This is a genomic window from Symbiopectobacterium sp. Eva_TO (assembly GCF_053848865.1).
Genome location: NZ_JBSPEY010000004.1, coordinates 858,801 through 916,471 on the forward strand (window position 1 = coordinate 858,801; position 57,671 = coordinate 916,471).

Sequence of the window (57,671 nt, forward strand, 5' to 3'; positions counted from 1 at the left end):
ATAGATTCATTGAGGGCTTTACAGGGTTTTGTTGACTCGATTTTTAAACTGATTAAATTGTCGCTGCATTGTCCAGACTATTCGCTGCTCAGCAAGCGAGCAAAGACAGTGAACATCAGCATAAAAACGCCAACCCGTGGTGAAATCTCACATCTGGTCAGGCTTTGTTGAATAATAGGGAATCGTGCTGTTTTACTATGCCCATTTTGGTAGAAAATGCTTATCACCTCAGGCATTCCGTTTTCTCATGATGCTTAACTGCATGATTTTACGTTGCTGGAAACAATCCTTTTACTGGGCTGGTAGCATAAAATCTGTTTATTCAACAAAGCCATCTGGTCATTGATGGAACCGGCCTGAAGGTCTTTGGCGAAGGCGAATGGAAAGTCCGTCAGCATGGTGCCGACAGACGCAGGGTGTGGCGTAATCTGCATCTGGCAGTAGACAGTGCGACGCATGAGATTATCTGTGCGGATTTGTCGCTCAGTGGTACGATTGATGCCCAGGCTCTACCGGCACTGATAAACCAGACCCACCGGAAAATCAGAGAGGCATCGGCTGACGGCGCTTACGATACAGGTTACTGCCATGATGCTCTGCTGAGGAAGAAAATAAGGCCGCTTATCCCGCCGCGAAGGGGGGCGCAATATTGGCCGAACCACTACCACGAGCGTAACCACGCTGTTGCAAATCAGCGCCTGAGCGGCAGCAACGATACCTGGAAAAAGAAAGTAGGCTATCACCGACGCTCAGTGGCTGAAACGGCCATGTTCCGGTTCAAAACGCTTCTGGGTGGTCATCTAAGTCTGCGTGACTACGATGCTCAGGTGGGTGAAGCCATGGCGATGGTCAAAGCGCTTAACCGGATCACGCTATTAGGAATGCCGAACAGTATTCGCATCACGTAACAATCGACCTGGGGCACAGTCGTTACAAGTTCTGATTTATTCAACAAAGCCCATGCTGCATGAAGATGGCTCGGTGATTGAGACTTATCAGTTTACAGAACAGAATCAGCCACCGTTTGTTGAACCGCAAGCCTGGCACCGGATCGTCAGTGCCTCAGCGGATTTGGCGTGCCAGTTAGCGTTTTACTGCACCGCCGAGGATTATTACGCTAAAAAATACGGCCTGACGGCAACCCATTCCGAAGTAGTGGCCGCACTGGCGCAAATACCGGCTGGCAAAGCGCTCGATCTTGGCTGCGGTGGCGGCAGAAATGCCCTTTACATGAACCTGCGCGGATTTGACGTTACTGCGTATGACAAAAACCTCAACAGCATCTCGTCACTGAAAGATATCATCAGCAGCGAAAACCTCTCCGGCATTCGCGCCAGCCTGTACGGCATCAACAAAGCCGCGTTAGACGAACAGTTTGACCTTATCATATCCACCGTGGTGTTGATGTTTCTGGAACGCGAGCGCATTCCTTTCATCGTGCGTAACATGCAGGAGTGCACCGTAGAGGGTGGCTATAACCTGATCGTGGCGGCCATGTCCACCGAGGATTTCTCCTGCCCACTGCCTTTCTCCTTCACCTTCCAGAACGATGAATTGCGCGAGTATTACGCAGGATGGGAGATCCTGAAATACAACGAAGAGGTGGGTGAATTGCATAAAACCGACGAGAATGGCAACCGCATCAAACTGCGCTTTGCCACCTTACTGGCAAGAAAAACGCAGCCGAACGCGTAACATGCACTGGCTGCGTTTTTAAGGGCTGGTATCACCGGCCCGAGAAGAGAACGATCAGCTCGCTTTACGTTCTGCTGCCTGACGGTAGGCGACCAAATCTTCGATGGTCAGTACCGGCATGCCGTGCTGTTTAGCAAAGGCGATCACTTCCGGCGTACGCGCCATGGAACCGTCATCATTGGTCAGCTCACACAGCACAGCGGCCGGTTTGAACCCTGCCAGCGTTGCCAGATCGATAGATGCTTCGGTATGACCACAGCGAGTCAGTACGCCGCCCGGTTGACCGCGCAACGGGAAGACGTGCCCAGGGCGATTCAAATCGCTTGCACGAGCGTCATCAGCAATGGCGGCGCGAACGGTTGTCATACGGTCAGCCGCAGACACGCCGGTTGTCACACCTTCAGCAGCTTCGATGGTGACGGTAAAGCCGGTTTGATAATGGCTGGTATTGTGCTCCACCATCATGGGCAGTTCCAATTGACGGCGGCGCTCTTCAGTCAGGCACAGGCAGACGATGCCGCTACCGTAGCGAATGGTCATCGCCATTTGCTCAACGGTCATGTTCTCGGCGGCAAAAACCATGTCGCCTTCGTTTTCACGGTCTTCGTCGTCCAACACCATAACACCAACGCCTTGACGCAGCGCTTCAAGCGCTCGTTCAACGCGTTCAGATGGCGTGCCAAATTCAGAAAGTAATGTCTGATTCATGGTAAAAAACCTCATGTTTATTATGGATTACCAGAACCAGGGCGAGCTTGAGGAGTAACCATTACAACAGATGCGGTTCAATGCGCACCGGGCAATGACTAACAAAATAACGCGAGTGGGCATATGCCCAAAAGGATACCGTTACTCTCTCCCATCCGGACTATAACCGTCGGCCCCGGAATTTCACCGGATCTGCTGACCTCACCACGTAAATCGATAATAAATTATTGATAACGTTACGGCGAGCGCTCGCGGGCTTCCAGACGAAAGCACGATGTTTTAGCACCCTGCGCTGTCTGGTTTACCGCCGGTGGGGAATTACACCCCGCCCTGAGAAGTAAGCGTGGTAACTATAACGCTATTGCCTGAGCGGGGCAATTAGCGCAATGGATAAAATGTGACATCTGCTAGGCTGTGTCCCTTAATCCCATGAGTTATACTAACTGTTTGTTTCTACATCATTTTGAACTATGGCTCGCTACGACCTTCCCGATGAAGCATGGGCTATCATCCAGCCCTTACTCCCTGCTGAACCAGCAACACCACAGGCCGGACGCCCATGGGCTGAGCATCGCATGATTATCAATGGCATGTTCTGGGGGCTGTGCTCTGGTGCCCCATGGCGTGATTTACCTGAGCGATACGGCCCATGGAAAACCGTTTATAACCGCTTTAACCGATGGTCAAAATCGGGGGTCATTAACATTATTTTCAATAAGTTACTTTCATCACTTGATGCCCATGGCCTCGTGGACTGGTCAGCGACTGCGCTGGATGGTAGCAATATCAGGGCGCTGAAATGTGCTGCCGGTGTTCAAAAAAACATCCCGATATCACCGGAGATAATGGGCTGGGTCGCTCTCGAGGTGGTTTTGGCACCAAAATCCATCTGGCTACAGACGGAAGTGGTCTTCCGTTAAACATCGTGTTGAGCCCCGGTCAGGCTCATGAAAGTCAGTTTGCACTACGTCTTTTGGACGGTATTGGTGTTCAACGCCAGAACGGCAGTATGAAACGCCGTGGTCATGCAGTACTCGCTGACAAGGCGTACTCCGGGCATGTATTACGTAACGAGCGGAAAAACAGAGGTATAAAAACTGTCATCCCCCGAAAATCCACTGAAAAAATGGCGGTGGATGGTCGTTCAAAGCTCGATCGTGACGCCTACCGCAATCGGAACGTTGTTGAGCGGTGCTTTGGCCGTCTGAAAGAATACCGTCGCATTGCGACACGTTACGACAAAACGGCGAGGAATTATCTGGCAATGTTGAAACTGGGCTGCATCCGCCTGTTTTACCAGAGGTTATGTAATTAAGGGACACAGCCTAGCCTATTGGTAAAAATTTTCTATAGAAATCCGACACAAAGCATTACAAGGCGAGTTTTGGTTTATCCCTTTTCATTCACGCATTACACTGACAGTACAGATACCAGAAACCGAGCAGGAAAACGGCATGATTGACCCGAAAAAGATTGAGCAAATTGCACGTCAGGTGCATGAATCCATGCCGAAAGGCATACGTGAGCTGGGCGAAGACGCCGAGAAAAAAATTCGCCAGGTACTGCAAGCACAGTTTACCAAGCTGGATCTGGTAAACCGCGAAGAGTTCGATGTGCAAACGCAGGTTCTGCTGCGCACTCGTGAAAAACTGGCGCGGTTGGAACAGCGTTTGAGCGAGTTGGAAGCCAAGCTGGACGCAGAAAAAACCGCTACCTCTGAACAGCAGCCCTCGTAGGCGGTACGACCTGATCGCGGGCACCGGCCACCCGAGGGCCGGTGCAGCAGCGATTATTCTGCTGCCAGTTGCTGTGATTTATGCGGTAATCCCCACCACAGCACTGCCAGCATAATCAGTGCATAGAGCGATTTAGCCCCTACCATAACCAACAGTGCGCAGCACAACACACGGCCGATAACCGCCATCAGGCGGGCCCGACCTTTCAACAGCCGACACCCTGCCAGCATGCACAGCAGATAAACCAGAACAAAAATACCGTTGGCGTAAACGATCAACGTCGATAATGGCAGTGACAGCCAGTAAATCAGCAGGCAACAAACCATGCTACAAAGCACCACCGCCGACAGTGCGCTAAGGGGAACTTGGGCACGTGAAAGCCGTCCCAAGCGACTCCCTGGTGCTGCCTGTGACCACACCAGCCGCGCAAAGCCCTGCGTATAAATGTTCACACTGGCAAAGCACGCCAGATAGCCAATCAGGCAGGCTCCCCAATAGATCCATTCGCTACCGAACAAATCTGCGACAATACTCAACAGCAGTGAGGTCGGAGCGATATCACTACCATAGACGTTCAACTGCAAAATCGCGACGGTACAGCCCCAATAAACGATGCCAGCAATCAGCATGCCGATCATCAAAGCCCGAGGAAAATCACGCTCTGGGTTACGAAACTCGGTAGAGAGGTGAGCAAACGCTTCCAGTCCAACAAAACACCAAAACATCACGGCAAGTGAATCAAAGGTGTTCGGCCAAGAGAGGGGACTCAGCGCAGGCCAAGCGATATGCGTGGGATCGATCTCTCCCCCCCACCAAATGGCAGCGACCAGCATCACCACCAGTACGGCAATGCCCGTTTGAATGGAAGCACTTGAGCCCGCACTGCGTGACCCGAGCAGCCAAATGGCGATCAGCGTCAACATTTGCACGACCAATATGCCTACCCTGCTATGGCCGATAAACGGCGCCCAAAACTCAGCGGCAATTTGCAACGCAGCAGGCAACCCCAAGGGGATCACGGAAAGAAACAGCCAGCGGGTCACGCGTGCCAGGCGCGGGCCAAACGCCAGATTGACAAAGTGGGCTGCTCCACCGGCATTGGGAAAATGCTGTCCTAACGCGGCAAAGCCAATGGCAATCGGAAACACCAACACAATCAGCAGCGGCCAAGCCCACAGGCTGTCATTACCCGACAGTTGCGCCACAATAGCTGGCACAGCAAACACGCCAGTTCCCACTAAATAGCTGTTCCTAATACCGCTACACTTTTGCCTGTCCATGTTTTCCACTGGGAAACGGGCTGACGGTTTCCATGAAGCGGCGAACCTTGTTCAGTCACTGCCACATTGAACAGCATTGATGATTGCGGGTAATGGTTTCATGCAACGCCTGCCATAACCGCTCTACATGATTTACCCATGGTGAGTACACCGGCTGATAAATAACCCTGAATTTCGGGTTTTCTTCCAGCCAGCGCTGCGTCTCCCGGCTTTTGTGAATAATGTAGTTATCAACTATCAGCGTGAGCGTTTTTGCCCGTCTGTACGTTGCTCTCAGATGCTCTAACATACTGATAAACAAACACGAACTTTTACTGTGATCTTGACCCACCATCTCCGGACAGCTTTTGTCTCTTAAGTTAACGATGCCCGCTGGCGCCGATATTCTCTTGGGGAGTTGTATCCCAGCGCACTGTGCGGATGGTTTTCATTGTAATGATTGAACGCCGCTGCAAGGTTCTTCAGCGCTGTTCGCACATCGGGTTTTGGCATGAAGGCGATGTAATCTTCCTTCATCGTCTTCACGAACCGTTCTGCCATGCCGTTACTCTGTGGACTGCTCACTGCTGTTGCGCAGGGCTCCAGATTCAGTTCTCTGGCGAACTTCCGCGTTTCATGCGCTGTGTACGCTGAACCATTATCCGTCAGCCATTGCACTGGTTTATCCGGCAGCGCGCTACCGAAGCGTTTTTCCACCGACCTCAGCATCACATCCTGCACGGTTGAACTGTCATAACCCCTGGTGCTCGCTGCCCAGTCTATGGCCTCCCGGTCGCAGCAGTCCAGTGCGAACGTCACCCGCAGCTTCTCGCCGTTGTCACAACCGAACTCGAAGCCATCTGAGCACCAGCGCATATCGCTCTCTGCTACCGCGATTTTGCCTTTATGCTCCCGCTTCGGACGTTCAGTTTTATCATGCAACAACAGCAGGTTATGCTCGCTCATTATCCTGTAAAGCCGTTTGGCGTTCACCGGTGGAAGTCCCTCTGCACGACGTTGCTTACGCAGGATACCCCACACTCGGCGGTAACCGTAACTGGGCATGTCGCTGATGATACGGAGGATGTCCGATAATATCTCAGCATCAGCTTCGTCATTACGCCGGTTGCTGCGCCTGTCCAGCCAGTCGGCAGAACGGTTAACCCGCAGTGACAGCTGCGCACGCGACACGCTCATGGCGCGGCTGACCAGAGCTATTCCCCGTCCTTTGGCAACAAGGGCGCGTGCGCTATCCATTTTCGCGACTGGCGGTACTCCACTGCTTCTTTGAGGATCTCAACTTCCATCGTCTTCTTACCCAGAAGGCGCTGTAGCTCCCGGACCTGCTTGAGGGCAGTCGCCAGCGCCGAAGCTGGAACCACTTCTTCTCCGGCCGCAACGGCGGTGAGGCTTCCTTCCTGGTATTGCTTCTTCCACTTAAACAAAAGGCTGGGCTGGATGCCATGCAGGCGGGCTACATGGGAGACGTTCATCCCCGGCTCCATTGTCTGCTGAATGATGGCGATTTTCTCTTGCGGAGTTTTACGCTTACGGACTTCTTGCCCTAACAGGATCCCGGTCATTTCAAAATTAGCATGATTGTTAGACATATATCTAAGCCTATCTCTTATCTGGAGATACAGCTACTGTCTGGTGTTACAGGGGGCTACATCAACACGAACTTTTACTGTTTCCTCCAACATAGCTGACTTTTCCCGTCCCGCTGTGTAATGCACCCGACAGATAATATTTCTCGTTCTGGCCCGGCGTCACGATGCGTTTCTGCTTCCCGCGAACCTGCCAGTCCGCGCCAATTTTGGGATTCAGATGAATATCCACTTCGTCTTCGTAAAAGACGGGATGTTCCGCGCTGCATTGTTCCAGCGCCATCGCGATGGCCTCCATTTTTTCTTCCTTATGCGGGTCGCGGATACGCAGCGTAGGAGCTGCGTGTCGCCACACCAGACCGGCAGAAGGCCGCCAACGGCGCACCGTGGAAGCATGCAACTGGCAACCGGTTATCTCATTGATTTTTATCGCTAGCAGTTCCGTGCTCCAGCGCGAACGCTGATAGCCAAAATCATGAGGGGAACGCTTTACGAGCTGGATTAACAGTGCGCAGATCTGTTCAAACGGCCAGCGACGGCCACGACCGGGCCGCAGAGATTTGAGGCCTTCAATGCCGTACAGGGTGAGCCAGTTAATCCATCTGCCGATTGACGAACGGGCGCAGCAAAGCATTCTGGCGACATCGCTCACGCGCTCGCCCCGGTGCAACACCAGGATGGCGGTCAGCCTGCGGGCGTGATTCTTGTCACGCGTTTTATGGATAGTTTTCTTCATCAGGCGTCGTTCGTTACGGGGTATCGGTGCTATGCTCGACATCGCTCAGTCCGGTTGATGATTTGGGATCTTTATCGATTGATCAGATCGCTCTACTCGGACTGAGTTCCCTTCAGGTGATCTACTATTCGGAACAGTTATTTAGCGAAGTGGAAAGCAGCCCCACTCCCTGAACCACGCCCAGATCCTGCTTTAACCCATTGCTACTCGCCACGTCAGTCCACCCTATCCCCTAAAAAAACAAAGCCTCCATGTAGGAGGCTTTGCGGTTACAAAATCACGTCTACCCATTAGCCCGCAGTACATCGCGAATACGGCCTTTGTAAGCCTCGACTTTCTGCGGCGTCATTAAACGACGCTCATCATCCAGTACTACTCCGCCGACGTCGTCAGCAATGCGCTGTGCAGATTGCAGCATCAGTTTGAAATTCTGGCTTGCGTCACCGTAGGAGGGCACCATCATGAAAATGGAGACGCCCGGCGTGGAGAAATCGGCCATGTCGTCGATACTGAAAGATCCGGGTTTCACCATGTTGGCCAGGCTAAACAGCACAGGTCCTGCGCCAGCAGGATTGACATGACGATGGAAAATATTCATTTCACCGAACTGGAAGCCGGCCTGCAATACGCTCTGCAACAGCACTTCACCGCCAATGATACTGCCCTGATGAGCGGCAACGTGCAGTACCAGCACGGTTTCCTGCGCTGCGCTGCTTGCGCTTTGCACTTGTGGCTGGTCAGCATCTCGCTCAGGCAAGTCTTGCTCCGCGGCCTGGTCTTCAAGGTGCGGTGCACGTTCAGCAGGCGTTGGAGGTACAGGCGCAACGTTTGCAGCATGTGCGGGGCGAGTATCCTGCGCAACGCGATCGACATGCACCTCAGGTACAGATTGCGGCGCGGTGGTCGCGCCTAACAGCGGATCGTAATCAGTACGAACGTGTTCGGCAGCAGAAGCGAAAGGCGATGAGGATGCAGGCGGCGGCGCAGGCTCACTGAACGCCCCCAATGCAGGTTCTTCCTGCGTACGAGTCCGTGTGACTCTGACTTCGCCGACCCTTTCATCAAGCTCCTCAAGCGGCGCAGTCTCTTCTCGCTTATGCTTTTGCTTAAGGCGCTTCACCGGACGGTCACGAAAAAGGGACGAGCGTTCTTTACGGCTCGTCCACAAGCCGTGAAGCAGTAGCGCAATTATAGCGATCGCGCCCACAACGATTAATATCAGACGCAAGTCCTGCATCATTGCTATCCCAGTTAATTCAATTTATTGCCACCGCGGCAACTTTTTCATACCCCTAACTCTATTTGTCTGCGTACATAAGTGCAAGCCTGCACAGTATTTTATAGGAATAAAGATATACCAGGCACACTTTTTTGCTTTTTTTTCGTCCAAAGGGTCACTGGTCAGCAGAAAATCATCCCGATATGATGCAGATCACACAAACGATCCGGATCACCCCACAATGAGGAACAGGATGTCATGGTAACCCCGTCCCCCGCTACGCCAACGCGTTCAGGCATTTACTATTTCGCACAAGGTTGGCAACTGATGTCGCTGCCGGGCATACGGCGTTTTGTCATCGTTCCCCTGCTGCTCAATGTGCTGTTGATGGGCGGTGCCTTTTGGTGGCTGTTTTCTCGCATGGGTGACTGGATTGCCCAACTGATGGGCCATGTGCCAGAGTGGCTGCAATGGTTAAGCTACCTGCTATGGCCGCTCGCCGTCATCTCTATCCTGTTGGTATTCGGCTACTTTTTCAGCACCATTGCCAATTTTATCGCGGCACCGTTTAACGGCCTGCTGGCCGAACAGCTTGAAGCGCGGCTGACCGGAAAGGCCCTGCCGGACAGCGGCGTTATGGGCATGGTCAAAGATATCCCGCGGATCATGAAACGCGAAGTGCAGAAACTCGCCTATTACCTGCCGCGCGCCATCGTGCTGCTGTTGTTGTATCTTATTCCCGGTATCGGACAAACCGTGGCACCGCTGCTGTGGTTCGGGTTTAGCGCCTGGATGCTAGCCATTCAATATTGCGATTATCCCTTCGACAATCACAAAATCAGCTTTCCCACCATGCGCGAAGCGTTGCGGCGTCATAAACTCAATAACTTGCAGTTCGGCGCGCTGGTCAGTGTGTTTACACTGGTGCCGTTCCTGAATTTGGTGGTAATGCCGGTCGCCGTCTGTGGCGCAACCGCATTGTGGGTGGATCGGTATCGTCATCTCTCGGTATCAGCGGGAACGCGATAGTTTTTCCGACTGTAATGAAAAGATATTTCTTAAGAACATAACGATATAGCAATTCTTTCCTTCCCTGAAAGGACGGAGTGAGTATGCTCTATCTTGTTGGTAAAAATTTCATACAGTTATAAGGACTGGCCATGAGCAAAATCTATGAAGATAACTCCTACACCATCGGCCACTCGCCACTGGTTCGCCTGAACCGCGTCGGTAATGGACGTATTCTGGCAAAAGTAGAATCGCGCAATCCTAGCTTCAGCGTCAAATGCCGTATCGGTGCGAATCTGATTTGGGATGCAGAAAAACGCGGCGTATTAAAACCCGGCGTTGAACTGGTGGAACCGACGAGCGGTAACACCGGGATTGCTCTGGCCTATGTCGCTGCTGCCCGCGGGTACAAATTAACCCTGACCATGCCAGAAACCATGAGCATTGAGCGGCGCAAACTGTTGAAAGCGCTGGGCGCCAAACTGGTACTGACCGAAGGTGCGAAGGGCATGAAAGGGGCCATCGCCAAGGCAGAAGAGATTGTTGCCAGCGACCCGAGCCGCTTCCTGTTACTGCAACAGTTCAGCAACCCGGCTAACCCGGAAATTCACGAAAAAACCACCGGCCCGGAAATCTGGGAAGACACCGATGGTGAAGTCGACGTGTTTATCTCCGGTGTCGGCACCGGCGGTACGTTGACTGGCGTCAGCCGTTTTATCAAGAAAAACAAAGGCAAAGCTATCACAACTGTCGCGGTTGAACCCGTTGATTCTCCGGTGATCACCCAAGCGCTGGCTGGCGAAGAGATCAAGCCTGGCCCGCACAAGATCCAAGGGATCGGCGCAGGATTCATTCCGGGTAACCTCGATCTTGCTCTGGTGGATCGCGTTGAGCGCATTTCTAACGAGGATGCGATTTCAACCGCACGTCGCCTGATGGAAGAAGAAGGTATTCTGGCTGGTATCTCTTCCGGTGCTGCTGTGGCTGCCGCGCTGAATTTGCTGAAAGAGCCCGAGTTTGAAGGCAAAACTATCGTGGTGATTCTGCCCTCTTCCGGTGAGCGTTATCTCAGTACGGCGCTGTTTGCCGATCTGTTCACAGAACAAGAATTGCAGCAGTAATCCTTCGTTACATTGACAGCATAAAAGCACCTTCACAGGTGCTTTTTTTGTGGTCAAGTTCAAAGTTTATACCCATCAATGATTGCTTTTTTTGTCCAGGTTTAGTATTTAACCGAACAATTATTTTGATGCGCGAAATTAATAACCGTAACATCGTACCCTGTTCCTACTGATGGCAATGTCCCCGTTTTTTACCACAGAGGCAGCAAGGCCACCTTACACTGGGCTGGAATACGGTGCTATTTGGCGTATATATTCAGGGGAGGCGTTTAGTCCTTACCTTGCCGCATCAAAGGCGACCCCGTAACATAAATGGGGCTGACCTAACAGACTAAAGTTCGGTAAATACACTAAACTTTAGTTCCACAACACGAATCCAAACCATAGTTGGGGAAAACAGAATGTTCCAGCAAGAAGTTACTATCACCGCACAGAATGGCCTGCACACCCGTCCTGCGGCTCAGTTTGTTAAAGAAGCCACAGGATTTACCAGCGAAATTACCGTCACCTCCAACGGAAAAAGAGCCAGCGCGAAAAGTTTGTTCAAGCTTCAGACCCTTGGCCTGACGCAAGGCACTGTCGTTACCCTTTCCGCAGAAGGTGAAGACGAGCAAAAAGCCGTTGAACATCTGGTTAAGCTGATGGCAGAACTTGAGTAATCGGCAGGCTTTTCGTGTGAACATCAGTTTCGAGTGAAGGTAGGGTTATGATTTCAGGCATATTAGTATCACCCGGTTTTGCTTTCGGTAACGCGCTGTTATTGAAGGAGGACGAAATCGTCATCAGCCGGAAGAAAATTACTGCTGAAGACGTTGAACAAGAAATCGAACGTTTTCTGAGTGGCCGGGCCAAAGCTTCTGCACAGTTGGAAGCCATCAAGACCAAAGCAGGTGCAACCCTGGGCTCTGAGAAAGAGGCCATCGTCGAAGGGCATATCATGCTGCTTGAAGATGAAGAGTTCGAGCAGGAAATCATAGCCCTGATCAAAAAGGACCACCACTCTGCCGATGCAGCAGCCTACTCAGTTATCGAGAATCAGGCGAAAGCGTTGGAAGAACTGGACGATGAGTACCTGAAAGAGCGCGCAGCGGACATGCGCGATATCGGTAAACGCCTGCTGAGAAACATTCTCGGTATGCCGATTATCGATCTTGGCGATATTCAGGAAGAATCGATCCTGATCGCAACCGATTTGACGCCCTCAGAAACCGCGCAGTTGAACCTGGACAAGGTGCTAGGCTTTATTACCGATCTAGGCGGCCGGACCTCCCATACCTCCATTATGGCGCGTTCTCTGGAGCTGCCCGCGATTGTCGGCACCACGGATGCCACCCAGCAGGTGAAAAACGGCGACTATCTGATTCTGGATGGCGTGAACAACAAAATTTATCAGAACCCGACGCCGGACGTTATCGAACAGCTGAAAGCGCTGGAAGCACAGTACTACGCTGAAAAAGACGCGTCGGCAAAACTGAAGGATTTGCCCGCCATCACGCTCGATGGGCATCAGGTAGAAGTGTGCGCCAACATTGGTACCGTGCGTGATGTTGCCGGTGCTGAGCGCAACGGCGCAGAAGGTGTTGGACTCTATCGCACCGAATTCCTGTTTATGGATCGCGATGCGTTCCCGACAGAAGAAGAGCAGTTCCAGGCCTACAAAGCCGTGGCAGAAGCCGTAGGGGCGCAGGCGGTTATCGTGCGCACCATGGATATCGGCGGCGATAAAGATCTGCCTTACATGAACCTGCCGAAGGAAGAGAACCCGTTCCTGGGCTGGCGAGCAATTCGTATCTGTCTCGATCGTAAAGAAATTCTTCATACGCAGCTGCGTGCCATTTTGCGCGCGTCAGTGTTTGGCAAGCTACGCATCATGTTCCCGATGATCATTTCCGTAGAGGACGTGCGTGCGCTGAAAGCCGAGCTGGAACTGCTGAAATCGCAGTTGAGAGCAGAAGGGAAAGCCTTCGATGAGAGCATCGAGGTGGGCGTAATGGTTGAAACACCTGCTGCGGCCGCCATTGCCAACCATCTGGCAAAAGAAGTGGACTTTTTTAGTATTGGGACAAATGACTTAACCCAGTATACTCTGGCAGTTGATCGCGGTAATGAGCTTATCTCTCATCTCTATAACCCGATGTCTCCAGCAGTATTGCTTTTGATCAAGCAGGTCATTGACGCATCTCATGCCGAAGGCAAATGGACGGGGATGTGCGGCGAGCTCGCTGGTGACGAACGTGCTACACTGCTATTATTGGGTATGGGTCTGGATGAATTCAGCATGAGTGCAATCTCAATTCCTGGCATCAAGAAGATCATTCGTAATGCAAATTACGACGATGCCAAAGCGTTGGCAGAACAAGCGCTCTCCCAACCCACAGCGCAAGAACTGAGCGATGTAGTGAGCCGATTCATCAAAGAAAAAACGCTCTGCTGATTCTGCTATGCTGACCCAATATTAATGATTAGGAGAAGATCATGGGTTTGTTCGATAAACTGAAATCTCTGGTATCTGATGACAACAAAGATACTGGCAGCATTGAAATCATTGCACCGCTGTCTGGTGAAATCGTCAATATCGAAGACGTTCCTGACGTTGTTTTTGCTGAAAAAATTGTCGGGGACGGTATTGCCATTAAACCGACTGGCAACAAGATGGTGGCGCCGGTTGATGGCACCATCGGCAAGATTTTTGAAACTAACCATGCTTTCTCTATCGAATCCGACAGCGGTATTGAACTGTTCGTTCACTTCGGCATCGATACCGTTGAGCTGAAAGGTGAAGGCTTCAAACGCATCGCGGAAGAAGGCCAACACGTGAAGAAAGGCGATCTGGTCATTGAATTCGATCTGGCGCTGTTGGAAGAAAAGGCCAAATCAACGTTGACGCCGGTGGTTATCTCCAACATGGATGAAATCAAAGAGCTGACCAAGTTGAGCGGCACTGTTGTTGTCGGTGAAACACCGGTTATCCGTATCAAAAAGTAGCGTTTTTCTGAGTACAGCACCTCATAGCTGCCCCACGGCCAGTGCGTTGACTGTGGGGTTTTTATTTATTGCCCCCCTACTCACTGTAAGCGCGGGCGTTTTTCCGCACCGGCAGAGGCCATTTCGAGGGCTGCCAGCACCTTTACTGCTCCTCCATCCAATGCAATCCCCAGCGACAGGGCTACGAGTGCGCAGCACTCCCCGTTTTTCACCCGATCTGCCCCGAAGGCCTCCACAGCAACCATCTCCAGATTATGCATCGCATCATGGCAATGGCTGATTCCGTGAGCCCTCGCCACCACGTAACAGAGTTCCCCCCTGCCGCACTCGAGCCCCGGCAACCGTTTTCACGGCGATGTTTTCCAGAGCGCACATCGCCATAAATAACGGACTGATGCCATGTTCTCTGGCGACCAGTCGGCAGGATTCACCATTACGTACCCGTTCTCCGGCACAGGAGTTAACGGCGATCATCTCTAACATATCCATCGCCTCGTACTGCATGCAAATACCATGATCCTGTGCCACTTGCAGGCATGACTCACCGTTGCGTACCCGTTCCCCTGCCCATCCCATCACCGCACGCTTTTGCAACTCGTTGAAGGCGAAGCTATCGGATTCAATACCGTAGATATCCGCCACGGCATAACAGCATTCGCCCGCACAGACCCGCGAGCCCGCCTCACCATCAACCGCCAGCATATTCAGCCAATGCATTAGGCTGTGTCCCTTAATTACATAACCTCTGGTAAAACAGGCGGATGCAGCCCAGTTTCAACATTGCCAGATAATTCCTCGCCGTTTTGTCGTAACGTGTCGCAATGCGACGGTATTCTTTCAGACGGCCAAAGCACCGCTCAACAACGTTCCGATTGCGGTAGGCGTCACGATCGAGCTTTGAACGACCATCCACCGCCATTTTTTCAGTGGATTTTCGGGGGATGACAGTTTTTATACCTCTGTTTTTCTGCTCGTTACGTAATACATGCCCGGAGTACGCCTTGTCAGCGAGTACCGCATGACCACGGCGTTTCATACTGCCGTTCTGGCGTTGAACACCAATACCGTCCAAAAGACGTAGTGCAAACTGACTTTCATGAGCCTGACCGGGGCTCAACACGATGTTTAACGGAAGACCACTTCCGTCTGTAGCCATATGGATTTTGGTGCCAAAACCACCTCGAGAGCGACCCAGACCATTATCTCCGGTGATATCGGGATGTTTTTTTGAACACCGGCAGCACATTTCAGCGCCCTGATATTGCTACCATCCAGCGCAGTCGCTGACCAGTCCACGAGGCCATGGGCATCAAGTGATGAAAGTAACTTATTGAAAATAATGTTAATGACTCCCGATTTTGACCATCGGTTAAAGCGGTTATAAACGGTTTTCCATGGGACGTATCGCTCAGGTAAATCACGCCATGGGGCATCAGAGCACAGCCCCCAGAACATGCCATTGATAATCATGCGATGCTCAGCCCATGGGCGTCCGGCCTGTGGTGTTGCTGGTTCAGCAGGGAGTAAGGGCTGGATGATAGCCCATGCTTCATCGGGAAGGTCGTAGCGAGCAATAGTTCAAAATGATGTAGAAACAAACAGTTAGCATAACTCATGGGATAAAGGGACACTGCCTAAAACCATTATTAGAAAAGATGCCGTTGTCTACCATCGCCATTGGTCAAAACTGGCTTAATGAACTTGAATCCGTTTCTTTCGAACATCATGGTAACTATGCTGTTTCCCCCGAACTGACGGATTTTATGAAAAACGGCTTCTCTTTGCCAGTGAAACACCCTGAGGAAGCCGGGGCTTATTTCACTGGCGGGTCGTTTATCAATGAATTGCGGCAGGGAATGGCTATCCATATCGATAATAGCCATAAAAGCTATGGTCAAAGAGCTGTTGATGTGGGGGGCAATCTGTTTTCCATTATCAAAGACATGTTTGCGTTACCTGAGGATCTGTCTGAAGGGCAAAAGCGGCAAGTCGGATAGCTTTCTGACATGGTCAATCACCATCCTATGAGCCTGCTGGCGTTGACGCACCATATTGCACCCAAAAATGTTCTGAATAACGGTAATGACTCCAATTAGTAGAACATGTGTTTTTCGATGAAGGCTCCGATGACTTTTTCGTGGATCTCGACGGAGCGCGAGAAGCAAATCGTTTTACGCGCCAGTCGTTTAATGCGGGTACGGAGCGTCAGGTTATTGCGCTCTATGCGTTGCGTGAAGATCTTGCCAGTCAGATGTTTCTGCTTCGGAACCTCTCTTGCATAGCTGCCCCAGTTGTCACTGGTAATCATGCCGATGTTGAACGGTGTCAACAGAGCCAGCAATTCACGGCAGGTCTCATCGGTTCGGGGGCCAAAAGTGTAGGCCAGAACACCGCCCGTTTTGGTATTGTAAGCGTACCAGAGCCAGTGCTGTAGCGCCTGACTGCCAACGAAGCTCCATTGCTCATCAAGTTCACAGATAAGGGCGACGTCGGCGTGAGCAACGGGAGAAGACGTTATCCTGCGGGGCGAGAGCTTTTTAAAGCCCGGATGACCGTATTGATGCCGATTTTCAACGTTCTGGCGGTATCGCGAACACCGGCACCGTTGAAGGCCATATCAACGATCTGCTCTTTGACTCCCGGCTTTCGCGCTTCATAGCGGTAGGTAAGCTGGAATACACGGCGACAGCACTGACACCGGAAGCGTTCGCGCTTAGTTGGACTAAGGCCATGTCAATAAACTTTATCTGAATGGCAGCGAGGGCAATGAACAAAAACAGTAACCACGTGGAAACCTCAAATAGCGGCAGAATATCACAAAAGCCGGCTTTGTTGAATAAATCAGAACTTGTAACGACTGTGCCCCAGGTCGATTGTTACGTGATGCGAATACTGTTCGGCATTCCTAATATGTATTAGTCGCGACTTGATCTGACACTGGACCTTGAAAGGTTGAGAGTTACCGGTTTTGATATGGGTGTCGAATCCTTATACAAAACACGAGGTAACTCTCATGCTTCATACTAACAATCCCATCATCAAACACAAAGCCGGCCTGCTCAATCTCGCCGAAGAACTCGGTAACGTATCAAAAGCCTGTAAAATCATGGGGGTGTCACGCGACACGTTTTATAGCTATCAGGAACTGGCGGCAGAAGGCGGCATTGACGCTCTGGTTAACCAAAACCGCCGGGTTCCCAACCTGAAAAACCGTGCTGATGAAGCCACTGAACGTGCGGTTGTTGATTACGCCATTGAGTTCCCGGCTCATGGCCAGCACCGGACCAGTAATCAGCTGCGTAAAAAAGGCGTCTTCATTTCTGGCAGCGGTGTGCGCTCCATCTGGCAACGACACGATCTGGAAAACTTTCGTAAGCGCCTGAAGGCACTTGAGGAAAAAGTTGCCAGAGAAGGCATCGTACTTACTGATGCTCAAATCGCTGCACTGGAGAAGAAGGCGCACGACGACGAAGCCTGTGGTGAAATAGAGACTGCTCACCCGGGTTATCTGGGGTCGCAGGACACCTTCTACGTGGGTAATCTGAAAGGTGTTGGCCGTATCTACCAGCAGACGTTCGTGGATACGTACTCGAAAGTGGCGCACTGCAAGCTTTACACGAGTAAAGCACCGATCTCTGCCGCCGACCTGCTCAATGATCGCGTGCTGCCGTTCTACGAAGCTCAGGGGCTGCCAATGCTAAGAATACTGACGGACAGGGGGACGGAGTACTGCGGTAAAGTGGAACAACATGACTATCAGCTGTACTTGGCTATCAACGATATAGACCATACGAAAACGAAAGCGATGTCTCCGCAGACAAACGGTATCTGCGAGCGCTTCCATAAAACTATTTTGCAGGATTTTTATCAGGTTGCGTTCCGTAAGACGTTATACGAGGACCTAGAAAGTCTACAAAAGGATCTGGACAACTGGTTGTGGCATTACAATAATGAGCGAACTCATCAGGGTAAAATGTGCTGCGGGCGTACGCCAATGGCCACGTTACTTGATGGTAAACGAGTCTGGGCAGAAAAAAATCTGAACCAGATTTAATCTGACAGACACCTGTATAAATAACCGGTAACTGTCAGATCAGGTCTGAGCTAATACACGTTATTGCTATTACTTCGGAAAACACCAAAGCGCTGGCGATATTGGGCGCGTTGCGCACCGGTGCTATCGATATTATCGCCACCAGTGCCTCGAACATCCGCACCATCCTCAATATGACCCAATAGGGTACTTTCTTCTGCCGGACAGCAGCGCTTTGCTGTCCGGCATCTGAATGATTTATCACCATTTTTAGTTGATTTTTACGTCTGCTTTTTGCCCGCAGGTTAGCAATACGTTATCCAGTTCGCGATAACGTGACATTATGCGCAAAAAACAAGCAGATAAATTAACTATATTAACCTGCATTCACTATCGGTTTTTGCCATGCTCCAAGGTTATATAAGCAGTAATGATTGAACTTCTTACGGCGTTAACCTCTCCTTGTCTGCTTGGGATAGACTCGCCGCCCTACGTCACGACAACAAAAGCCTATAAGGGATGCAACAATGGATGAACAACTCAAACAGAGCGCATTGGATTTCCACTAGTATCCGGTACCGGGGAAGATTCAGGTGTCTCCCACCAAACCGCTAGCGACCCAACGCGATTTGGCGTTGGCCTACTCTCCAGGCGTTGCTGCACCTTGTCTTGAAATCGCCGAAGATCCGCTGGCAGCTTACAAATACACCGCACGCGGTAATCTGGTCGCGGTGATCTCCAACGGAACGGCGGTGCTTGGCCTCGGTAACATTGGTGCGTTGGCTGGCAAGCCGGTAATGAAAGGCAAGGGCGTCCTCTTTAAAAAATTCTCCGGCGTCGATGTGTTTGATATCGAAGTGGACGAACTGGATCCGAATAAATTGATCGACGTAATTGCCGCGCTGGAGCCGACTTTTGGTGGCATCAACCTGGAAGATATCAAAGCGCCGGAGTGCTTCTACATCGAGAAGAAACTGCGTGAACGCATGAGGATTCCGGTGTTCCATGACGATCAGCACGGCACGGCAATCATCTGTACTGCGGCAGTATTGAACGGCCTGCGCGTGGTGGAAAAACATCTCTGACGTGCGTCTGGTGGTTTCCGGCGCAGGCGCTGCCTCCATTGCCTGCCTGAATTTGCTGGTGGCGTTGGGGCTGAAGAAACACAACATCGTGGTGTGTGACTCACGCGGCGTGATCTACAAAGGTCGTGACGCCAACATGGAAGAGAACAAGGCGATTTACGCGGTGGAAGACACCGGTGCGCGTAAACTGGGTGACGTGATCCCTGATGCCGATATTTTCCTGGGCTGTTCCGGCCCAGGCGTATTGACGCAGGATATGGTGAAAACCATGGCCCCGCGCCCGCTGATCATGGCGCTGGCAAACCCGGAACCGGAGATTCTGCCGCCGTTAGCCAAAGCGGTGCGCCCGGACGCTATTATTTGTACCGGACGTTCTGACTACCCGAATCAGGTTAATAACGTGCTGTGCTTCCCGTTTATTTTCCGTGGCGCACTCGATGTGGGCGCAACCACCATCAACGAAAAGATGAAGCTGGCGTGCGTGAAAGCCATTGCTGATTTGGCGCTGGCGGAACAGAGTGAAGTGGTGGCCTCCGCGTATGGCGATCAGGAATTGTCATTTGGCCCTGAATACCTGATCCCGAAACCCTTTGACCCGCGCTTAATCATCAAGATTGCGCCAGCGGTGGCAAAAGCGGCGATGGATTCAGGCGTGGCGACGCGTCCTATTACTGACTTTGATGCTTATATAGAGAAACTGACTCAGTTTGTCTATAAAACCAACCTGTTTATGAAGCCGATATTCTCCCAGGCGCGCCAGCAGCCGAAACGCGTGGTATTTGCCGAAGGGGAAGATCCGCGCGTGCTGCACGCCACGCAAGAACTGGTGACGCTGGGGTTGGCTTTCCCCATTCTGATCGGGCGTCCCGGTGTTATCGAGAAGCGTCTGCAAAAACTTGGCCTACAAATCACCATCGGTAAAGATTTTGAGGTGGTGAACAACGAGTCCGATCCGCGCTTCAAGGAGTACTGATCGGAATATTATGCGTTGATGAAACGCCGTGGCGTCTCGCAGGAAACCGCGCAGCGTGAAGTGATCCGCAACCCGACGGTGATTGCCGCCATCATGGTGCAACGCGGTGAAGCGGATGCGATGATCTGTGGCACCATCGGCACCTATGAAGAGCATTTCGAGGTGGTAGAAAAGGTGCTGGGTTACCGTGATGGCGTACACGTGGCGGGGGCCATGAATGCCCTGTTGCTGCCGAGCGGCAATACCTTTATCGCTGACACCTATGTCAACCCAGACCCAACGCCAGAGCAACTGGCAGAAATCACCTTGATGGCCGCGCACACCGTGCGTCGTTTCTGTATCGAACCGAAAGTCGCGCTGTTGTCGCACTCCAACTTTGGTACCTCGAACTCGACCACCGCACGCAAAATGCGTGAGGCGCTGGCGTTGATCAATACGCTGGCACCGGAGCTGGAAGTGGACGGTGAGATGCACGGCGATGCTGCGCTGGTGGAAGCGATTCGCCGCGAGCAAATGCCGGACAGCCCGTTAAAAGGTTCTGCCAATATTCTTATCATGCCGAACATGGAAGCGGCACGTATTAGCTATAACCTGCTGCGCGTTTCCTCGTCTGAAGGGGTGACGGTCGGACCGGTGCTGATGGGCGCTGCCAAACCGGTACACATCCTGACGCCGATTGCCTCGGTACGGCGTATCGTCAACATGGTGGCGCTGGCCGTGGTGGAAGCGCAGACTCAGCCGCTCTGAGGCCGTTGCTGACCAACCAACTTAAAACCGTCCCGCCCGCTTGCGTCATTACCGCGCAAGCGGGAATCTCTTGCAGATGAAATGCGTTTCTTCTGGCAGAGCTCCTCCGCCTAGGCGGAGGATGGCGAGAGGATAAAATCGCTTGGTCATCAGTCTCAAACAGCCCGGCATGCCGGGCTGTTTTTCATCAGGGAATTAACGCCGTTGGCGTAGCCACTTATCCAACTCGTTGGCGAAGCGCTGGCGATCTTTCTGATTGAGAGCATCTGGCCCACCGGTTTGCACACCGCTGGCGCGCAGCGTATCCATAAAATCGCGCATCGTCAGTCGTTCTCGGATGGTGGCGGGCGTGTAGGTTTCACCGCGTGGGTTGAGCGCCACGGCTTTTTTTTCCAGCACTTCTGCTACCAGCGGAATATCGGCGGTAATCACCAAATCTCCGACGTTGACGCGTTTCACGATTTCGTTATCCGCCACGTCAAACCCGGCGGCAACGCGCACTGACGAGATGTAACGTGACGGTGGCGTACGTAGCGACTGATTGGCGACCAGAACGACACGGGTTTGTGTGCGATCGGCTGCGCGATACAGTACCTCTTTAATCACATTGGGGCAGGCGTCAGCATCCACCCAAATTTGCGGTTCTGCGTCGGTATTGTCGTTCATGCAAGCTCCTTCGCTAACCAATCTTTTACCGGTAAAAAATCCCGATAAAGTGCGGCTTCCGGGCTGTCCGGTTCCGGTTGGTATTGGTATTCCCAACGTACCAGCGGCGGCATTGACATCAGGATGGATTCGGTGCGCCCGCCGCTTTGCAGGCCAAACAGTGTGCCGCGATCCCACACCAGATTAAACTCAACGTAGCGCCCGCGGCGGTAGAGCTGAAACTGGCGTTCGCGCTCTCCTCAAGGCAATGCAGCGCGCCGCGCGACGATCGGCAGGTAAGCGTCGAGAAAACCGTTTCCGGCGGCGCGCATAAACGCAAAGCTGGTGGTGAAATCCGGCGTATTCAAGTCATCGAAAAACAGCTCGCCGACGCCACGCGCCTCGTTACGGTGCTTGAGAAAAAAGTAATCATCACACCACTTTTTGTAACGCAAATAAACGTCGTCACCAAATGGCTGGCAAAGATCGTGCGCGGTTTGGTGCCAGTGTACGACGACTTCAATAAAGCCGTAAAATGGGGTGAGATCGAACCCACCGCCAAACCACCATACCGGTGCTTCACCCTCTTTTTCCGCAACGAAAAAGCGTACGTTAGCGTGCCTGGTGGGTACATACGGGTTTAACGGATGGATAACCAGATAAACCCACATGGCCTGAAAGCGGCGTCCGGCAAGTTCGGGCCGGAGCGCGCTGGCCGAAGGGGGCAGCGTGGCGCCCATCACGTGAGAAAAGTTGACACCTGCTTGTTCGAACACCGCGCCCTGGGTCAGCACCCGGCTGCGCCCGCCGCCGCCAGCGGCGTGTTGCCAGCACTCCTCATTAAAGCCGTTCTTGCCATCTGCGGCGGCAAGGTGCTGATACAGTGTGTATTGCTGCGTCAGTAAAAAGGACTTTACGGTGGAAATATCAGTCTGACTCATGGCGGTGTTAACAAATCCATTATAACAAAAGGGCTACCAGTATAGCCTGTCACAACGGCGAGGTGTTGGCTTTCCTACTGCTGAACGGTGGCGATGAGGGCGGTGGCAGCAAATTGATATTGCGTCTGCGTGAGATCACGCGATAATCAGATTTTCCTTAGCGATCAACGGGGGGAACCCATGGAAATCCGCGTATTCAGACAAGATGACTTTGAAGAAGTGATTACCCTATGGGAACGTTGCGATCTGCTGCGCCCCTGGAACGATCCAGAAATGGATATTGAGCGTAAAGTGAATCACGACGTCTCCCTGTTTTTGGTGGCCGAAGTGGGCGGTGAAATCGTAGGCTCGGTGATGGGGGGGTACGATGGCCATCGCGGATCGGCCTACTATCTGGGCGTCCATCCGGATTTCCGCGGGCGTGGCATCGCTAACGCGTTGATTAGCAGACTAGAGAAAAAACTGATCGCACGCGGTTGTCCCAAAATCCACCTGATGGTGCGGCAGGACAATGATGTGGTGATCGGCATGTATGAAAAACTGAACTACGATATCGTGGATTCCGTTACGCTGGGGAAACGCCTGATCGAAGATCAAGAATATTGATCGCTATTGTTGGTTTTTTGGCTTGTTGTTTAAAAACTGTTGCGTCGTTCGATTCGCTTAGATGATAATGAGTATCAATTAATCTTTGCGGTATTTTTATTGCCACCGACTATGACGCAGCTAACGACATTCTGGAGCGTATTTTACCACTCACACCAGGGATGGCTGCGCGGATGGCTCAGTAAAAAAACCGGTTGTCGCCATCTGGCGGACGATCTTACCCACGATACTTTCCTCAAATTACTGACCCTGGCGGAGCCGGAAGCAATCCGTAATCCACGCGCTTACCTGATGGTCACAGCCAACCATGTGATGATCGACCAGTTCCGCAAGCGCAAACTGGAAGAGGATGCATTGGCGGCGCTGGCGCAATTAGCGGAAGGGGCAGAGGCGCAATCTGCCGAACAGCGTGTGGCAATCAGTCAATTGGTAGCCACGGCGCTGCATATACTTAATGAAGAGCTGGATGAAAAAGTGCAGCGCGCGTTCATCATGGCGCGCGTTGAGGGCCATTCCTATCGCGATATCGCCGTTACGTTGAGTGTAAGCGAAAGCAGCGTTAAACAGTATCTGGCAAAAGCCATGATCCATTTCCACACCCGTATCTTCAGTCTGGAAAGCGATGAACCAGAAAGCTGAGCTAGCGCGTATCCAGCAGCAGGCCGCTGAGTGGCTCATCCGCTTTTCTGAACCCGAGGAAGACGAGGTTGCGAATGCCGCACGTGCTGCCGAATGGCAGCGTTGGTGCGAACAGGATGCGCGCCATGAGCGGATTTATCACCAGATACAGCAACTCTGGTCCGGCGCGGCGATGACACCGGCCACGACGCAGCGTAAGGCGCGCCCGCAACGTTTCCTCTCTTTGGCCTTGGTGCTTGGATTGGTGGGCATGCTTGCCAGCCAACTGCCTTATCGCTACTGGTTGTCGGATCAGCGTACGGCAATCGGTGAAATCCGTCGCCTGACGCTGGATGATGGCAGCGTACTGACGTTAAACACTGACTCTGCGGTTAACCTGCATTTTGATACCCGGCAACGCACGGTGGAACTGGTACAAGGGGAAGCCTACGCACAGGTGGCAAAAGATCCTGCCGGACGCCCATTTGTGATTCGCAGCTTACAGGCATCTGCCCAAGCGCTGGGTACGCGCTACAGCGTGCGTGAAGTGGGAGAGGAAACCCGGGTACATGTGGAAGAGTCTCACGTTCGCGTTACCGCACAGGGCGATCCTGCGGTCAGTGTTGATCTGAATCCGGGTCAACAGGTCAGCCTCACGCAATATGCGTTGCTGGATGACGTGCAGGACGGCGTGGCAGAAGCGGGTTGGCTGCACAACCAATTGGTGTTTGAAAATGCCCCTTTGAACGAGGTGATCGATGAGCTACGTCGTTATCACCGTGGCGTTATCTATCTGGACCCGCGCGATCGGCGTATGCTGGATAAACTGCGTTTTACCGGCGTCTTGCCGCTGGATGATACTGGCCGCGCCCTTTCGTTACTCAGTCATTCTCTTCCACTCTCCTATCGGCAGCCTATCGATGCCGTGGTGTTGATCGGCAGCAAAAAATAACGCTATAAAAATCAAATTTTTATTAAATATTGAGAGTGATTATCAAAATTATTTTCGTTTTGCTCTGCCCGATTTTTGCTGCCTGACGTCATCGTCAGTAGAAATCAAAAATAGCAGCAGGCAGGGAACTCGTATTCATGTCCATTTTTATTATGCAGCAGGGGAAGTTTTGGCCGCAGGCAGTTTTGACTGTGGCATTAAGCGCCGGGATGGCGCAGGCCGCCACGGTCAGCACGGTTCAGTTGCCCGCGCAACCCTTGGAAAAATCGCTGATGCAGTTGGCACGGCAAACCGGCGTTAACTTTGGCGTAGACAGCCAACTGGTGGCGGGCAAGCAGGCGCAGGCGCTGAACGGCCGCTATAGCGTGGAACAGGCGCTGGAAGCGTTGTTGCACGGCAATAATCTGTATGCGGAACCGATTGACGACGGCAAAGGATTTATTATTCGCCCGTTGGCACAAATCAGTGCCAAACCAACGACATCAGAGGATCAGAACGCCGAACCTTCTGCTGCAGAGGGACGCAACCGGGGTGATGTCATTACCGTTCAGGCGCGTGTATTGACGGGGTCCATGGAGATTGGTAGCCAACAGTTGACGGCAGAGGACATCGCGAAAAAGCCGCAGGCGAACGGTAATGTTACTGAGCTGTTACGCACTAACCCCAACGTGCAGTTTGCTGAAACCTCGCGTAGCAGCGCTTCGCCGGGGGAGATTGCCCCTGATGTGGTGTCGTTCCACGGTGAGAAATTCTACAACAACAACTTTATTATCGATGGTATGTCGAATAACGATCGCCTGAACCCTGGCGACAATGTCGGTGCGATCAGTGCGGCGCCTAACGGTAATTCAGCTAACGATTTTCCCTCCGGACATCCAGAATCCTTTTGGATAGACACTAGGCTGTGTCCCTTAATTACATAACCTCTGGTAAAACAGGCGGATGCAGCTCAGTTTCAACATTGCCAGATAATTCCTCGCCGTTTTGTCGTAACGTGTCGCAATGCGACGGTATTCTTTCAGACGGCCAAAGCACCGCTCAACAACGTTCCGATTGCGGTAGGCGTCACGATCGAGCTTTGAACGACCATCCACCGCCATTTTTTCAGTGGATTTTCGGGGGATAACAGTTTTTATACCTCTGTTTTTCAGCTCGTTACGTAATACATGCCCGGAGTACGCCTTGTCAGCGAGTACCGCATGACCACGGCGTTTCATACTGCCGTTCTGGCGTTGAACACCAATACCGTCCAAAAGACGTAGTGCAAACTGACTTTCATGAGCCTGACCGGGGCTCAACACGATGTTTAACGGAAGACCACTTCCGTCTGTAGCCATATGGATTTTGGTGCCAAAACCCATATCGTTATACACATCTTTTGGCCATTTTTTGAACAGGATGCTCAGAACCCCGTGAATTAAGGCATTCAAGCCATCCCATTGGCTTTTTGAGGTTCAAAATGCCACTCTGAGATAAACCCGTAACTCATTGATTAAACAGTGCGTTAGAAAGATGTGTATAACGATATGGGTCTAGCACCACCGCAAGGTAAGCCCAGCATTTGCCCGTCCAGATGTAGGTCACATCGCCGCACCAGACCTGATCCGGCGCGGTAACCGCGAACTGGCGGTTGAGATAGTTCGGTATTTCAACGTGTTCATTGCCGCCGCGTTTGTATTTGTGAGCCGGTCGCTGGCAGCTGGCGATACCCAGCTCCTTCATCAGCTTGCCAGCCAGCCAGCGCCCCATTTTGACACCAGAGCTGCCGGTGACGATGGTCGCGATACTTCGAGCGCCGGCAGAGCCGCCGCTGGCGTTCCAGGCTTCCATGACGCGACTACACTTAACCACGCGCTCACCGTCGGGTTCATTAGCGGAAGCCTGCCAGTGCCTGTAGCTGCTGCGATGTACCTCAAAAGTTTGGCACAACGCCGTGACCGGGTATCGCGCCCTCAGCCTGTCGACTACCGTGAACCGTTGAGTGAGTCCGACATTAAGAGCGCCGTAGCCTTTTTTAGGATTTCGTTCTCCATTTCAAGGCATTGGACTTTTTTCTTCATCTCACGCAGCTCGAGCTGTTCAGGGGTAAGAGGAAGTCCCGTTGGCGTTTTTCCCTGTCGTTCAAGGCGAAGCTTATTGACCCAGCGACTAATGGCAGAATGGCTGACATTAACCGCCTCTGCGGCCTTAACGTATGTGTAGCCGTGGTCGACAACCAGCTTTGCGGCTTCGAGCTTAAATTCCGCCGTCAAATGTTTACCCATGAGGTCACCTGTCGTGTTGATGAGGTGAGCATATCACCTCCGATCAGGTGGCCAGTATCAGTGTGCCACTACAATGGCGGTGAGGCGCAGGAAAAAACCTATCTGGCGCGCTATTTTAGCGATGTCGCCCGCAGTTAGCGTCAACTGATGGACGCGAAGCGTAATATGGGGTTCTTCACCTCCGGCTATATGCGTGTCAGTCTGATTGTGCCTATTTTTGCTGCGCCGCCTGCCTTTTTATCGAAAACGGTGACGCTCGGCGGCTTAATGCAGATCCGCAGCGCGTTTGCTCAGGTGCACGGTGCGCTTAGCTGGTTTATTCACATGTATGTGGAGATAACCATGCTTTCCGCCAGCATCCAGCGTTTGATCCAGTTCAAGCAGGAAATTGATCGCCATCAGCCGCAGCAGGCGGCACCGGACGTGGGCGAATGTCTGAGTACCGAGAATCTGTCGTTTACTACGTCACAGGGCACCCCGCTGTTAAACGATGTGGCGCTGCACTGTGCGCCGGGAAGCTGGAGCAAACTGTCCGGGCCAAGTGGATTGGGTAAATCGACGCTGCTGCGTACCTTGAACGGACTGTGGCCCTACTATCGCGGGCAGTGGCAAGCGCAAGCGGGCCGCTCGCTACTGTTGCCACAGAAAAGCTATTTGGGACAGGGGACGCTGGCGGAGGTGTTGTGTTACCAGTACCCACTGCTCAAGGATGCCAGCACCATGCAGCACACCCTGAAACGGGTTGGCCTCGGTGAGTGGTGCGATCGTTTGGCTGAGCGACATAACTGGGATCGCATTTTTTCCGGTGGTGAACAGCAGCGGCTGGCCTTCGCGCGCGCATTGATCGCTAAACCGGATACGCTCTATTTGGATGAGGCTACCAGCAGCCTCGATCACGGTGCGGCGCGTGCGTTACTGAATGAGATTAAGCAGGCGCTACCGGGCTGTACGGTGATCGCCATTACTCACCAGCGCGAGCTGGACGATTTGTTCCCGCATCATTACGACCTCACTGCATTTCGCTCTGTGACGGCGCGATAACGCCATCAATCAGAAGGAAGGCCTGTGTGGCGTTCCTTCGATCACCCCGTTCTGGTTGCTGATGTGAAGGCAATTATTCCTTTCTGTGGTACGTTGCTTCGGTTAGGTTATCTGAATCACGTTTGCTGGAGCAGAATAATGAACGTAAGAACATGGCACAGATGCGTTCCCGTTTTGCATGCAGCGGGATTTGAGGCACACCTTGATATCACAGGCATTCAACATTCCCAAAGCATACCGGGCAATTTGGGGGCAACGGTCAAAAGGGTTACGCAAGGCGAGTGGGAGCATTTCTTTCTTGCCACCTATTGGCAAGATATTGAGGCAGTAAAAGCGTTTGCGGGCGAAGATTACTATGTTGCCGTCACCTATCCTGACGATGAACAGTTTGGCCTGTTGTCCGATCCTTATGTTTTTCAACATGAGGTTGAGTCTGCCTCGCCGCTATAATTTGGCAGCAGGCTCACTGATGGGGAGTTTGTTCGTTCCGCCAACGTCTTAGGTCGCTCACTTCCCCTTACTGTGAGAATCGACGATAATCTTGCCCGCTTGACCGTTTTTTAAGGCACTTTTCTCAGGCCTGATACTCAAACCCTCACGTATGCGATCGTGGGGTGGCACAGGTGCCGCTCACTGTTAAAGGAATTTATGTTATGAGGTTTCGCTCCGTTCAGTTGGTTGTTCCCTGTGTGCTGGCCGCCTTTTTGTTGACGGGATGTAGCGCGCTTTCCAACTTCTCCTGGTCCAGCCTGTCGCCGTTCAACTGGTTTGGCAGCAAAATCGAGGTGTCGGATGCCGGTGTCGGCGGGCTCAACGGCGGCACGCCGCTGGCACAAGAGCCGATAAATCAGGCGCTGAACGGTAATTATCGTTTGCGCAGCGGCATGGGCACCACTAACGGCCAAATCACGGCGTTCTATCAGGCGCTGGATGGTAATGAGATCAAGTTGTTGATCAGCGGTAAGTCCAAAGCGCAGGTCAATCGCGTCGAGGTTATGGATGCGAAAATTGCCAGCGTATGGGGCGTGAAAATCGGGGATGCATTCAGCGCCCATTACAGTAAAGCCTTTGAGGTCTGCCAGCTTGCTCAAGGGGATGATGCCCGCAGCGTAGAGTGCGTTGAATCGCAAAGCAAGCACGTCAGTTATCTCTATTCCGGTGACTGGAACGGTCCGGAAGGCTTAATGCCCTCTGATGATATTCTGCAAACCTGGCACGTCAGCAAAATCATCTGGCACGCGCAAGCGCGTGACTGATTTTATCGTCTCGACCCTTCTTAAGCCACACCTATCAGGCTTGGCGCGGTAACGCGCCAACGTCGTAGCGTTTCAATTCTCTCATTGTTTATTTTTATCCTTTGTTTTTGAACAAAGCACATTGTCGCGAATGCGGTATGATGAGTGCCTTAGGCTGTAGTGGTCAACTAATATTGGCCACCGCATTAGACTGTATGTAGAACAGTCGCTCAGATTCGTTTGGAGTTAAGCCGCCGTTATACCAGTGAGGCCGGATAGCGCTGTAATACCCCGTGATGTAGCGGATAATCGCGTCCTGGGCTTCGCTGAAGCTGTTGTAACCCTTTGTCGGCACCCATTCTGTCTTCAGGCTGCGGAAGAACCGCTCCATTGGCGCATTATCCCAGCAGTTACCCCGCCGACTCATACTCTGCTTTATCCGGCAGCGCCACAGGGCTTGCCGGTATTGACGGCTGGTATAGTGGCTGCCCTGGTCGCTGTGGAACATGACTCCTGTTGGTTGTCCCCGGAGTTCCCAGGCCATCTGCAACGCTTTAACTGTCAGCGCCGAGTCCGGCGAGGTCGACATGGCCCAGCCCACCGGTTTGCGGGCGAACAGGTCTAGCACCACCGCAAGGTAAGCCCAGCATTTGCCCGTCCAGATGTAGGTCACATCGCCGCACCAGACCTGATCCGGCGCGGTAACCGCGAACTGGCGGTTGAGATAGTTCGGTATTTCAACGTGTTCATTGCCGCCGCGTTTGTATTTGTGAGCCGGTCGCTGGCAGCTGGCGATACCCAGCTCCTTCATCAGCTTGCCAGCCAGCCAGCGCCCCATTTTGACACCAGAGCTGCCGGTGACGATGGTCGCGATACTTCGAGCGCCGGCAGAGCCGCCGCTGGCGTTCCAGGCTTCCATGACGCGACTACACTTAACCACGCGCTCACCGTCGGGTTCATTAGCGGAAGCCTGCCAGTGCCTGTAGCTGCTGCGATGTACCTCAAAAGTTTGGCACAACGCCGTGACCGGGTATCGCGCCCTCAGCCTGTCGACTACCGTGAACCGTTGAGTGAGTCCGACATTAAGAGCGCCGTAGCCTTTTTTAGGATTTCGTTCTCCATTTCAAGGCATTGGACTTTTTTCTTCATCTCACGCAGCTCGAGCTGTTCAGGGGTAAGAGGAAGTCCCGTTGGCGTTTTTCCCTGTCGTTCAAGGCGAAGCTTATTGACCCAGCGACTAATGGCAGAATGGCTGACATTAACCGCCTCTGCGGCCTTAACGTATGTGTAGCCGTGGTCGACAACCAGCTTTGCGGCTTCGAGCTTAAATTCCGCCGTAAAATGTTTACCCATGAGGTCACCTGTCGTGTTGATGAGGTGAGCATATCACCTCCGATCAGGTGGCCAGTATCAGTGTGCCACTACATAGATTGAAGCAAGCCCACCATTAGTCAAAAATCAGTGTTGCAAAAATGGGGGTGACCATAGATTTTGACTATAAGCTAGGAGCAGTTCCGCCGGTACGACTCTTTCAAGAGGTTATCGTCGTCAGCAATGATGGTGTAGAGCCAATGGCGTTGTCTGCGCGTTGTTCTGTTCCTGTGTTGTCATCCCTGTCGGCCAATGCTTGCGTAAGTCGCATTACAGGGGTTAGCGGGTTTTCCCAATTTGACGATATTGTGCGGGTGGCGCGCTTTATCGGAGACAATAGTGAATATCCCCCTACCGTGCAACGCACCCTGCGTGAGGCGTTTTATCAACGCTGGAAATCTGTTTCTCTCGGCGAGCATGCGCTATTGGCACGTTGCGTTGCGGCAGAGCGCGTATTGGCGGGGCAATCGTGCAAGACGGTTGCCGAGGCGCATGGCATTCCTGAACGTAGCATACTAGGCTGTGTCCCTTAATCCCATGAGTTATAATAACTTTTTGTTTCTACATCATTTTGAACTATGGCTCGCTACGACCTTCCCGATGAAGCATGGGCTATCATCCAGCCCTTACTCCCTGCTGAACCAGCAACACCACAGGCCGGACGCCCATGGGCTGAGCATCGCATGATTATCAATGGCATGTTCTGGGGGCTGTGCTCTGGTGCCCCATGGCGTGATTTACCTGAGCGATACGGCCCATGGAAAACCGTTTATAACCGCTTTAACCGATGGTCAAAATTGGGAGTCATTAACATTATTTTTAATAAGTTACTTTCATCACTTGATGCCCATGGCCTCGTGGACTGGTCAGCGACTGCGCTGGATGGTAGCAATATCAGGGCGCTGAAATGTGCTGCCGGTGCTCAAAAAAACATCCCGATATCACCGGAGATAATGGGCTGGGTCGCTCTCGAGGTGGTTTTGGCACCAAAATCCATCTGGCTACAGACGGAAGTGGTCTTCCGTTAAACATCGTGTTGAGCCCCGGTCAGGCTCATGAAAGTCAGTTTGCACTACGTCTTTTGGACGGTATTGGTGTTCAACGCCAGAACGGCAGTATGAAACGCCGTGGTCATGCAGTACTCGCTGACAAGGCGTACTCCGGGCATGTATTACGTAACGAGCTGAAAAACAGAGGTATAAAAACTGTCATCCCCCGAAAATCCACTGAAAAAATGGCGGTGGATGGTCGTTCAAAGCTCGATCGTGACGCCTACCGCAATCGGAACGTTGTTGAGCGGTGCTTTGGCCGTCTGAAAGAATACCGTCGCATTGCGACACGTTACGACAAAACGGCGAGGAATTATCTGGCAATGTTGAAACTGGGCTGCATCCGCCTGTTTTACCAGAGGTTATGTAATTAAGGGACACAGCCTAAATAACTGTTCCGAATAGTAGATCACCTGAAGGGAACTCAGTCCGAGTTGAGCGATCTGATCAATCGATAAAGATCCCAAATCATCAACCGGACTGAGCGATGTCGAGCATAGCACCGATACCCCGTAACGAACGACGCCTGATGAAGAAAACTCTCCATAAAACGCGTGACAAGAATCACGCCCGCAGGCTGACCGCCATCCTGATGTTGCACCGGGGCGAGCGCGTGAGCGATGTCGCCAGAATGCTTTGCTGCGCCCGTTCGTCAATCGGCAGATGGATTAACTGGCTCACCCTGTACGGCATTGAAGGCCTCAAATCTCTGCGGCCCGGTCGTGGCCGTCGCTGGCCGTTTGAACAGATCTGCGCACTGTTAATCCAGCTCGTAAAGCGTTCCCCTCATGATTTTGGCTATCAGCGTTCGCGCTGGAGCACGGAACTGCTAGCGATAAAAATCAATGAAATAACCGGTTGCCAGTTGCATGCTTCCACGGTGCGCCGTTGGCTGCCTTCTGCCGGTCTGGTGTGGCGACGCGCAGCTCCTACGCTGCGTATCCGCGACCCGCATAAGGAAGAAAAAATGGAGGCCATCGCGATGGCGCTGGAACAATGCAGCGCGGAACATCCCGTCTTTTACGAAGACGAAGTGGATATTCATCTGAATCCCAAAATTGGCGCGGACTGGCAGGTTCGCGGGAAGCAGAAACGCATCGTGACGCCGGGCCAGAACGAGAAATATTATCTGTCGGGTGCATTACACAGCGGGACGGGAAAAGTCAGCTATGTTGGAGGAAACAGTAAAAGTTCGTGTTTTTTATCAGTATGTTAGAGCATCTGAGAGCAACGTACAGACGGGCAAAAACGCTCACGCTGATAGTTGATAACTACATTATTCACAAAAGCCGGGAGACGCAGCGCTGGCTGGAAGAAAACCCGAAATTCAGGGTTATTTATCAGCCGGTGTACTCACCATGGGTAAATCATGTAGAGCGGTTATGGCAGGCGTTGCATGAAACCATTACCCGCAATCATCAATGCTGTTCAATGTGGCAGTTACTGAACAAGGTTCGCCGCTTCATGGAAACCGTCAGCCCGTTTCCCAGTGGAAAACATGGACAGGCAAAAGTATAGCGGTATTAGGAACAGCTATTTAGCCCTTATATTGCCATCGCGCTGCTGTGCGTAGGTGGATTTGCGCACCAGTCACTGTCCGGCGCGCTGATCACGCTCTCTTCTGATGTGTTTGGTCGTAACGACGTGGCTACCGCCAACGGATTGACCGGCGGCGCTGGCTGGCTGGCGAGCACCCTGTTCGCTCTGGTCGTTGGCGCATTGGCAGACACCATTGGCTTCGGTCCGCTGTTCGCGGTGCTGGCAGCCTTTGATGTGCTGGGTGCCATCCTGATCTGGGTTATTCTGCAAAACCGTCCAGCGGTAGAGATAGAACAAGCCGCAGTGCTTGAGACGGCACAGCAGCATTAATCACTGCCTGTCTCACGGCTAGACCTGCTTTGACGCTCGATAACCCCGGTTATCGGGCGTTTTTATTGCGGGCTGATAATGCATAACTGTGACCTTGATGTTGGTCGGCTTCACGAATAAGTGGTATAACAAATCTTGACGCGATGGTTTTCTCAGCTTTTTTTCGCCCCTGTGGTGAGGTTGCGGTGCAGGAAAGTCGCAGGGAAAGGTTCCCCATTTACGGACCGTCATCTATTAAAGAGCAAAGATATGGCACTCACTGAGCCCCGTCGACTATACCAACAGTTAGCCGCAGAACTTAAGCAGCGCATCGAAAGTGGCGTTTATCTTGTTGGTGAGAAGTTACCCGCCGAACGCTACATTTCAGAAGAGATGAACGTCAGCCGCACCGCCGTGCGCGAGGCGATCATCATGCTGGAAGTGGAAGGCTACGTCGAGGTGCGGAAAGGTTCAGGCATTCATGTCATTTCCAATCAGCAAAGCCATCGCGTGCCCAGCGGCGGGGATATCGAGTTTGTCACCGCCGGGCCGTTTGAGCTGTTGCAGGCACGCCAGTTAATTGAAAGTAATATTGCCGAATTTGCGGCGACACAGGTGACGCGTCAAGACATTGTCCAGTTGATGGAGATCCAGGAATATGCGCGTCAGGAAGATCGTTTCCGTGATTCCGAGTGGGATCTGAAGTTTCACATTCAGGTGGCACTGGCGACACAGAACTCGGCCATGGCCACTATCGTGGAAAAAATGTGGAGCCAGCGTATCCACAACCCCTACTGGCTCAAGCTGCACGAACACATTGACGATCGCTCGATAGAAAGCTGGTGCGAAGAGCACGATCAAATCCTTAAAGCGCTGATTCGCAAAGATCCCTACGCCGCCAAGCTAGCGATGTGGCAGCATCTGGAAAACACCAAGCAAATGCTGTTTCGCGCCACCACCGATGACTTTGAATTCAACGTTGACCGCTATATGTTTGCCGAAAATCCCGTCGTGCATCTTGAGCCAATCACCGTGCACAAATCCTGACCACCCGAACAAAAAAACCTGCCGCCTCTGTCACTTAACAGAGGCCAAAACGTCTGAAAACACCTGTTTGTGTCAAAAAATGTAAAATCGGCCGCAAAAAAACCTTTTCTGTCAAACAGCAGCGATAAATCTCACATTTTCCTGCGATAATTCCCTATCTCAACCTTTAGGCTTTTGTTACAGTTAGAAGCTCTTTTTAACGCTTAATCCGGTATTTTCCGCGTTACTGCCGCCAAAACGCAACAATGCAGGCTCGTCGGGCAAAATGGATTAAGTGGAGATATGTGAACATCGGTATGTTCTACTCTAACAGCGCTCACCATGGCGAGCCGGTGTACATAATGACCCTTGCAGTCGGTGTATTTCATCGCCGATGTGCCACGTAGCATGCTGTTGTGTTAGGAATACCGAATGGAATTAATTAAAGAACTTGTTAATGCGCTTTGGCACAAAAATTTCGATATTCTCGCTGACCCCAAACTGGTTTGGACGCTCTATTTTATTCTGTTCATGATCCTGTTTTTGGAAAATGGTCTGTTACCCGCGGCCTTTCTGCCCGGAGACAGTCTGCTGGTGTTGGTCGGCGTGCTGGTTGCCAAAGGCACGATGAATTATGCATTCACTATCGCATTGCTGACCACCGCCGCCAGCCTTGGCTGCTGGGTGAGCTATATTCAAGGGAAGTGGCTGGGGAATACCCGGGTAGTTCAAGGCTGGCTCTCTCATCTCCCCGCACATTATCACCAGCGTGCGCACCTGTTGTTCCATCGTCATGGATTGTCTGCGCTGCTGATTGGCCGATTTCTCGCCTTTGTCCGCACGTTGCTGCCTACCATTGCCGGACTGTCAGGGCTGAACAATACCCGCTTTCAGTTTTTCAACTGGATGAGCGGGCTGCTGTGGGTGTTGATTCTGGTTTCGCTTGGGTTCGCGATAGGCAAAACGCCGGTTTTCATGAAGTATGAAGACGAATTGATGTTTTGCCTGATGATGTTGCCACTGGTGTTATTGTTTGTCGGTCTGTTCGGTTCACTGTTAGTGTTGTGGCGTAAGAAACGCGCCGACAATGTAGAAAAAGGGAACTAACGTGTTATTCGGTTGGCGTTATCTGAAAGCTATCTGGCGCATGATGATTCTGGTGATGCTGCCAATTATCCTGCTGACCCAGTCACCGAGCCGTCAACAGGATGAAACACTGCTGCACATTTTTCCTCACCATCAGGGTGCACCGCTCCCTGATGGTTTTTACGTTTACCAGCGTCTTAATGAGCGTGGTATCGCCATCAAAAGCATTACCCCTGCGCCAGACAGCCTGATCGTCAGACTGGCGTCATCGGAGCAGACCTTTGCCGCGCGTGAAGCACTTCTGTCCTCGTTTCCGCAGGCAAAAATCATCACTCAGCAACCGCCTAAACCCGTTTCTTTCTGGCGACAAAAGCTGACGCAAAAGACCGCAACACTTGGATGAGGATGATATGAAAAAAGTAACCGTTTTACGTGGAGTTATTACTGCAAGTCTGGCGTTCTCCGCCATCAGTGCCTATGCCGCTGACGCAAAAGCGCCGCCAGCAGGCACCTGTGCAGCCAAAGCCTATGATATCGAACAGCAGTTGGCACAGGCCCGTAAGCACCGTAACGCAGGCCAGATTCAAGGCCTGGAAACGGCGCTGCGCAATGTGCAAACGTTCTGTCAGGATGATGACCTGCGCGTCAAACGCCAGCAAAATCTGGCGGAGAAACAAGCCAAAGTCGCGGAGCGAAAAGCGGAATTACGTGAAAGTCAGCAATCCGGCGCCGATGCGGACAAGATTCAAAAACGTCAGGACAAACTCGCCGAAGCCCAGAAAGAGTTGCATGCAGCCCAGCAGGGATCGCCGCTGCCGGTGGGCAATAACCTATCAGATTTCGCTTGTCTTGATCGCACCCAGCCCATGTTCACCGACCCGGGTTGGGCGTGTTCTATAGGATTACTCAGCGCTTACAGCAGCTTATCAGAATTATCTCGTCCCATTCCGCCATTCCAATCGTAAAAGTTGAGCTATAGTTAATACTCCTTATTTATCGAAAAGGAAATGTAATGAACGCATCCCACCTCTTTAAGCGCGGAGCAGAATGATGGTTGAAAGAGTGAAGTCGGCAGGTGTGGAGCCTCGCAGATTTCCGGCATCATGGTGCCCAATACGGGATGCATAAAGCTCCCTCAGACTGGAGACTCCACAGCATGAAATATACACCGGTTGGCGTTGATATCGCAAAGCATCTGATTCAGGTTCACTTCGTCAATGAGCACACAGGTGAAGTGGTGGACAAGCAGCTGCGCAGCAAGGATTTTCTGACGTTCTTCAGTAACCGGGAGCCTTGCCTGATTGGCATGGAGGCCTGTGGAGGCTCTCAGCACTGGGCCCGGGAACTGGAAAAGCTGGGGCATAAAGTCCGGCTGATGCAGGGACGGTTCGTCAAGGCGTTCGTCATGGGCAACAAGAATGATGTCATGGATGCCCGCGCTATCTGGATGGCGGTACAGCAGCCAGGCAAGGCGATAGCCGTAAAAACGGAAGAACAGCAATCGGTACTGGTTCTGCACCGTTCACGCAGACAACAGGTGAAGTTCAGAACTGCACAGATTAACGCGCTGCACGGAACATTACTGGAGTTTGGCGAAACCATCCATAAAGGTCGGGCAGCGATGGACAGGGAGCTACCGGCTGCACTGGAGCGGCTGAAAACGAAGCTGCCGCCGTATCTCATCACCGTGCTGGAAGACCAGTACAACAGACTGAATGAGCTGGACATGCTGATAGATGGCCTTGAAAAACAGCTTAACAGCGTGGCCCGGCAGAACGAAACCTGTAAACGGCTGATGGAAATTCCCGGCGTGGGGCCGTTAATCGCCACAGCGGCAGTTGCCACCATGGGGGAAGCCTCAGCGTTTAAATCCGGCAGACAGTTCGCTGCTTATGTCGGTCTGGTGCCGAAGCAGACGGGTTCCGGGGGGAAAGTTCGGCTGCTGGGGATAAGCAAACGTGGTGACACCTATCTGCGAACGCTGTTTATCCATGGGGCAAGAGCCGCTTCGTTAGTTGCTAAAGAGCCTGGGCCATGGATAACGGAACTTAAAAAACGGCGTCCGACCGGTGTGGCTATCGTGGCGATGGCAAATAAGCTGGCGCGAACTGTGTGGGCGCTAGCCGCCCATGAGCGTAAGTACGATAAAAATCATGTCAGTATCAGGCCCTATTAATCGCTGATACCGATAACTATTTACTCTTAAAAAGGGTGAATGCAAAAAGGTTGCTCTGGTGGCCAGCGTGATGACAAAGACAGGTAAGACCGGGACTCGCTAAACCTGAATGATTTTTTGAGCTTAAAGCTCGCTAAGGAAATGAGGCGTGAGTCAGCGGATTACATAGGGGCTCGCAGCTTTATGGCTGCAAAAAAGCCGGATATAAAGCTGCAACCTACCCGTCAATGTCAAAATAATGGATGCCTTGCAAACGGGATGCGTTCATATAAGTTAATCATGGCTAAAGATCAACAATCTGAACTGTTGCGCAACGAGTTGAAATCACTGGCGGATACCTTGGAAGAAGTCTTGAACTCCTCAAGCGATAAATCCAAAGCGGAATTGGAAAAATTACGCAGCAAAGCGGAAAGTGCACTGAAGGACACACGCTCACGATTGAGTGAAACCGGCGAACGTATCGTTAACCAGACCAAAGAAGCAGCGGATTACGCGGATGACTATGTTCGGCAGAACCCGTGGACCGGCGTGGGTATCGGTGCTGCTGTAGGGGTTGTGCTGGGCGTTCTGCTCGCACGCCGCTGATTGACGGGAGTTCAGTAACTTTTTATGACCGAAAAACAACGACAGGGCCCCGCTAGCGGGGCTATTGCTTCAGCGCAACGAATCCTGACGCTGCTTGTCGGCATTGTGGAAACGCGCCTGCGTCTGGTTGTCATTGAGTTAGAAGAAGAAAAGAATCATCTGTTCCAACTGCTGCTGCTCACCGGGCTCACTCTTATTTTCGCCGCATTCGGCCTAATGAGCTTGATTGCACTGATTATTTGGGGTCTGGAGCCAGAATACCGTTTGTTGGCATTGGCCTGGATCACTGCCACGTTGCTCGGCCTGGCACTGATTATAGGCCTGTGGACACTCATGAAAGCACGTCGTGCCACGCTGCTCAAAGCTACGCGTAAAGAGCTTCGCACTGACAGAACGCTGCTGGAGGAGGAGGAAAAATGAATCATCAGCAGCGTCAGGAAGAAAAAGCCCGACTGTTACGCCAAATAGAACAGCAGCGTATTGATGTGACTTATGAAAGACGAGTGTGGCTGGAAAAAACAGCGCCCTACGATGGTTACTGGCTGCGCATCATGGCCTGGCGTCGCTACTGGCTTCTCGCTTCCGGCGCTGCCGCGCTGTATGGCGTACGCCACCCAAACTGGCTGATTCGCTGGGCCAGACGTGGCATTGGCTTGCTGGGAACACTCAAGTTGCTGCGCAAAACGCTGTCGCCCCACTAAACACATCGGACCGCACACACATATTCAGATTTTCTGAAAAAAAAACAGACAATTTAACTCTCTAGAATCCAAACCGTTTCCCCCATAGTATTTGCTCCATACCGGATGTGCAGATGATATCCCCAGAGATATCCTGCTGTAGCGCGGCATACAGACTTGTTGCCAGCCCCCTTTTCCTTGGAGACAAATGATTAAAAATTTAGAAAATACAGCGCTGCTTATCGCTCGCATCTTTATGCCAATCCTGTTCATCGTGGTAGGTTACGGCAAACTGGGTGATGCCTATGCGGGCACCGCGCAATACATGCAGGCCATGGGCGTTCCGACATTTCTGCTGCCACTGACCATTCTGCTGGAACTGGGCGGTGGACTGGCGGTGCTGTTCGGTCTTCTGACTCGCACCGTAGCCCTTTTCACAGCGGGATTCACACTGCTGACTGCCCTGCTGTTTCACACTAACTTTGCCGAAGGTATAAACCAGTTGATGTTCCTGAAAAACCTGACCATCGCAGGCGGCTATCTGCTGCTGGCTGTAACGGGCCCGGGCGCTTTCAGCATCGACCGTATTTTGAATAAAAAGTGGTAACACCGTAGTTTGATGCCAACACCAGGCATAACCTCTCGCACCAGCGGCGCAGTACTCTGCGCCCTGGTTTTTACATTGATGATGGAGGACCCATGGGACAACTAGGCTGTGTCCCTTAATTACATAACCTCTGGTAAAACAGGCGGATGCAGCCCAGTTTCAACATTGCCAGATAATTCCTCGCCGTTTTGTCGTAACGTGTCGCAATGCGACGGTATTCTTTCAGACGGCCAAAGCACCGCTCAACAACGTTCCGATTGCGGTAGGCGTCACGATCGAGCTTTGAACGACCATCCACCGCCATTTTTTCAGTGGATTTTCGGGGGATGACAGTTTTTATACCTCTGTTTTTCCGCTCGTTACGTAATACATGCCCGGAGTACGCCTTGTCAGCGAGTACTGCATGACCACGGCGTTTCATACTGCCGTTCTGGCGTTGAACACCAATACCGTCCAAAAGACGTAGTGCAAACTGACTTTCATGAGCCTGACCGGGGCTCAACACGATGTTTAACGGAAGACCACTTCCGTCTGTAGCCAGATGGATTTTGGTGCCAAAACCACCTCGAGAGCGACCCAGCCCATTATCTCCGGTGATATCGGGATGTTTTTTTGAGCACCGGCAGCACATTTCAGCGCCCTGATATTGCTACCATCCAGCGCAGCCGCTGACCAGTCCACGAGGCCATGGGCATCAAGTGATGAAAGTAAATTATTGAAAATAATGTTAATGACTCCCGATTTTGACCATCGGTTAAAGCGGTTATAAACGGTTTTCCATGGGCCGTATCGCTCAGGTAAATCACGCCATGGGGCACCAGAGTGCATATTCGCATCGTGATCGATCAGTGATTCGCATGACAATCGATCACGATTTCGCATCTAAGGTCGATCACTGATTCGCGTCGTATCGATCACTCCGGGACTTAACTCTTCTAACCTCCTCTCCGTTCGCAGTTTCTACTGAAATGGAGATAACGATGGCCAGAAAGAGAAAAAGCAGGAGTCCCATGGAGACTTGTCTTCAGATCTTCAAACTCAAATTTGAGTGCAACCAGTCTAATCGCACCATCGCCGCTGCTCTTAGGGTCAGCCCTTCCACAGTTTATGAGGTGCTCTCCCGTTTTACCGCCGCATCGCTGTCGTGGCCATTGCCTGATGCGCTCTTGCCAGAAAAACTGGAAAAGATGCTGTTCCCCACCCGCAGAATGCGCACCTCGGAGCTTATCGCGCCAGACTGGCTGTATATCGATACCGAGCTAAGACGGCCAGGGGTTACCAGGCAGCTGTTGTGGATAGAATACAGCACCGAAACCGGAGAAATGGCGCTGGGCTACTCTCAGTTCTGCCGTTGTTATCGCCAATGGAAGAAATGCCAGAAACGCTCGATGCGCCAGACCCACCGTGCCGGTGAGAAGCTGTTCATCGACTTCTGCGGGCCCACGGTGCCGGTATCCGACCCCGATACGGGAAATGTGCGCCGGGTCGCCATCTTCGTCGCTGTCATGGGAGCGTCAAATTATACCTATGCAGAAGCCTGCCCCGGTCAGGACATGATGAGCTGGCTGAATGCTAACAGCCACTGCCTGACCTTCCTCGGCGGCGTTCCAGCCCTGCTGGTACCCGATAATCTGCGTAGCGCGGTGAGCAAAGCAGATCGCTACGAGCCGGTCATCAACGACAGCTATCAGTCTTTGGCCTCGCATTACAGCACGGTAGTGATGCCAGCCAGACCCTACAAACCGAAAGACAAGGCCAAAGTGGAAAACGGCGTCCTGCTGGTCGAAAGGTGGCTCCTGGCGCGAATACGCAATGAAACCTTCCATACGATGCATGCGCTCAACGTCAGGCTCAGTGAGCTGATGACCGAGCTGAATAACCGGCCAATGAAAGGTTATGGGGGCCAGAGCCGAGCGCAGCGCTTTGCGCTGCTCGATGCGCCGTGCCTGCAGCCGTTGCCAGCCATGCCCTATGAATACACCGAATACCGTGCGGTGAAGGTCGCTCCTGACTATCACGTCGAATACGACCGCCACTGGTACTCCGTTCCCCATGAGCTGGTTGGTGAAAGGCTGTCGGTAAAAGCGGGTCAGACGTTGGTCCAGGTCTGGCATAAGGGCCGCTGCGTGGCTCAGCACCCTCGCAGCGATCGGCAGTACAGCCACAGCACGAATCCGGCACACATGCCGGTCAATCACCGCGGGCACAGCAGCTGGACACCTGAAAAGCTGCTGGATAATGCCGCGAGAACCGGCAAGGCGACCCGGCAGGTGGTGGAAGCGATGCTAAACGCGAAGAATCATCCTGAGCAGGCTTATCGGGCTGTTCTCGGCCTACTGTCGCTCCAGAAAAAATACGGTGCCGAACGGCTGGAAAAAGCCTGTGACAAGGCCTGCGGGCTGAACCATCCGGAAAGGCGTTTTATCGAGAATCTGCTGCGTCACAACAGGGAGGGCATCGGAGAAACAGTTAAAGGAAATAGAGAGTTACAGCTTCCACTGGAGCACGAGAATCTGCGTGGTCCAAAATATTACCACTGAAAAAGGGAGTCGTTATGACTGATGACCTGCTAACCAAACTTAGAACGCTGAAGCTGTCGGCAATGGCCGATGGCATGATACGCCAGCGTGAGGCACCTGGTACATACAATGAGCTGGGGTTCGCAGAACGCCTGGGGTTACTTGTCGAAGAAGAGCTACTGAATCGTGAAAACAGCCGTGTTGGGCGGTTGAGAAAGCAGGCACGGTTGCGCCACGGTGCAACCCCTGAGGGTATGTACTATCCGGTCTCCCGAGGGTTAAAGGCCGAACAGATGCGCGAGCTTCTGAACGGGCATTACATCACCCACAGCAAGAATATCCTGATAACAGGGCCAACTGGCAGCGGAAAAAGCTGGGTAGGTTATGCCCTGGGCGAGCAGGCGTGCCGGCAAAAGAGAAGCGTTCAATACTGGCGCATGGGTCGGCTGCTGGATCAGCTTGAGCAGGGCCGACTGGACGGCAGCTGGCTTAAGCAACTGAAACAGCTTCAAAAAATAGAGTTTCTTATCTTGGACGACCTTGGTCTTGAAGTTATCACAACGCGGCAATGCAATGACTTGCTGGAAATAACGGAAGAGCGATATGGGCAAACCAGCACGATCCTTATCAGCCAGTTGCCGGTGGAGCAATGGTACGGAGTGATGGAAAACCCGACGGCGGCAGATGCCTTCCTGGATCGGCTGATCCACAACTCTCACAGAGTGGAGCTTCAGGGAGAATCATTAAGGAAAAATAGCCTGGCAGTGGAAAGCGCAGAAGAAACACGCTAAAACGATAAAAAAGTTAGGTTCCCGGGTGATCGATTACGATGCGAAAACGTGATCGACCTTAGATGCGAATCGATGATCGATCGCATGCGAATACGCAACCAGAGCAGAGCACACAGAACATGCCATTGATAATAATGTGTATTAGTCGCGACTTGCTCTGACACTGGACCTTGAAAGGTTGAGAGTTACCGGTTTTGATATGGGTGTCGAATGCTTATACAAAACACGAGGTAACTCTCATGCTTCATACTAACAATCCCATCATCAAACACAAAGCCGGCCTGCTCAATCTCGCCGAAGAACTCGGTAACGTATCAAAAGCCTGTAAAATCATGGGTGTGTCACGCGACACGTTTTATCGCTATCAGGAACTGGCGGCAGAAGGCGGCATTGACGCTCTGGTTAACCAAAACCGCCGGGTTCCCAACCTGAAAAACCGTGCTGATGAAGCCACTGAACGTGCGGTTGTTGATTACGCCATTGAGTTCCCGGCTCATGGCCAGCACCGGACCAGTAATGAGCTGCGTAAAAAAGGCGTCTTCATTTCTGGCAGCGGTGTGCGCTCCATCTGGCAACGACACGATCTGGAAAACTTTCGTAAGCGCCTGAAGGCACTTGAGGAAAAAGTTGCCAGAGAAGGCATCGTACTTACTGATGCTCAAATCGCTGCACTGGAGAAGAAGGCGCACGACGACGAAGCCTGTGGTGAAATAGAGACTGCTCACCCGGGTTATCTGGGGTCGCAGGACACCTTCTACGTGGGTAATCTGAAAGGTGTTGGCCGTATCTACCAGCAGACGTTCGTGGATACGTACTCGAAAGTGGCGCACTGCAAGCTTTACACGAGTAAAGCACCGATCTCTGCCGCCGACCTGCTCAATGATCGCGTGCTGCCGTTCTACGAAGCTCAGGGGCTGCCAATGCTAAGAATACTGACGGACAGGGGGACGGAGTACTGCGGTAAAGTGGAACAACATGACTATCAGCTGTACTTGGCTATCAACGATATAGACCATACGAAAACGAAAGCGATGTCTCCGCAGACAAACGGTATCTGCGAGCGCTTCCATAAAACTATTTTGCAGGATTTTTATCAGGTTGCGTTCCGTAAGACGTTATACGAGGACCTAGAAAGTCTACAAAAGGATCTGGACAACTGGTTGTGGCATTACAATAATGAGCGAACTCATCAGGGTAAAATGTGCTGCGGGCGTACGCCAATGGCCACGTTACTTGATGGTAAACGAGTCTGGGCAGAAAAAAATCTGAACCAGATTTAATCTGACAGACACCTGTATAAATAACCGGTAACTGTCAGATCAGGTCTGAGCTAATACAAATAATGCGATGCTCAGCCCATGGGCGTCCGGCCTGTGGTGTTGCTGGTTCAGCAGGGAGTAAGGGCTGGATGATAGCCCATGCTTCATCGGGATGGTCGTAGCGAGCCATAGTTCAAAATGATGTATAAACAAACAGTTAGTATAACTCATGGGATTAAGGGACACAGCCTAATCGATGGCGTATGGCACGATACCTGGTATGACACCAGTAAGACAGGCGGTCACTTCAAACGTACCACTGCACAGTTTCGCCACTGGATAACCCCGGATGGCACACCGGGCGTCACGGGCGAAGGAGGCTTCGAGGCCCAAGCCAATTGCTACCACCTCTATGTTTCGCTCGCCTGCCCCTGGGCGCACCGCACCTTGATCATGCGCCAGCTAAAAGGGTTGCAGGAACACATCGGTGTGTCCGTAGTGCATCCCTTGATGCTGGATCATGGCTGGACTTTTGGCATCGATTTTCCTGACACCACCGGTGACTCGCTCTATCAGCACGAATTTCTCTATCAACTCTACCTGCATGCCAACGCCGATTACAGCGGACGCGTTACCGTTCCGGTATTGTGGGACAAAACACGCCATACCATCGTCAGTAATGAATCCGCCGATATTATCCGCATGTTCAATTCGGCGTTTGATGACATTGGTGCAACGCCCGGCGATTACTACCCGGAGGCGCTGCGCACACAGATTGATGCGTTAAACGAGTGGATTTACCCCACCATCAATAACGGCGTGTACAAGGCGGGGTTTGCTACCTAGCAGGACGCCTATGATGAAGCGGTCAATGGCGTATTTGAGGCATTGGATTCGCTGGAAGTCCGTCTGGCGCAGCAGCGTTACCTTACAGGCAACGCATTGACTGAAGCGGATATTCGTCTGTGGACCACGTTACTGCGTTTCGATCTGGTTTATCATACCCATTTCAAGTGTGACAAGCGTCGGCTGGCTGACTACCCGAATCTGTTCGGTTTCCTGCGTGATATTTACCAAATCCCTGGTATTGCAGATACCGTCAACATCCCGCATATCCGTCATCACTACTACCGCAGCCACGGTACGATCAATCCGCACGGCATTATTTCCATCGGGCCAGAAAACGACCTGAGCGCACCGCACGGGCACGACAGGTTTAATCAGCGGACGGATTAATCAGCAAACGACAGGTGCAAGCATCACATCACGCCTGGTTCAGCACTTTGGGCAATTCGCGCAAGAACCAGGATTTTGCTTCGCCCATGCTGTCACGACGCCATGCCATGATGATCTGGCTCTCCATCGAATATTCTGGGCTGACAACGCGCAAACGCCCTTCAGCAATATCCTGGGGCGACCATGGGGTAAGGCATGGTGGCAACGCCCAATCCCGCCAACAGCGCGCGACGTTTATCATCAATAGAACTCACCGTTAAACGCTGCTGCTTATCCAACAGCTGCACGGTCAATACCGGGCGTTCGCGCGCGGTGTCCGCCACGGCAATCCCACGATATTTAATGCGTGTCACATCCGACAGCGGCTCAGGCTCCTTATTAATAGGGTGATCCGGGCTGGCGACGTAAACGTTGTTCATGGTGTACAGCTTGCGCGTATTCACTTCGGAAGAGGCGCGAAAGTGCATATCAGGGGCAATCACGATATCGGCCCGCCCCTGCTCTAAAGGCTCCCAGGCACCGGCCAGCACCTCGGTCAGCAATGACACCTGGGTATTGGCTTTCAGCGCCAGCTTATCCAGCAGAGGAAACAGTTTCTCAGTAGGGATCAGCGCTTCAACAACGATAGTGATATGGGTTTCCCAGCCGCGCGCCAGCGCTTCCGCATCGGTGGTCAGTTTATCGGCGGCTTCAAGCAGAATTCTTCCCCGCTCGAGCAACATACGCCCCACATTGGTAAATTTAGTGCGGTGACCTGAGCGATCAAAAAGCACGATGTCGAGCTCTTCTTCCAGCTTCTGCATAGTGTAGCTCAGCGCCGACGGCACGCGCCCCAGCTCATCAGCCGCCGCCGCAAAGCTGCCTCGGCGATCAATGGCATCCATCACTCGCAGCGCTTCCAGCGTTAATGCCCGTTCTTTTGCCATTTATTCACTCATTCAGGAATTTTGAATATACCCACCAGATTAACTGGCTAACAATCCAACGTCCACATAATTACTATTTGTTTAGTCTAATTTTTGAGGTGCAGAACCATGATCATATGCAGAACAGCGGAACAGTGCGGTCAAGCTGACTACGGCTGGCTGCAAGCGCGCTACACCTTCTCCTTCGGCCATTATTTCGATCCCGAGCTGCTAGGCTTTGCCTCACTGCGCGTGTTGAACCAGGAAGTGCTTAAGCCAGGCTCTGCGTTTCAGCCACGTACTTACCCGCAGGTCGATATTTTAAATATTCTGCTGCAAGGTGAAGCTGAATATCGCGACAGCAACGGGTGTCATATCCGCGCAAAAGCGGGCGACGTTCTGTTATTGGCCGCGCAGCCTGCGGTAAGCTACAGCGAGCACAGCATCAGCGATACAAAGCCGCTGACACGTTTGCAACTGTGGTTCAATGCCTGCCCGTCACGGGAAAACAGCGCACTGCAACGGCTTGCGCTGTGCGATGTTAAAGTCAAACTGCTCGCCTCACCGGAAGGTGAAAATGGCAGCCTGCAACTTCGCCAGCAGGTTTGGGTCACCTCGTTATACACATCTCTGTTCGTGCCTGAGCGCGCGTAGCGTTTCGGCGGCCGTCATGACTTTCTGCAAGACTTTCCTGATAGTTTTTGCGCCTGGTTCACCGTCGCCTTTTCGAGCAAGAATGCCTCCGAGTTGCGCAACTAAGCGCAATACTTCGTTTAGCTTAGGGCGGCCCTTGGGCATACGCTTGTTCATCAGTAGGTAAGCGCCATGAGTCTCGTCGGAATCAAAGAACAACATTGCGTCCAGCTCTGGACAGGTTCGTCCCATACGCATTAAATAGGCGATGCGCCATGCCACGATCATGAACAGCGCCAATGCCCGCTCAATGCGATCCACGGTCGATAACTGTAACGCTTCGACACAGCAGCCGTTCTTCAGCACATTGAAGAACATCTCGATTTCCCATCTAGCCCGATACCAGTCGATCAGCTCCACGATATCTTCTCGTCCTTCAGGTACGCGATTGCTCAGCAACCGCCACTCGACCGGCTTCACGCCTGCTGGCGGCTCAATTTCCTTGGCTATCACACAAGTCACTGCCAACCCGCAACGCAGCGACACTCGCTTCACGCGCAGCGCCTGTTTCACCGTACGCGCCTTCTGCCCCGCGCGAGCCGCCATAACGAATTGGATTTATCCCACCGGCACGGTCTTTCCAACCTTCTGCCAAAGCTTCTCATTACAGTCCAGACTGCGATTATGAGTCGAGCGGATCAACCAGTCAGCCGGAGTGCCAAGGTCATCAGCGAGCTGCATCAACGCCTTGATATCCGCTTCGCGATCGGCTAAGTACACCAGACGTGTGTTTGGCAACTCCGAGGCGAGTTCAGCAACTCGCTCGTATCCCTCGAGCCAGCGCGTACTCTCCTTGAGCCCATCGCGTTTTCCGTCTGCATCCTTCGGCTCTCTTGCCCACATCCACGCATCCAGTACGCCCAACCCCACGCGATCCGGACTGACCGCGTAGGTCGGATGCAGGTACAGACCACGCCTGGCTTCGTAGTTCAAGGGACCCAAGCCTTGGATTTGCTGCCCGTTGAAGTCAAGCTCGGTAGTGTCTTGGATACACAGCACAACCTCGTGTTCTCGGATCCTTTCCTGCGTACGCTGCCAGTGAGGTTGCAGAATGTCTCTCCATTCGAATGCTTGGTTCTCCATGAAGCGGTAAGCACCCAGCGTCTCAGACCATCCGAGGCACGCATGCGGAATGCTGGCTTGCGGATTCTCAGCCAGCCGTATCAAAAGCCCTTTGGCGCGCTTATTGAGCCTCGTGTCACCAAGATTTACCCCTTCCAGTTCTTGGTGTGCCCAGCCATCTGAATCCCGTGTCATTTTTCAGCGCCGTAAATGGCGATAGTACACGTCGGTTTCACTTCATTTACAACCCCACCGGCTGCCTATTTCAGCCCGCTAACCCTTGGCATATAAGGCGTTGCGGACTTGTGTATAACGAGGTGGGGTTATCTCGGTGGTTGCGGCAAGCAGTGTTGGTGTACTTATCGTTTCATCCTCTTATTCTCTGATTGTTGTCAAAGTGGCAGGGGCTTCGTATCTCTCCTATCTGGGTGTTAAATTGTATAAATCGGCACCTAAATAACTGTTCCGAATAGTAGATCACCTGAAGGGAACTCAGTCCGAGTTGAGCGATCTGATCAATCGATAAAGATCCCAAATCATCAACCGGACTGAGCGATGTCGAGCATAGCACCGATACCCCGTAACGAACGACGCCTGATGAAGAAAACTCTCCATAAAACGCGTGACAAGAATCACGCCCGCAGGCTGACCGCCATCCTGATGTTGCACCGGGGCGAGCGCGTGAGCGATGTCGCCAGAATGCTTTGCTGCGCCCGTTCGTCAATCGGCAGATGGATTAACTGGCTCACCCTGTACGGCATTGAAGGCCTCAAATCTCTGCCGCCCGGTCGTGGCCGTCGCTGGCCGTTTGAACAGATCTGCGCACTGTTAATCCAGCTCGTAAAGCGTTCCCCTCATGATTTTGGCTATCAGCGTTCGCGCTGGAGCACGGAACTGCTAGCGATAAAAATCAATGAGATAACCGGTTGCCAGTTGCATGCTTCCACGGTGCGCCGTTGGCTGCCTTCTGCCGGTCTGGTGTGGCGACGCGCAGCTCCTACGCTGCGTATCCGCGACCCGCATAAGGAAGAAAAAATGGAGGCCATCGCGATGGCGCTGGAACAATGCAGCGCGGAACATCCCGTCTTTTACGAAGACGAAGTGGATATTCATCTGAATCCCAAAATTGGCGCGGACTGGCAGGTTCGCGGGAAGCAGAAACGCATCGTGACGCCGGGCCAGAACGAGAAATATTATCTGGCGGGTGCATTACACAGCGGGACGGGAAAAGTCAGCTATGTTGGAGGAAACAGTAAAAGTTCGTGTTTGTTTATCAGTATGTTAGAGCATCTGAGAGCAACGTACAGACGGGCAAAAACGCTCACGCTGATAGTTGATAACTACATTATTCACAAAAGCCGGGAGACGCAGCGCTGGCTGGAAGAAAACCCGAAATTCAGGGTTATTTATCAGCCGGTGTACTCACCATGGGTAAATCATGTAGAGCGGTTATGGCAGGCGTTGCATGAAACCATTACCCGCAATCATCAATGCTGTTCAATGTGGCAGTGACTGAACAAGGTTCGCCGCTTCATGGAAACCGTCAGCCCATTTCCCAGTGGAAAACATGGACAGGCAAAAGTGTAGCGGTATTAGGAACAGCTATTTAGGTTAGTAGATAAAAATCGGATGGTGAATATCAATGAAATGCCATCTACGATCGCCAGATTCCGACAGGGCTTAATGAGATGGTCACCCCCACTCTGTGAGCGGTACGCTGGCAGGGTGTTTTTCTTTCAGGAGAGGCCATCATGGAAAACGTTACTCTTATTGGTATCGATCTCGGTAAACATTCTTTTCATATTCATTGCCAGGATAAGTCAGGTAAAGCGCTTCTGCGTAAGAAGTTTACGCGCACAAAGCTAATGCCGTTTTTGGCGACGTGCCCGCCCTCGGTTGTTGTTATGCAAGCTTGTGCCGGTGCACACTTTATGGCGCGGCGTATCAATGATAGCGGCCATGAAGCAAAACTTATCTCTCCGCAATTTGTGCGCCCGTTTGTCAAGGGCAATAAAAATGATTTTGTTGATGCAGAGGCGATATGTGAAGCCGCATCCCGGCCGTCAATGCGTTTTGTTCAGCCGAAAACGGAGGTTCAGCAGGCGATGCGAGCACTGCATCGGGTCAGGGAATCTCTTATCAGAGATAAAGTAAAAACCACTAACCAGATCCACGGTTTTCTGCTGGAGTTTGGGATAAGCCTGCCAATCGGCGAGGCGGTAATAAAGCGACTGTCTCTGGTGCTGGCTGAGCACGAAATCCCCGCATACCTGAGCCGTTTGCTGATGAAGTTACATGCCCACTATCTTTACCTTGTCGAGCAAATAACAGCGCTGGAATCAGAATTAAATCAGTCAATCAAAGCTGATGATACGGCTTTGTTGAATAAACAGATTTTATGCTACCAGCCCAGTAAAACGATTGTTTCCAGCAACGTAAAATCATGCAGTTAAGCATCATGAGAAAACGGAATGCCTGAGGTGATAAGCATTTTCTACCAAAATAGGCATAGTAAAACAGCACGATTCCCTATTATTCAACAAGGCCGATGATACTGCACAGCGAATTATGACAATTCCAGGCGTCGGTCCGATTACTGCCAGCTTACTTTCATCACAGTTCGGCGATGGAAAACAATTTTCATGTAGCAGGGATTTTGCGGCTTCCACAGGGTTTGTACCGCGACAATACAGCACAGGAGGCAAACCGACTCTGCTGGGGATAAGCAAACGAGGTGATAAAAATTTACGCAAACTTCTGGTTCAATGTGCCCGCTCGTTCATGATGCGACTTGAATATCAGCAGGGCAGGCTTGCTGAATGGGTTCGGGGGCAACTCGATAACAAACATTCAAATATTGTCGCCTGTGCTCTGGCAAACAAACTGGCGCGAATAGCCTGGTCAATCACAACTAATCACAATGAATATCAGGCCTGATGTTATGTAGAACTAAATCAACAGACTGATTATTAAGTAATTAAACAGCAGTTACCTATCTGGTTTTGCGAAGACTGATTATTGATGACATGAAAGGCATATCGGCCTGCTGAAAAACCTGAGGACAAAAATGGCTCACTGAAGCCGAGGGCTTTTTCAGGTTCACCAGGCGCGGAACTCATCGAGGCGCGGGCATCTCGCCCACAGAGACGCCGGATAGATTGAAGCAAGCCCACCATTAGTCAAAAATCAGTGTTGCAAAAATGGGGGGTGACCATAGATTGCTTTTGCTGTTAAACCCTAAGCCGATTGTTTTCTTTATGGCCCTGTTTCCTCAATTTATTACTAGGCTGTGTCCCTTAATCCCATGAGTTATACTAACTGTTTGTTTCTAGATCATTTTGAACTATCGCTCGCTACGACCTTCCCGATGAAGCATGGGCTATCATCCAGCCCTTACTCCCTGCTGAACCAGCAACACCACAGACCGGACGCCCATGGGCTGAGCATCGCATGATTATCAATGGCATGTTCTGGGGGCTGTGCTCTGGTGCCCCATGGCGTGATTTACCTGAGCGATACGGCCCATGGAAAACCGTTTATAACCGCTTTAACCGATGGTCAAAATCAGGAGTCATTAACATTATTTTCAATAAGTTACTTTCATCACTTGATGCCCATGGCCTCGTGGACTGGTCAGCGACTGCGCTGGATGGTAGCAATATCAGGGCGCTGAAATGTGCTGCCGGTGCTCAAAAAAACATCCCGATATCACCGGAGATAATGGGCTGGGTCGCTCTCGAGGTGGTTTTGGCACCAAAATCCATATGGCTACAGACGGAAGTGGTCTTCCGTTAAACATCGTGTTGAGCCCCGGTCAGGCTCATGAAAGTCAGTTTGCACTACGTCTTTTGGACGGTATTGGTGTTCAACGCCAGAACGGCAGTATGAAACGCCGTGGTCATGCGGTACTCGCTGACAAGGCGTACTCCGGGCATGTATTACGTAACGAGCTGAAAAACAGAGGTATAAAAACTGTCATCCCCCGAAAATCCACTGAAAAAATGGCGGTGGATGGTCGTTCAAAGCTCGATTGTGACGCCTACCACAATCGGAACGTTGTTGAGCGGTGCTTTGGCCGTCTGAAAGAATACCGTCGCATTGCGACACGTTACGACAAAACGGCGAGGAATTATCTGGCAATGTTGAAACTGGGCTGCATCCGCCTGTTTTACCAGAGTTTATGTAATTAAGGGACACAGCCTAATAACAACTCCTACATTTTTCAATTTCTCGTCCTTTCATTAACCTTTTGTCTATTAGTTATAGTTATTCATTGTATTTATGGTGTTTTTGCCAGCGCAATAAAAAGAGAAATTTCATCTCACCGTCTGTTTTCTATACTCAACAAAGTCGGTGGAGTCATTTTTATGCTTTTCTCTGCCGGATTGTTCATTTCATCGTTGCTGCCGTTCTGGCAGTAGTTAAACGCTGTTGCCAGCCCTGTTTCGAGTCTGGCGATGGTTGAACCTTCGTGCCTAAGGGGCGGGAAATTTGGCCCGCCCATAGGCTAACGTTACGCTTGAGGAATTGGCGGAACCACGCCATCGGGAATCGGGTTCTCAAACGGTGTAACGCTCAATTTCTCGGCCAATTCCGCTTTTGCTTGTGCCACCAGCGCCGGGTTCTGTAGCAAATCCACGGTTAATGACGCCATGGCTTCGGCTGCATAGGCGGTGCCTTTGTGCGCCGCGGGCGCTTTACCCTGCGCTACCAACTGCCAGGAGTGGGCCGGGGTGCCGATGGCGTAGGTGGCGGCACGGATTTGTACAGTAGGAACTACCCAGCTTACCGTACCGACGTCGGTAGAACCGATAAAGCTATCGTCTGGGCTGTAAAGCGGATAGATACCTTCATGCAGCGATTCGCCTGCTTTAGGTTTTACGCCAAAACGCGCGTAGGAATTGGCAATATCTTCTGCACTCATGGCAGTTTGGAATTTGGCGGCAAAAGCGCGATCCGCATCATCGAACTGGATGGGGCCAAGCGCCAGCAGATGTTCATGCATGCGCTGTTCCAACGGTGCGTTACCCAGTAAGTTGGCATCGCCGCTGATCACTTCCCAACTCACTTCTGTTTCGGTCATCAGCGCTGCACCTTGTGCGATTTTCTTCACACGTTTCACTAACTGGTGAAGTTCAGGTAACTGACGCGCCCGTACCAGATAGCGCACCGTTGCGTTGGCCTGAACGACGTTAGGTGCATGACCACCGCTGTCGGTGATGGCGTAGTGCACGCGCGCCGATGACGGCATGTGTTCGCGCATGTAGTTAACGCCAACGTTCATCAACTCTACGGCATCCAGTGCACTGCGTCCCAGATGTGGGCTGCTGGCGGCGTGCGAAGCGCGGCCTTTGAAATAAAAGTTCAGTTCGTTGCAAGCCAGAGAATCCGGGCTGTTAACGCCGGTAAAGGTGGCTGGGTGCCAGCAGATGGCAATATCCACATCGTCAAATACGCCCTTTTTGACCATAAAACCTTTGGAGGAGCCGCCCTCTTCCGCCGGACAACCGTAAAAGCGCACGGTGCCGGATAACTGATGCTGTTGCAGGTAATCTTTTACCGCAGTGGCGGCCTGCAATGCGGCGGTGCCAAGCAAATTGTGGCCGCAGCCGTGACCGTTACCACCCGCATCGATAGGGCAAGGCTCAGCGACGCCCGCTTGCTGGCTCAGGCCCGGCAACGCATCGTATTCACCCAGTAGGGCAATCACCGGTTTACCGGAACCAAATTCGCCCAGCAAGGCGGTTGGCATCCCTGCAATACCCGTTGTCAGGCGAAAACCTTCCTGCTTGAGTACCGCTTCATGCAGTGCAGCAGAGCGGGTTTCTTCATAGTTGAGTTCCGGTACATCCCAGATGCTATCGCTGAGCGCGGTGAACTGCGGATTTTTCGCGGCAATCAGCTCGCGCAGGGCGCTAACGGTGTGTGTGTCTATGGCGGGCAAGGTGTGTTGTTCTGATGGCGAAGTCATGAATCAGGTGCTCCTGCGGTGATGACCGTGAATGCGGTGTGAAATAAAGAAGACGTGGCGTCAATCAGACGCCACGTTCGTGGTTCACATTAGGTTCGCGAGAAGGCGATCAGAGCGGAGTGGTATCCATGCCAAACCATTTTTCACTCAGCTTCTTGATGGTGTCGTCTGCTTTAGCCTGGTCGATGGCTTTATCAAACATGGCTTTCAGCTCAGGATCGCTTTTACGCAGGCCTATGGATGAGCCGCTGCCCAAAATGCCGCCGATAAACTGCGGGCCAGCCATCACGATTTCGCCGTTTGATTTGTCAGCGGTATTTTTCATGTAAGGCGCTGAGCCGATAACCAGATCGACGCGACCTGCTTTCAGATCCAGATCGTGCTCTTGCATGGTTTTGTATTCGCGTACGGTCATCATGCCTTTGAAGTATTTATCCAACAGCGTGCTGGCGATCGAGGCAGACTGAACGCCAATGGTTTTGCCTTTCAGCAGCGGGCGCAATTTTTCAACTTCAGCGATGGCAGTGGCTTCATCTTTCTCATTGAGGGAGAAGCGGGTGCCCAGATCCGGCAGCGATGCCAGCGGGCTGGATTTCAGTACGGCAAAGGTTTGGCCTGCCTGCGTGTAGGGCTGGCTGAAATCGATCACTTCACGGCGCTTCGGCGTGGCAGACATGCCGGAGATGATGGCATCAAACTTACCGGCGTTCAGAGCCGGAATGCTGCTGGCAAACGGCTGCACCATGATCTCGCATTTTACTTTCATGTTGTCGCACAGCACTTTGTTCAGCTCAATTTCCATGCCATCCAGCGTACCGTCTGGCTTGGTGAAGTTGTACGGGTGGTAAGCACCTTCAGTGGCGATGCGCACGGTGCTCCAGGTTTTACCGGCTTCTGCCGCAGCATTGAATGACGTAGAGAGTGCGCCAGCCAGACAAAGCGCATAGGCGGCAGCGAGTTTGGTTTTTATCATTGAGGTATCTCCTGGTGGTTGTCTGTTGTGTTCTTAAGCCTAGCATTGTGTTGATAAACGCAGTTCTGTTACCAACTGGCAATAAACTGGCGGAAACGAGCTGACTGGCTGGCAGTAAACATCTGTTCCGGCGTGCCTTGTTCTTCGATCTCACCCTGATGCAGGAACACCACGCGGTTAGAGACTTCACGCGCAAAGTCCATTTCATGGGTGACGACCAGCATGGTCATACCTTCATCGGCTAACTGGCGCATCACGCGCAGCACTTCTCCGACCAACTCAGGATCCAGCGCTGAGGTGGGTTCATCAAACAGCATCACCTTGGGTGACATGGCCAGCGCACGTGCAATCGCGGCACGCTGTTGCTGCCCACCAGAAAGGTGGGAAGGGTAGTAATGACGTTTATCCGCCAGCCCGACCTTCTCAAGCAACTGCTCTGCATGCTCTTTGGCGTCCTGTGGGGCGCGTTTCAGTACGTGGATCGGCGCTTCCATCACGTTTTCCAGTACGGTTTTGTGCGACCACAGATTGAAGTTTTGAAACACCATGCCAAGCTGGATTCGGATACGGTCGATTTGTTTCGAGCTGGCTGGACGGTTTTGACCTTGGCGATTCACTTTCATCGCGATGGTTTCGCCGCCCACAATAATTTCGCCCTGATCGGGGATTTCAAGCAGGTTGGTACAGCGCAGCAGGGTGGATTTGCCCGAGCCGGAAGAACCCAGAATCGAGACAACCTCGCCCTGACTGGCTTCAAATGAGATCCCTTTCAGGATTTCCAGTGAGCCGAAACGCTTGTGAATGTTGCGCAGGCTGATAGCGGCGGTACTCATGATGGGTTTCCTTTCATATTCTTAACTTCAGCCAGCGACTGCGGTGCGCGCAGATACGGCGTCATACGGTGTTCGACAAAAGCCAGCAGGCGGGTAAGCTCCAAATTGATCAGCAGATAAATGGCTCCCGCTACCAGAAACACTTCCAGTGCCCGGTAGGTTTCCGCAATCAAGCGTGCCGCGATGCCGGTGATTTTCATCAGCGTGATGATGGACGCAAGCGAGGTGGATTTGATCATGGAGATCAATTCGTTGCCGTAGGCAGGCAGGGCCTGGCGAATGGCGAGCGGAAACACGATGCGGGTAAATATTTTCCAGGATGGCATGCCACAGGCGCGCGCCGCTTCGATCTGCCCGGCGGGCACCGATAGCAAACCACCACGAATGATTTCGCTGGCGTAAGCGCCGGTGCAAAGCGTCAATGACAGTAGCGCACACCAGTATGGTTCGCGCAGTATTGGCCACAGCACGCTTTCTCGCACCCAACTGAATTGCCCTAAACCGTAGTAGATAAGGAACAACTGCACCAGTAGCGGTGTGCCACGAAAGAACAGTACATACAGGCGTGCGACCGATTGCAGCAGCCGGTTACCAGAAAGTTGCATCGCGGCCAGCGTCAAGGCTAAAAAGAAGCCGAGCAGCACCGATCCCACCGCGAGTTGGAGTGTGAGCGGTATGCCGGGAATAATCTCCAGGAAGGTTTCGTAGAAAAAAGTAGCGTCCATTACCGTCTAACACCTCGCGAATAGTGTGCCTCCGCGCGGCGCATCAGCCAGCCGGAAAAAATCGAAATCACCAGATAAATCATGGCGGCAGCCATGTAGAAATCAAATGGTTTGCCTGTGGAACCTGCGCCGGTCTGGGACTGGGTCAACAGTTCTGCCACGCCGGTTACCGACACTAGCGCCGAGGCTTTCAGCACCAGTTGCCAGACGTTGCCGAGCGCGGGAATGGCATGGCGCAGCAGCAGCAATCTTCCCCAGCCATTCTCACCAAAACTGATGAGTTGCCAAAATGTCATTTGTTCCACGTATTACTCCAATTTTCTTTTTGCAGGCATAGCTCCGCGCGCGGCCTGAACGCTGCTGGTGACCCTTGACCGGACTCCCTCGCATTAAGCAGAGAACGTGGTAATCAAAGCAATATTCAGGCCACGTTTTTATTATTGTTGAAACGATTAATTATGCATATAAATTGCTTATTAATCAGTATTTCATTTTATTGTTTTGGTGACTACTCACACTTTAGGGGGCGGTAGCAGCTGAAAACGCCGTATTGGCACCAACATGGTGCATTAAAATGCACTGAATTAGTGCGATGTGTGATTGTGGTGCGGTGTTCGCGCCTGGCTGTTACATGGTTAGCCTCTCGCGCAGGCTTACCGTCTCGACCATGATCGTCAAACTGGAGTGGTTGGCCGTTGTGCAGCACACCAAAAGTAGCGTCATTATCCTCGCGTATTGTGCGGATAATCCGAACCGTTGGTGATGTTGTTCACAGGCTTATGGGCATTTGCACAAATATTTGCACCGGATTTTCTGCATTTGAAAGAAATTGCCTAATGACTCACCAGGTTGTAACACCAATAATCAAAAATAATAAAACAATATTTTTATTTAATTAATACATCATTTCTTTTGTGATCGCGGTCTCAGTCGCACTGGCTGGGTAGCGATAGTACAAATCGGGTTTGTCGCTCGCCGTCGGCCTGAATGTTGTTTTTTCTATGTTATTGAATTTTAAGGTAGGTAATCGCGTGAAAATTGAATCCATTGATGTCACCGTTT

43 protein-coding genes, 23 pseudogenes and 1 riboswitch (2 of these 67 cut by a window edge) are annotated in these 57,671 nt (G+C 52.1%); of the genes and pseudogenes, 42 read left to right on the forward strand and 24 right to left on the reverse strand.

The features are described from left to right. Positions 1-908, forward strand: a pseudogene (locus tag ACWWJF_RS06435) (IS5 family transposase); it begins 12 nt to the left of the window's first position. 52 nt (positions 909-960) lie between these two features. Then, positions 961-1,695, forward strand: a pseudogene (gene tehB / locus ACWWJF_RS06440) (SAM-dependent methyltransferase TehB); the annotation flags it as partial. Between the two features lie 54 nt (positions 1,696-1,749). On the opposite strand, the gene ribB reads toward tehB, so the two are convergent. After that, positions 1,750-2,403: a 3,4-dihydroxy-2-butanone-4-phosphate synthase gene (gene ribB / locus ACWWJF_RS06445; RefSeq protein WP_455868992.1), complete on the reverse strand. Its 654-nt coding sequence runs from the start codon at positions 2,401-2,403 to the stop codon at positions 1,750-1,752. A 139-nt stretch (positions 2,404-2,542) separates the two neighbouring features. Then, positions 2,543-2,745: riboswitch (FMN riboswitch) on the reverse strand. A 128-nt stretch (positions 2,746-2,873) separates the two neighbouring features. Between ribB and ACWWJF_RS06450 the strand changes: the two genes are divergently transcribed. Together ACWWJF_RS06450 and ubiK are read left to right on the forward strand one after the other, a co-directional pair. After that, a protein-coding gene (locus ACWWJF_RS06450) for an IS5 family transposase (RefSeq protein WP_455868993.1) occupies positions 2,874-3,718 on the forward strand; the annotation gives its coding sequence in 2 pieces (ribosomal slippage) (positions 2,874-3,216 and positions 3,216-3,718; 846 coding nt in all). 139 nt (positions 3,719-3,857) lie between these two features. Continuing rightward, on the forward strand, positions 3,858-4,139 hold the full coding sequence (gene ubiK, locus ACWWJF_RS06455) for a ubiquinone biosynthesis accessory factor UbiK (RefSeq protein ID WP_264626435.1): 282 nt from the start codon (positions 3,858-3,860) through the stop codon (positions 4,137-4,139). Positions 4,140-4,192: 53 nt separating this feature from the next. Here ubiK and yjeH read toward each other — a convergent pair whose 3' ends face one another. The 5 genes and pseudogenes from yjeH to zipA all read right to left on the reverse strand — a co-directional run bounded on the left by yjeH (position 4,193) and on the right by zipA (position 8,981). Next, positions 4,193-5,419, reverse strand: coding sequence for an L-methionine/branched-chain amino acid transporter (gene yjeH / locus ACWWJF_RS06460; protein WP_455870965.1), 1,227 nt, complete (start codon positions 5,417-5,419; stop codon positions 4,193-4,195). Next, positions 5,400-5,738 (reverse strand): annotated as a pseudogene (locus ACWWJF_RS06465) (transposase); the annotation flags it as partial. The pseudogene ACWWJF_RS06465 and the gene yjeH, both read right to left, overlap by 20 nt. Before the next feature lie 35 nt (positions 5,739-5,773). Further along, a protein-coding gene (locus tag ACWWJF_RS06470; RefSeq protein WP_455870966.1) for an IS3 family transposase occupies positions 5,774-6,981 on the reverse strand; the annotation gives its coding sequence in 2 pieces (ribosomal slippage) (positions 5,774-6,660 and positions 6,660-6,981; 1,209 coding nt in all). 94 nt (positions 6,982-7,075) lie between these two features. Further along, a pseudogene (locus ACWWJF_RS06475) lies at positions 7,076-7,783 on the reverse strand (IS630 family transposase); the annotation flags it as partial. A 241-nt stretch (positions 7,784-8,024) separates the two neighbouring features. Further along, positions 8,025-8,981 carry a cell division protein ZipA gene (zipA, locus tag ACWWJF_RS06480; RefSeq protein ID WP_455868994.1) on the reverse strand — a complete coding sequence of 319 codons (957 nt, stop codon included), beginning with the start codon at positions 8,979-8,981 and terminating at the stop codon, positions 8,025-8,027. A 237-nt stretch (positions 8,982-9,218) separates the two neighbouring features. Between zipA and cysZ the strand changes: the two genes are divergently transcribed. The 5 genes from cysZ to crr all read left to right on the forward strand — a co-directional run bounded on the left by cysZ (position 9,219) and on the right by crr (position 14,074). Beyond that, entirely contained in the window at positions 9,219-9,989 is a 771-nt protein-coding gene (gene cysZ, locus ACWWJF_RS06485) for a sulfate transporter CysZ (protein WP_455868995.1), read from the forward strand. A 131-nt stretch (positions 9,990-10,120) separates the two neighbouring features. Beyond that, complete coding sequence (cysK, locus tag ACWWJF_RS06490; protein ID WP_455868996.1) at positions 10,121-11,089, forward strand: cysteine synthase A; 969 nt, start codon at positions 10,121-10,123, stop codon at positions 11,087-11,089. A 401-nt stretch (positions 11,090-11,490) separates the two neighbouring features. Next, the gene (gene ptsH / locus ACWWJF_RS06495; protein ID WP_455868997.1) at positions 11,491-11,748 is read left to right on the forward strand and encodes a phosphocarrier protein Hpr; all 258 of its coding nucleotides are present in this window, start codon (positions 11,491-11,493) and stop codon (positions 11,746-11,748) included. A 47-nt stretch (positions 11,749-11,795) separates the two neighbouring features. After that, positions 11,796-13,523, forward strand: coding sequence for a phosphoenolpyruvate-protein phosphotransferase PtsI (gene ptsI / locus ACWWJF_RS06500; RefSeq protein ID WP_455868998.1), 1,728 nt, complete (start codon positions 11,796-11,798; stop codon positions 13,521-13,523). 41 nt (positions 13,524-13,564) lie between these two features. Continuing rightward, the gene (gene crr / locus ACWWJF_RS06505; protein WP_455868999.1) at positions 13,565-14,074 is read left to right on the forward strand and encodes a PTS glucose transporter subunit IIA; all 510 of its coding nucleotides are present in this window, start codon (positions 13,565-13,567) and stop codon (positions 14,072-14,074) included. An 80-nt stretch (positions 14,075-14,154) separates the two neighbouring features. On the opposite strand, the gene ACWWJF_RS06510 is transcribed toward crr, so the two are convergent. The 3 genes from ACWWJF_RS06510 to ACWWJF_RS06520 all read right to left on the reverse strand — a co-directional run bounded on the left by ACWWJF_RS06510 (position 14,155) and on the right by ACWWJF_RS06520 (position 15,649). Beyond that, positions 14,155-14,334 carry a hypothetical protein gene (locus ACWWJF_RS06510; RefSeq protein ID WP_455869000.1) on the reverse strand — a complete coding sequence of 60 codons (180 nt, stop codon included), beginning with the start codon at positions 14,332-14,334 and terminating at the stop codon, positions 14,155-14,157. Positions 14,335-14,338: 4 nt separating this feature from the next. Next, complete coding sequence (locus tag ACWWJF_RS06515) at positions 14,339-14,791, reverse strand: hypothetical protein (protein WP_455869001.1); 453 nt, start codon at positions 14,789-14,791, stop codon at positions 14,339-14,341. A 13-nt stretch (positions 14,792-14,804) separates the two neighbouring features. Then, positions 14,805-15,649 (reverse strand): IS5 family transposase gene (locus ACWWJF_RS06520; protein ID WP_455870967.1). Its coding sequence is split into 2 segments (ribosomal slippage): positions 14,805-15,307 and positions 15,307-15,649, totalling 846 coding nucleotides; the frame shifts between segments, so codons are not numbered across the junction. Between the two features lie 80 nt (positions 15,650-15,729). Here ACWWJF_RS06520 and ACWWJF_RS06525 point away from each other — a divergent pair. Next, positions 15,730-16,071: a hypothetical protein gene (locus tag ACWWJF_RS06525; protein ID WP_455869002.1), complete on the forward strand. Its 342-nt coding sequence runs from the start codon at positions 15,730-15,732 to the stop codon at positions 16,069-16,071. 95 nt (positions 16,072-16,166) lie between these two features. Here the strand turns inward: ACWWJF_RS06525 and ACWWJF_RS06530 are convergent. Continuing rightward, positions 16,167-16,861: pseudogene (locus tag ACWWJF_RS06530) on the reverse strand (IS1 family transposase). Between the two features lie 226 nt (positions 16,862-17,087). On the opposite strand from ACWWJF_RS06530, the gene ACWWJF_RS06535 reads away from it, so the two are divergent. From ACWWJF_RS06535 to maeB, 3 genes and pseudogenes are all read left to right on the forward strand, one after another. Beyond that, positions 17,088-18,128: an IS481 family transposase gene (locus ACWWJF_RS06535; protein ID WP_455869003.1), complete on the forward strand. Its 1,041-nt coding sequence runs from the start codon at positions 17,088-17,090 to the stop codon at positions 18,126-18,128. A 59-nt stretch (positions 18,129-18,187) separates the two neighbouring features. Further along, positions 18,188-18,313 (forward strand): annotated as a pseudogene (locus ACWWJF_RS06540) (sugar-binding domain-containing protein); the annotation flags it as partial. Positions 18,314-18,694: 381 nt separating this feature from the next. Continuing rightward, positions 18,695-20,912: pseudogene (gene maeB / locus ACWWJF_RS06545) on the forward strand (NADP-dependent oxaloacetate-decarboxylating malate dehydrogenase). Between the two features lie 195 nt (positions 20,913-21,107). Here maeB and ACWWJF_RS06550 read toward each other — a convergent pair. Together ACWWJF_RS06550 and hemF are read right to left on the reverse strand one after the other, a co-directional pair. Continuing rightward, positions 21,108-21,578, reverse strand: coding sequence for a YaiI/YqxD family protein (locus ACWWJF_RS06550; RefSeq protein ID WP_455869004.1), 471 nt, complete (start codon positions 21,576-21,578; stop codon positions 21,108-21,110). Continuing rightward, a pseudogene (gene hemF, locus ACWWJF_RS06555) lies at positions 21,575-22,498 on the reverse strand (oxygen-dependent coproporphyrinogen oxidase). Before hemF ends, ACWWJF_RS06550 begins: the two are co-directional and overlap by 4 nt. Positions 22,499-22,678: 180 nt before the next feature. On the opposite strand from hemF, the gene ACWWJF_RS06560 reads away from it, so the two are divergent. The 4 genes from ACWWJF_RS06560 to ACWWJF_RS06575 all read left to right on the forward strand — a co-directional run bounded on the left by ACWWJF_RS06560 (position 22,679) and on the right by ACWWJF_RS06575 (position 25,597). Next, positions 22,679-23,104 (forward strand): GNAT family acetyltransferase, encoded by a 426-nt coding sequence (locus tag ACWWJF_RS06560; protein WP_455869005.1) that lies wholly within the window; start codon positions 22,679-22,681, stop codon positions 23,102-23,104. A 39-nt stretch (positions 23,105-23,143) separates the two neighbouring features. Then, a complete protein-coding gene (locus tag ACWWJF_RS06565) occupies positions 23,144-23,743 on the forward strand; it encodes a sigma-70 family RNA polymerase sigma factor (protein WP_455869006.1) in 600 nt (199 codons plus the stop codon). Beyond that, positions 23,727-24,674 (forward strand): FecR family protein, encoded by a 948-nt coding sequence (locus tag ACWWJF_RS06570; protein WP_455869007.1) that lies wholly within the window; start codon positions 23,727-23,729, stop codon positions 24,672-24,674. The genes ACWWJF_RS06565 and ACWWJF_RS06570 overlap by 17 nt, the downstream gene beginning before the upstream one ends. A 137-nt stretch (positions 24,675-24,811) precedes the next feature. Continuing rightward, entirely contained in the window at positions 24,812-25,597 is a 786-nt protein-coding gene (locus ACWWJF_RS06575; protein WP_455869008.1) for a secretin and TonB N-terminal domain-containing protein, read from the forward strand. Here ACWWJF_RS06575 and ACWWJF_RS06580 read toward each other — a convergent pair. Next, positions 25,586-26,032 (reverse strand): annotated as a pseudogene (locus ACWWJF_RS06580) (IS5 family transposase); the annotation flags it as partial. The gene ACWWJF_RS06575 and the pseudogene ACWWJF_RS06580 overlap by 12 nt on opposite strands. A 172-nt stretch (positions 26,033-26,204) precedes the next feature. Next, positions 26,205-26,938, reverse strand: a pseudogene (locus tag ACWWJF_RS06585) (IS3 family transposase); the annotation flags it as partial. A 75-nt stretch (positions 26,939-27,013) separates the two neighbouring features. On the opposite strand from ACWWJF_RS06585, the pseudogene ACWWJF_RS06590 reads away from it, so the two are divergent. From ACWWJF_RS06590 to ACWWJF_RS06600, 3 genes and pseudogenes are all read left to right on the forward strand, one after another. Further along, positions 27,014-27,979, forward strand: a pseudogene (locus ACWWJF_RS06590) (ABC transporter ATP-binding protein/permease); the annotation flags it as partial. A 138-nt stretch (positions 27,980-28,117) separates the two neighbouring features. Then, positions 28,118-28,429 carry a hypothetical protein gene (locus ACWWJF_RS06595; protein ID WP_455870968.1) on the forward strand — a complete coding sequence of 104 codons (312 nt, stop codon included), beginning with the start codon at positions 28,118-28,120 and terminating at the stop codon, positions 28,427-28,429. Between the two features lie 203 nt (positions 28,430-28,632). Next, positions 28,633-29,235, forward strand: coding sequence for an RpoE-regulated lipoprotein (locus ACWWJF_RS06600; protein WP_455869009.1), 603 nt, complete (start codon positions 28,633-28,635; stop codon positions 29,233-29,235). A 163-nt stretch (positions 29,236-29,398) separates the two neighbouring features. Here ACWWJF_RS06600 and ACWWJF_RS06605 read toward each other — a convergent pair. Continuing rightward, a protein-coding gene (locus tag ACWWJF_RS06605; RefSeq protein ID WP_455868400.1) for an IS3 family transposase occupies positions 29,399-30,567 on the reverse strand; the annotation gives its coding sequence in 2 pieces (ribosomal slippage) (positions 29,399-30,312 and positions 30,312-30,567; 1,170 coding nt in all). A 119-nt stretch (positions 30,568-30,686) separates the two neighbouring features. On the opposite strand from ACWWJF_RS06605, the gene ACWWJF_RS06610 reads away from it, so the two are divergent. The 13 genes and pseudogenes from ACWWJF_RS06610 (at position 30,687) to ACWWJF_RS06670 (ending at position 39,642) form a co-directional block, all read left to right on the forward strand. Beyond that, positions 30,687-31,118, forward strand: a complete 432-nt coding sequence (locus ACWWJF_RS06610) for a hypothetical protein (protein WP_455869010.1) — start codon at positions 30,687-30,689, stop codon at positions 31,116-31,118. Positions 31,119-31,163: 45 nt separating this feature from the next. Continuing rightward, positions 31,164-32,008 (forward strand): IS5 family transposase gene (locus ACWWJF_RS06615; protein WP_455869011.1). Its coding sequence is split into 2 segments (ribosomal slippage): positions 31,164-31,509 and positions 31,509-32,008, totalling 846 coding nucleotides; the frame shifts between segments, so codons are not numbered across the junction. A gap of 113 nt (positions 32,009-32,121) precedes the next feature. Further along, positions 32,122-33,152: pseudogene (locus ACWWJF_RS06620) on the forward strand (IS630 family transposase). 21 nt (positions 33,153-33,173) lie between these two features. Beyond that, a pseudogene (locus tag ACWWJF_RS06625) lies at positions 33,174-33,503 on the forward strand (MFS transporter); the annotation flags it as partial. A gap of 249 nt (positions 33,504-33,752) precedes the next feature. Continuing rightward, positions 33,753-34,529 (forward strand): transcriptional regulator ExuR, encoded by a 777-nt coding sequence (gene exuR / locus ACWWJF_RS06630; RefSeq protein ID WP_455869012.1) that lies wholly within the window; start codon positions 33,753-33,755, stop codon positions 34,527-34,529. Between the two features lie 411 nt (positions 34,530-34,940). Then, positions 34,941-35,615: a DedA family protein gene (locus ACWWJF_RS06635; RefSeq protein WP_455869013.1), complete on the forward strand. Its 675-nt coding sequence runs from the start codon at positions 34,941-34,943 to the stop codon at positions 35,613-35,615. A 40-nt stretch (positions 35,616-35,655) separates the two neighbouring features. Beyond that, complete coding sequence (gene mzrA / locus ACWWJF_RS06640; RefSeq protein WP_455869014.1) at positions 35,656-35,997, forward strand: EnvZ/OmpR regulon moderator MzrA; 342 nt, start codon at positions 35,656-35,658, stop codon at positions 35,995-35,997. Continuing rightward, positions 35,990-36,559 (forward strand): DUF1090 domain-containing protein, encoded by a 570-nt coding sequence (locus ACWWJF_RS06645; protein ID WP_455869015.1) that lies wholly within the window; start codon positions 35,990-35,992, stop codon positions 36,557-36,559. Before mzrA ends, ACWWJF_RS06645 begins: the two co-directional genes overlap by 8 nt. A 191-nt stretch (positions 36,560-36,750) precedes the next feature. Then, positions 36,751-37,770, forward strand: a complete 1,020-nt coding sequence (locus ACWWJF_RS06650; protein WP_455869016.1) for an IS110 family RNA-guided transposase — start codon at positions 36,751-36,753, stop codon at positions 37,768-37,770. 279 nt (positions 37,771-38,049) lie between these two features. Next, entirely contained in the window at positions 38,050-38,355 is a 306-nt protein-coding gene (locus tag ACWWJF_RS06655; protein ID WP_222159365.1) for a DUF883 family protein, read from the forward strand. Between the two features lie 24 nt (positions 38,356-38,379). Further along, complete coding sequence (locus tag ACWWJF_RS06660; RefSeq protein WP_455869017.1) at positions 38,380-38,775, forward strand: phage holin family protein; 396 nt, start codon at positions 38,380-38,382, stop codon at positions 38,773-38,775. After that, positions 38,772-39,056: a YqjK-like family protein gene (locus ACWWJF_RS06665; RefSeq protein ID WP_455869018.1), complete on the forward strand. Its 285-nt coding sequence runs from the start codon at positions 38,772-38,774 to the stop codon at positions 39,054-39,056. Before ACWWJF_RS06660 ends, ACWWJF_RS06665 begins: the two co-directional genes overlap by 4 nt. Before the next feature lie 187 nt (positions 39,057-39,243). Continuing rightward, positions 39,244-39,642 carry a DoxX family protein gene (locus ACWWJF_RS06670; protein ID WP_455869019.1) on the forward strand — a complete coding sequence of 133 codons (399 nt, stop codon included), beginning with the start codon at positions 39,244-39,246 and terminating at the stop codon, positions 39,640-39,642. Between the two features lie 115 nt (positions 39,643-39,757). Here ACWWJF_RS06670 and ACWWJF_RS06675 read toward each other — a convergent pair. Further along, positions 39,758-40,464, reverse strand: a pseudogene (locus ACWWJF_RS06675) (IS5 family transposase); the annotation flags it as partial. 188 nt (positions 40,465-40,652) lie between these two features. Here ACWWJF_RS06675 and istA point away from each other — a divergent pair. The 3 genes from istA to ACWWJF_RS06690 all read left to right on the forward strand — a co-directional run bounded on the left by istA (position 40,653) and on the right by ACWWJF_RS06690 (position 44,232). Beyond that, the gene (gene istA, locus ACWWJF_RS06680) at positions 40,653-42,182 is read left to right on the forward strand and encodes an IS21 family transposase (RefSeq protein ID WP_455868471.1); all 1,530 of its coding nucleotides are present in this window, start codon (positions 40,653-40,655) and stop codon (positions 42,180-42,182) included. Between the two features lie 14 nt (positions 42,183-42,196). Then, a complete protein-coding gene (gene istB / locus ACWWJF_RS06685; RefSeq protein ID WP_455869020.1) occupies positions 42,197-42,952 on the forward strand; it encodes an IS21-like element helper ATPase IstB in 756 nt (251 codons plus the stop codon). 239 nt (positions 42,953-43,191) lie between these two features. Next, positions 43,192-44,232, forward strand: coding sequence for an IS481 family transposase (locus tag ACWWJF_RS06690; RefSeq protein ID WP_455868660.1), 1,041 nt, complete (start codon positions 43,192-43,194; stop codon positions 44,230-44,232). Between the two features lie 58 nt (positions 44,233-44,290). Here the strand turns inward: ACWWJF_RS06690 and ACWWJF_RS06695 are convergent. Further along, positions 44,291-44,401 (reverse strand): annotated as a pseudogene (locus ACWWJF_RS06695) (IS5/IS1182 family transposase); the annotation flags it as partial. 11 nt (positions 44,402-44,412) lie between these two features. On the opposite strand from ACWWJF_RS06695, the pseudogene ACWWJF_RS06700 reads away from it, so the two are divergent. Beyond that, a pseudogene (locus ACWWJF_RS06700) lies at positions 44,413-45,447 on the forward strand (glutathione S-transferase family protein). A gap of 28 nt (positions 45,448-45,475) precedes the next feature. Here the strand turns inward: ACWWJF_RS06700 and ACWWJF_RS06705 are convergent. Continuing rightward, positions 45,476-46,373 (reverse strand): annotated as a pseudogene (locus ACWWJF_RS06705) (LysR family transcriptional regulator). A gap of 108 nt (positions 46,374-46,481) precedes the next feature. Here ACWWJF_RS06705 and ACWWJF_RS06710 point away from each other — a divergent pair. Continuing rightward, positions 46,482-46,964, forward strand: a pseudogene (locus ACWWJF_RS06710) (pirin family protein); the annotation flags it as partial. A 6-nt stretch (positions 46,965-46,970) separates the two neighbouring features. Here ACWWJF_RS06710 and ACWWJF_RS06715 read toward each other — a convergent pair. After that, positions 46,971-48,302: pseudogene (locus ACWWJF_RS06715) on the reverse strand (IS4 family transposase). 360 nt (positions 48,303-48,662) lie between these two features. On the opposite strand from ACWWJF_RS06715, the pseudogene ACWWJF_RS06720 reads away from it, so the two are divergent. From ACWWJF_RS06720 to ACWWJF_RS06730, 3 genes and pseudogenes are all read left to right on the forward strand, one after another. Next, positions 48,663-49,694 (forward strand): annotated as a pseudogene (locus tag ACWWJF_RS06720) (IS630 family transposase). A 164-nt stretch (positions 49,695-49,858) separates the two neighbouring features. Continuing rightward, a pseudogene (locus tag ACWWJF_RS06725) lies at positions 49,859-51,044 on the forward strand (IS110 family RNA-guided transposase). A gap of 408 nt (positions 51,045-51,452) precedes the next feature. Continuing rightward, a protein-coding gene (locus ACWWJF_RS06730) for an IS5 family transposase (RefSeq protein WP_455870969.1) occupies positions 51,453-52,297 on the forward strand; the annotation gives its coding sequence in 2 pieces (ribosomal slippage) (positions 51,453-51,798 and positions 51,798-52,297; 846 coding nt in all). 323 nt (positions 52,298-52,620) lie between these two features. On the opposite strand, the gene ACWWJF_RS06735 is transcribed toward ACWWJF_RS06730, so the two are convergent. The 5 genes and pseudogenes from ACWWJF_RS06735 to ACWWJF_RS06755 all read right to left on the reverse strand — a co-directional run. Next, a complete protein-coding gene (locus ACWWJF_RS06735) occupies positions 52,621-54,078 on the reverse strand; it encodes a M20 family metallopeptidase (protein WP_455869021.1) in 1,458 nt (485 codons plus the stop codon). 109 nt (positions 54,079-54,187) lie between these two features. Further along, complete coding sequence (locus tag ACWWJF_RS06740) at positions 54,188-55,051, reverse strand: transporter substrate-binding domain-containing protein (protein ID WP_455869022.1); 864 nt, start codon at positions 55,049-55,051, stop codon at positions 54,188-54,190. A gap of 68 nt (positions 55,052-55,119) precedes the next feature. Continuing rightward, entirely contained in the window at positions 55,120-55,884 is a 765-nt protein-coding gene (locus tag ACWWJF_RS06745; protein WP_455869023.1) for an ABC transporter ATP-binding protein, read from the reverse strand. Beyond that, entirely contained in the window at positions 55,881-56,609 is a 729-nt protein-coding gene (locus ACWWJF_RS06750) for an ABC transporter permease (RefSeq protein WP_455869024.1), read from the reverse strand. Before ACWWJF_RS06750 ends, ACWWJF_RS06745 begins: the two co-directional genes overlap by 4 nt. Then, positions 56,609-56,854 (reverse strand): annotated as a pseudogene (locus ACWWJF_RS06755) (ABC transporter permease); the annotation flags it as partial. The pseudogene ACWWJF_RS06755 and the gene ACWWJF_RS06750, both read right to left, overlap by 1 nt. 786 nt (positions 56,855-57,640) lie before the next feature. On the opposite strand from ACWWJF_RS06755, the pseudogene ACWWJF_RS06760 reads away from it, so the two are divergent. Then, a pseudogene (locus tag ACWWJF_RS06760) lies at positions 57,641-57,671 on the forward strand (enolase C-terminal domain-like protein); its annotated part runs 780 nt beyond the window's last position; the annotation flags it as partial.

Excerpts from the sequence above, each read along its gene's own strand:
- ribB (WP_455868992.1), bottom strand. The coding sequence starts at position 2,403 with ATGAATCAGACATTACTTTCTGAATTTGGCACGCCATCTGAACGCGTT.
- ubiK (WP_264626435.1), top strand. The coding sequence starts at position 3,858 with ATGATTGACCCGAAAAAGATTGAGCAAATTGCACGTCAGGTGCATGAA.
- yjeH (WP_455870965.1), bottom strand. The coding sequence starts at position 5,419 with ATGGACAGGCAAAAGTGTAGCGGTATTAGGAACAGCTATTTAGTGGGA.
- zipA (WP_455868994.1), bottom strand. The coding sequence starts at position 8,981 with ATGATGCAGGACTTGCGTCTGATATTAATCGTTGTGGGCGCGATCGCT.
- cysZ (WP_455868995.1), top strand. The coding sequence starts at position 9,219 with ATGGTAACCCCGTCCCCCGCTACGCCAACGCGTTCAGGCATTTACTAT.
- cysK (WP_455868996.1), top strand. The coding sequence starts at position 10,121 with ATGAGCAAAATCTATGAAGATAACTCCTACACCATCGGCCACTCGCCA.
- ptsH (WP_455868997.1), top strand. The coding sequence starts at position 11,491 with ATGTTCCAGCAAGAAGTTACTATCACCGCACAGAATGGCCTGCACACC.
- ptsI (WP_455868998.1), top strand. The coding sequence starts at position 11,796 with ATGATTTCAGGCATATTAGTATCACCCGGTTTTGCTTTCGGTAACGCG.
- crr (WP_455868999.1), top strand. The coding sequence starts at position 13,565 with ATGGGTTTGTTCGATAAACTGAAATCTCTGGTATCTGATGACAACAAA.
- ACWWJF_RS06510 (WP_455869000.1), bottom strand. The coding sequence starts at position 14,334 with ATGCATAATCTGGAGATGGTTGCTGTGGAGGCCTTCGGGGCAGATCGG.
- ACWWJF_RS06515 (WP_455869001.1), bottom strand. The coding sequence starts at position 14,791 with ATGCATTGGCTGAATATGCTGGCGGTTGATGGTGAGGCGGGCTCGCGG.
- ACWWJF_RS06525 (WP_455869002.1), top strand. The coding sequence starts at position 15,730 with ATGCCGTTGTCTACCATCGCCATTGGTCAAAACTGGCTTAATGAACTT.
- ACWWJF_RS06535 (WP_455869003.1), top strand. The coding sequence starts at position 17,088 with ATGCTTCATACTAACAATCCCATCATCAAACACAAAGCCGGCCTGCTC.
- ACWWJF_RS06550 (WP_455869004.1), bottom strand. The coding sequence starts at position 21,578 with ATGAACGACAATACCGACGCAGAACCGCAAATTTGGGTGGATGCTGAC.
- ACWWJF_RS06560 (WP_455869005.1), top strand. The coding sequence starts at position 22,679 with ATGGAAATCCGCGTATTCAGACAAGATGACTTTGAAGAAGTGATTACC.
- ACWWJF_RS06570 (WP_455869007.1), top strand. The coding sequence starts at position 23,727 with ATGAACCAGAAAGCTGAGCTAGCGCGTATCCAGCAGCAGGCCGCTGAG.
- ACWWJF_RS06575 (WP_455869008.1), top strand. The coding sequence starts at position 24,812 with ATGTCCATTTTTATTATGCAGCAGGGGAAGTTTTGGCCGCAGGCAGTT.
- ACWWJF_RS06595 (WP_455870968.1), top strand. The coding sequence starts at position 28,118 with ATGAACGTAAGAACATGGCACAGATGCGTTCCCGTTTTGCATGCAGCG.
- ACWWJF_RS06600 (WP_455869009.1), top strand. The coding sequence starts at position 28,633 with ATGAGGTTTCGCTCCGTTCAGTTGGTTGTTCCCTGTGTGCTGGCCGCC.
- ACWWJF_RS06610 (WP_455869010.1), top strand. The coding sequence starts at position 30,687 with ATGGGGGTGACCATAGATTTTGACTATAAGCTAGGAGCAGTTCCGCCG.
- exuR (WP_455869012.1), top strand. The coding sequence starts at position 33,753 with ATGGCACTCACTGAGCCCCGTCGACTATACCAACAGTTAGCCGCAGAA.
- ACWWJF_RS06635 (WP_455869013.1), top strand. The coding sequence starts at position 34,941 with ATGGAATTAATTAAAGAACTTGTTAATGCGCTTTGGCACAAAAATTTC.
- mzrA (WP_455869014.1), top strand. The coding sequence starts at position 35,656 with ATGATGATTCTGGTGATGCTGCCAATTATCCTGCTGACCCAGTCACCG.
- ACWWJF_RS06650 (WP_455869016.1), top strand. The coding sequence starts at position 36,751 with ATGAAATATACACCGGTTGGCGTTGATATCGCAAAGCATCTGATTCAG.
- ACWWJF_RS06655 (WP_222159365.1), top strand. The coding sequence starts at position 38,050 with ATGGCTAAAGATCAACAATCTGAACTGTTGCGCAACGAGTTGAAATCA.
- ACWWJF_RS06660 (WP_455869017.1), top strand. The coding sequence starts at position 38,380 with ATGACCGAAAAACAACGACAGGGCCCCGCTAGCGGGGCTATTGCTTCA.
- ACWWJF_RS06665 (WP_455869018.1), top strand. The coding sequence starts at position 38,772 with ATGAATCATCAGCAGCGTCAGGAAGAAAAAGCCCGACTGTTACGCCAA.
- ACWWJF_RS06670 (WP_455869019.1), top strand. The coding sequence starts at position 39,244 with ATGATTAAAAATTTAGAAAATACAGCGCTGCTTATCGCTCGCATCTTT.
- istA (WP_455868471.1), top strand. The coding sequence starts at position 40,653 with ATGGAGACTTGTCTTCAGATCTTCAAACTCAAATTTGAGTGCAACCAG.
- istB (WP_455869020.1), top strand. The coding sequence starts at position 42,197 with ATGACTGATGACCTGCTAACCAAACTTAGAACGCTGAAGCTGTCGGCA.
- ACWWJF_RS06690 (WP_455868660.1), top strand. The coding sequence starts at position 43,192 with ATGCTTCATACTAACAATCCCATCATCAAACACAAAGCCGGCCTGCTC.
- ACWWJF_RS06735 (WP_455869021.1), bottom strand. The coding sequence starts at position 54,078 with ATGACTTCGCCATCAGAACAACACACCTTGCCCGCCATAGACACACAC.
- ACWWJF_RS06740 (WP_455869022.1), bottom strand. The coding sequence starts at position 55,051 with ATGATAAAAACCAAACTCGCTGCCGCCTATGCGCTTTGTCTGGCTGGC.
- ACWWJF_RS06745 (WP_455869023.1), bottom strand. The coding sequence starts at position 55,884 with ATGAGTACCGCCGCTATCAGCCTGCGCAACATTCACAAGCGTTTCGGC.
- ACWWJF_RS06750 (WP_455869024.1), bottom strand. The coding sequence starts at position 56,609 with ATGGACGCTACTTTTTTCTACGAAACCTTCCTGGAGATTATTCCCGGC.